At 64.6% G+C, this 55712-nt stretch carries 55 protein-coding genes and 1 tRNA gene (1 of these 56 running past the window's edge); 32 read left to right on the plus strand and 24 right to left on the minus strand.

What is annotated here, in order from left to right; translation table 11 throughout:
- A partial coding sequence (locus tag Q1U94_RS01475; protein WP_300541209.1) for a polysaccharide biosynthesis protein occupies positions 1–661 on the plus strand: 661 nt, incomplete at its 5' end.
- Between the two features lie 66 nt (positions 662–727).
- Positions 728–1210, plus strand: a complete 483-nt coding sequence (locus Q1U94_RS01480) for a nuclear transport factor 2 family protein (RefSeq protein WP_300541211.1) — start codon at positions 728–730, stop codon at positions 1208–1210.
- Here the strand turns inward: Q1U94_RS01480 and pseC are convergent.
- Together pseC and Q1U94_RS01490 are read right to left on the minus strand one after the other, a co-directional pair.
- Positions 1207–2373 (minus strand): UDP-4-amino-4,6-dideoxy-N-acetyl-beta-L-altrosamine transaminase, encoded by a 1167-nt coding sequence (pseC, locus tag Q1U94_RS01485; RefSeq protein ID WP_300541213.1) that lies wholly within the window; start codon positions 2371–2373, stop codon positions 1207–1209. The two genes, Q1U94_RS01480 and pseC, sit on opposite strands and share 4 nt — an antisense overlap.
- Before the next feature lie 129 nt (positions 2374–2502).
- On the minus strand, positions 2503–3336 hold the full coding sequence (locus Q1U94_RS01490) for a flagellin (RefSeq protein ID WP_300541215.1): 834 nt from the start codon (positions 3334–3336) through the stop codon (positions 2503–2505).
- A 346-nt stretch (positions 3337–3682) separates the two neighbouring features.
- Here Q1U94_RS01490 and Q1U94_RS01495 point away from each other — a divergent pair, with 346 nt between their 5' ends.
- Positions 3683–4348 carry a hypothetical protein gene (locus Q1U94_RS01495; RefSeq protein ID WP_300541217.1) on the plus strand — a complete coding sequence of 222 codons (666 nt, stop codon included), beginning with the start codon at positions 3683–3685 and terminating at the stop codon, positions 4346–4348.
- Between the two features lie 197 nt (positions 4349–4545).
- Here Q1U94_RS01495 and Q1U94_RS01500 read toward each other — a convergent pair whose 3' ends face one another.
- The 5 genes from Q1U94_RS01500 to flbT all read right to left on the minus strand — a co-directional run bounded on the left by Q1U94_RS01500 (position 4546) and on the right by flbT (position 7997).
- The gene (locus Q1U94_RS01500) at positions 4546–4911 is read right to left on the minus strand and encodes a flagellar protein FlaG (protein ID WP_300541219.1); all 366 of its coding nucleotides are present in this window, start codon (positions 4909–4911) and stop codon (positions 4546–4548) included.
- Positions 4912–5013: 102 nt separating this feature from the next.
- Positions 5014–5838 (minus strand): flagellin, encoded by an 825-nt coding sequence (locus tag Q1U94_RS01505; RefSeq protein ID WP_300541221.1) that lies wholly within the window; start codon positions 5836–5838, stop codon positions 5014–5016.
- Between the two features lie 361 nt (positions 5839–6199).
- Positions 6200–7027, minus strand: a complete 828-nt coding sequence (locus Q1U94_RS01510) for a flagellin (RefSeq protein ID WP_300541222.1) — start codon at positions 7025–7027, stop codon at positions 6200–6202.
- Positions 7028–7227: 200 nt separating this feature from the next.
- Positions 7228–7611, minus strand: coding sequence for a flagellar biosynthesis regulator FlaF (gene flaF / locus Q1U94_RS01515; RefSeq protein ID WP_300541224.1), 384 nt, complete (start codon positions 7609–7611; stop codon positions 7228–7230).
- Complete coding sequence (flbT, locus tag Q1U94_RS01520; RefSeq protein WP_300541226.1) at positions 7611–7997, minus strand: flagellar biosynthesis repressor FlbT; 387 nt, start codon at positions 7995–7997, stop codon at positions 7611–7613. The genes flaF and flbT overlap by 1 nt, the downstream gene beginning before the upstream one ends.
- 169 nt (positions 7998–8166) lie before the next feature.
- Here flbT and Q1U94_RS01525 point away from each other — a divergent pair, with 169 nt between their 5' ends.
- The 11 genes from Q1U94_RS01525 (at position 8167) to Q1U94_RS01575 (ending at position 19127) form a co-directional block, all read left to right on the plus strand.
- On the plus strand, positions 8167–9969 hold the full coding sequence (locus Q1U94_RS01525; protein ID WP_300541228.1) for a tetratricopeptide repeat protein: 1803 nt from the start codon (positions 8167–8169) through the stop codon (positions 9967–9969).
- A 38-nt stretch (positions 9970–10007) separates the two neighbouring features.
- Positions 10008–10613, plus strand: a complete 606-nt coding sequence (locus Q1U94_RS01530) for a hypothetical protein (RefSeq protein WP_300541230.1) — start codon at positions 10008–10010, stop codon at positions 10611–10613.
- The gene (locus Q1U94_RS01535) at positions 10610–11551 is read left to right on the plus strand and encodes a ketoacyl-ACP synthase III (protein WP_300541231.1); all 942 of its coding nucleotides are present in this window, start codon (positions 10610–10612) and stop codon (positions 11549–11551) included. The genes Q1U94_RS01530 and Q1U94_RS01535 overlap by 4 nt, the downstream gene beginning before the upstream one ends.
- A 1-nt stretch (position 11552) precedes the next feature.
- A complete protein-coding gene (locus tag Q1U94_RS01540) occupies positions 11553–11780 on the plus strand; it encodes a phosphopantetheine-binding protein (RefSeq protein WP_300541233.1) in 228 nt (75 codons plus the stop codon).
- Positions 11781–11821: 41 nt separating this feature from the next.
- Entirely contained in the window at positions 11822–12532 is a 711-nt protein-coding gene (gene pseF / locus Q1U94_RS01545) for a pseudaminic acid cytidylyltransferase (RefSeq protein WP_300541235.1), read from the plus strand.
- Positions 12533–12608: 76 nt separating this feature from the next.
- Positions 12609–13580, plus strand: coding sequence for a glycosyltransferase (locus tag Q1U94_RS01550; RefSeq protein WP_300541237.1), 972 nt, complete (start codon positions 12609–12611; stop codon positions 13578–13580).
- Positions 13577–14509, plus strand: a complete 933-nt coding sequence (locus Q1U94_RS01555; protein WP_300541239.1) for a hypothetical protein — start codon at positions 13577–13579, stop codon at positions 14507–14509. Before Q1U94_RS01550 ends, Q1U94_RS01555 begins: the two co-directional genes overlap by 4 nt.
- Before the next feature lie 32 nt (positions 14510–14541).
- The gene (gene pseI, locus Q1U94_RS01560) at positions 14542–15588 is read left to right on the plus strand and encodes a pseudaminic acid synthase (protein WP_300541241.1); all 1047 of its coding nucleotides are present in this window, start codon (positions 14542–14544) and stop codon (positions 15586–15588) included.
- An 84-nt stretch (positions 15589–15672) separates the two neighbouring features.
- Positions 15673–16560: a MoxR family ATPase gene (locus Q1U94_RS01565; protein WP_300541243.1), complete on the plus strand. Its 888-nt coding sequence runs from the start codon at positions 15673–15675 to the stop codon at positions 16558–16560.
- A 189-nt stretch (positions 16561–16749) separates the two neighbouring features.
- Complete coding sequence (locus Q1U94_RS01570) at positions 16750–17988, plus strand: parallel beta-helix domain-containing protein (protein WP_300541245.1); 1239 nt, start codon at positions 16750–16752, stop codon at positions 17986–17988.
- Between the two features lie 11 nt (positions 17989–17999).
- Positions 18000–19127, plus strand: coding sequence for an SO2930 family diheme c-type cytochrome (locus Q1U94_RS01575; protein ID WP_300541247.1), 1128 nt, complete (start codon positions 18000–18002; stop codon positions 19125–19127).
- Between the two features lie 12 nt (positions 19128–19139).
- Here the strand turns inward: Q1U94_RS01575 and Q1U94_RS01580 are convergent, their stop codons facing one another.
- Positions 19140–19778, minus strand: coding sequence for a TetR/AcrR family transcriptional regulator (locus Q1U94_RS01580; RefSeq protein WP_300541249.1), 639 nt, complete (start codon positions 19776–19778; stop codon positions 19140–19142).
- A gap of 236 nt (positions 19779–20014) precedes the next feature.
- Between Q1U94_RS01580 and Q1U94_RS01585 the strand changes: the two genes are divergently transcribed.
- The 5 genes from Q1U94_RS01585 to Q1U94_RS01605 all read left to right on the plus strand — a co-directional run bounded on the left by Q1U94_RS01585 (position 20015) and on the right by Q1U94_RS01605 (position 28562).
- Positions 20015–22444: a TonB-dependent receptor gene (locus Q1U94_RS01585; protein ID WP_300541251.1), complete on the plus strand. Its 2430-nt coding sequence runs from the start codon at positions 20015–20017 to the stop codon at positions 22442–22444.
- Positions 22445–22554: 110 nt separating this feature from the next.
- Positions 22555–23730: a VWA domain-containing protein gene (locus Q1U94_RS01590; RefSeq protein ID WP_300541252.1), complete on the plus strand. Its 1176-nt coding sequence runs from the start codon at positions 22555–22557 to the stop codon at positions 23728–23730.
- 496 nt (positions 23731–24226) lie between these two features.
- The gene (locus tag Q1U94_RS01595; RefSeq protein WP_300541254.1) at positions 24227–26380 is read left to right on the plus strand and encodes a TonB-dependent receptor; all 2154 of its coding nucleotides are present in this window, start codon (positions 24227–24229) and stop codon (positions 26378–26380) included.
- Between the two features lie 93 nt (positions 26381–26473).
- Positions 26474–27055: a hypothetical protein gene (locus Q1U94_RS01600; RefSeq protein WP_300541256.1), complete on the plus strand. Its 582-nt coding sequence runs from the start codon at positions 26474–26476 to the stop codon at positions 27053–27055.
- A 10-nt stretch (positions 27056–27065) separates the two neighbouring features.
- On the plus strand, positions 27066–28562 hold the full coding sequence (locus tag Q1U94_RS01605; RefSeq protein ID WP_300541258.1) for a PepSY-associated TM helix domain-containing protein: 1497 nt from the start codon (positions 27066–27068) through the stop codon (positions 28560–28562).
- On the opposite strand, the gene Q1U94_RS01610 is transcribed toward Q1U94_RS01605, so the two are convergent.
- Positions 28522–29004 carry an NUDIX domain-containing protein gene (locus tag Q1U94_RS01610; RefSeq protein WP_300541260.1) on the minus strand — a complete coding sequence of 161 codons (483 nt, stop codon included), beginning with the start codon at positions 29002–29004 and terminating at the stop codon, positions 28522–28524. The genes Q1U94_RS01605 and Q1U94_RS01610 overlap by 41 nt on opposite strands.
- 3 nt (positions 29005–29007) lie before the next feature.
- Positions 29008–29631, minus strand: a complete 624-nt coding sequence (locus tag Q1U94_RS01615; protein ID WP_300541262.1) for a glutathione S-transferase family protein — start codon at positions 29629–29631, stop codon at positions 29008–29010.
- A 148-nt stretch (positions 29632–29779) separates the two neighbouring features.
- Between Q1U94_RS01615 and Q1U94_RS01620 the strand changes: the two genes are divergently transcribed.
- A complete protein-coding gene (locus Q1U94_RS01620; RefSeq protein ID WP_300541264.1) occupies positions 29780–30100 on the plus strand; it encodes a chorismate mutase in 321 nt (106 codons plus the stop codon).
- Between the two features lie 16 nt (positions 30101–30116).
- Here Q1U94_RS01620 and Q1U94_RS01625 read toward each other — a convergent pair whose 3' ends face one another.
- Positions 30117–30443 (minus strand): Hpt domain-containing protein, encoded by a 327-nt coding sequence (locus Q1U94_RS01625; protein WP_300541266.1) that lies wholly within the window; start codon positions 30441–30443, stop codon positions 30117–30119.
- Between the two features lie 158 nt (positions 30444–30601).
- Between Q1U94_RS01625 and Q1U94_RS01630 the strand changes: the two genes are divergently transcribed.
- From Q1U94_RS01630 to Q1U94_RS01645, 4 genes are all read left to right on the plus strand, one after another.
- The gene (locus Q1U94_RS01630; RefSeq protein WP_300541268.1) at positions 30602–31048 is read left to right on the plus strand and encodes a hypothetical protein; all 447 of its coding nucleotides are present in this window, start codon (positions 30602–30604) and stop codon (positions 31046–31048) included.
- Positions 31049–31125: 77 nt separating this feature from the next.
- Positions 31126–32247 carry a lyase gene (locus Q1U94_RS01635; protein ID WP_300541270.1) on the plus strand — a complete coding sequence of 374 codons (1122 nt, stop codon included), beginning with the start codon at positions 31126–31128 and terminating at the stop codon, positions 32245–32247.
- Between the two features lie 110 nt (positions 32248–32357).
- Positions 32358–32433 (plus strand) — tRNA-Lys (locus tag Q1U94_RS01640).
- A 115-nt stretch (positions 32434–32548) separates the two neighbouring features.
- A complete protein-coding gene (locus tag Q1U94_RS01645; RefSeq protein WP_300541271.1) occupies positions 32549–33682 on the plus strand; it encodes an alpha/beta hydrolase in 1134 nt (377 codons plus the stop codon).
- Between the two features lie 91 nt (positions 33683–33773).
- On the opposite strand, the gene Q1U94_RS01650 is transcribed toward Q1U94_RS01645, so the two are convergent.
- The 4 genes from Q1U94_RS01650 to Q1U94_RS01665 form a co-directional block, all read right to left on the minus strand.
- The gene (locus Q1U94_RS01650) at positions 33774–35474 is read right to left on the minus strand and encodes a methyl-accepting chemotaxis protein (protein WP_300541273.1); all 1701 of its coding nucleotides are present in this window, start codon (positions 35472–35474) and stop codon (positions 33774–33776) included.
- A gap of 121 nt (positions 35475–35595) precedes the next feature.
- The gene (locus tag Q1U94_RS01655; protein ID WP_300541275.1) at positions 35596–37611 is read right to left on the minus strand and encodes a TonB-dependent receptor; all 2016 of its coding nucleotides are present in this window, start codon (positions 37609–37611) and stop codon (positions 35596–35598) included.
- A 30-nt stretch (positions 37612–37641) separates the two neighbouring features.
- Positions 37642–38151 carry a hypothetical protein gene (locus Q1U94_RS01660; protein WP_300541277.1) on the minus strand — a complete coding sequence of 170 codons (510 nt, stop codon included), beginning with the start codon at positions 38149–38151 and terminating at the stop codon, positions 37642–37644.
- A 776-nt stretch (positions 38152–38927) separates the two neighbouring features.
- The gene (locus Q1U94_RS01665; RefSeq protein WP_300541279.1) at positions 38928–39416 is read right to left on the minus strand and encodes a MarR family winged helix-turn-helix transcriptional regulator; all 489 of its coding nucleotides are present in this window, start codon (positions 39414–39416) and stop codon (positions 38928–38930) included.
- Here Q1U94_RS01665 and Q1U94_RS01670 point away from each other — a divergent pair.
- Both Q1U94_RS01670 and maiA read left to right on the plus strand, forming a co-directional pair.
- Complete coding sequence (locus tag Q1U94_RS01670; protein WP_300541281.1) at positions 39415–40137, plus strand: fumarylacetoacetate hydrolase family protein; 723 nt, start codon at positions 39415–39417, stop codon at positions 40135–40137. The genes Q1U94_RS01665 and Q1U94_RS01670 overlap by 2 nt on opposite strands.
- A gap of 9 nt (positions 40138–40146) precedes the next feature.
- Positions 40147–40788, plus strand: a complete 642-nt coding sequence (maiA, locus tag Q1U94_RS01675; protein WP_300541283.1) for a maleylacetoacetate isomerase — start codon at positions 40147–40149, stop codon at positions 40786–40788.
- A gap of 4 nt (positions 40789–40792) precedes the next feature.
- Here the strand turns inward: maiA and Q1U94_RS01680 are convergent, their stop codons facing one another.
- Complete coding sequence (locus Q1U94_RS01680) at positions 40793–41983, minus strand: DUF418 domain-containing protein (protein WP_300541285.1); 1191 nt, start codon at positions 41981–41983, stop codon at positions 40793–40795.
- A 143-nt stretch (positions 41984–42126) separates the two neighbouring features.
- Between Q1U94_RS01680 and Q1U94_RS01685 the strand changes: the two genes are divergently transcribed.
- Together Q1U94_RS01685 and Q1U94_RS01690 are read left to right on the plus strand one after the other, a co-directional pair.
- Entirely contained in the window at positions 42127–42390 is a 264-nt protein-coding gene (locus tag Q1U94_RS01685; protein WP_300541287.1) for a hypothetical protein, read from the plus strand.
- A gap of 167 nt (positions 42391–42557) precedes the next feature.
- Complete coding sequence (locus Q1U94_RS01690; RefSeq protein WP_300541289.1) at positions 42558–44588, plus strand: hypothetical protein; 2031 nt, start codon at positions 42558–42560, stop codon at positions 44586–44588.
- 12 nt (positions 44589–44600) lie between these two features.
- On the opposite strand, the gene Q1U94_RS01695 is transcribed toward Q1U94_RS01690, so the two are convergent.
- Genes Q1U94_RS01695 through Q1U94_RS01715 form a run of 5 tightly spaced genes read right to left on the minus strand, consistent with a single transcriptional unit; the run spans position 44601 to position 49278 of the window.
- On the minus strand, positions 44601–45221 hold the full coding sequence (locus tag Q1U94_RS01695; protein WP_300541292.1) for an ABC-type transport auxiliary lipoprotein family protein: 621 nt from the start codon (positions 45219–45221) through the stop codon (positions 44601–44603).
- Positions 45218–46168, minus strand: a complete 951-nt coding sequence (locus Q1U94_RS01700) for an MlaD family protein (protein ID WP_300541294.1) — start codon at positions 46166–46168, stop codon at positions 45218–45220. Before Q1U94_RS01700 ends, Q1U94_RS01695 begins: the two co-directional genes overlap by 4 nt.
- A 2-nt stretch (positions 46169–46170) precedes the next feature.
- Positions 46171–46944, minus strand: coding sequence for an ABC transporter ATP-binding protein (locus Q1U94_RS01705; RefSeq protein WP_300541296.1), 774 nt, complete (start codon positions 46942–46944; stop codon positions 46171–46173).
- Complete coding sequence (locus tag Q1U94_RS01710) at positions 46941–48095, minus strand: ABC transporter permease (RefSeq protein WP_300541298.1); 1155 nt, start codon at positions 48093–48095, stop codon at positions 46941–46943. Before Q1U94_RS01710 ends, Q1U94_RS01705 begins: the two co-directional genes overlap by 4 nt.
- Before the next feature lie 10 nt (positions 48096–48105).
- Entirely contained in the window at positions 48106–49278 is a 1173-nt protein-coding gene (locus tag Q1U94_RS01715; RefSeq protein ID WP_300541300.1) for an MFS transporter, read from the minus strand.
- A 126-nt stretch (positions 49279–49404) separates the two neighbouring features.
- On the opposite strand from Q1U94_RS01715, the gene Q1U94_RS01720 reads away from it, so the two are divergent.
- From Q1U94_RS01720 to Q1U94_RS01730, 3 genes are read left to right on the plus strand one after another with little or no spacing between them, the layout of a single operon-like run.
- A complete protein-coding gene (locus Q1U94_RS01720) occupies positions 49405–50706 on the plus strand; it encodes a glycosyltransferase family 4 protein (RefSeq protein WP_300541302.1) in 1302 nt (433 codons plus the stop codon).
- Positions 50700–51419 (plus strand): class I SAM-dependent methyltransferase, encoded by a 720-nt coding sequence (locus Q1U94_RS01725; protein ID WP_300541304.1) that lies wholly within the window; start codon positions 50700–50702, stop codon positions 51417–51419. Before Q1U94_RS01720 ends, Q1U94_RS01725 begins: the two co-directional genes overlap by 7 nt.
- Positions 51419–52516: a hypothetical protein gene (locus tag Q1U94_RS01730; protein WP_300541305.1), complete on the plus strand. Its 1098-nt coding sequence runs from the start codon at positions 51419–51421 to the stop codon at positions 52514–52516. Before Q1U94_RS01725 ends, Q1U94_RS01730 begins: the two co-directional genes overlap by 1 nt.
- On the opposite strand, the gene Q1U94_RS01735 is transcribed toward Q1U94_RS01730, so the two are convergent.
- Together Q1U94_RS01735 and Q1U94_RS01740 are read right to left on the minus strand one after the other, a co-directional pair.
- Positions 52473–53078, minus strand: coding sequence for a class I SAM-dependent methyltransferase (locus Q1U94_RS01735; protein ID WP_300541307.1), 606 nt, complete (start codon positions 53076–53078; stop codon positions 52473–52475). The genes Q1U94_RS01730 and Q1U94_RS01735 overlap by 44 nt on opposite strands.
- Positions 53078–53539, minus strand: a complete 462-nt coding sequence (locus Q1U94_RS01740; RefSeq protein ID WP_300541309.1) for a hypothetical protein — start codon at positions 53537–53539, stop codon at positions 53078–53080. Before Q1U94_RS01740 ends, Q1U94_RS01735 begins: the two co-directional genes overlap by 1 nt.
- 319 nt (positions 53540–53858) lie before the next feature.
- Here Q1U94_RS01740 and pip point away from each other — a divergent pair, with 319 nt between their 5' ends.
- Positions 53859–54824 carry a prolyl aminopeptidase gene (gene pip, locus Q1U94_RS01745; protein WP_300541311.1) on the plus strand — a complete coding sequence of 322 codons (966 nt, stop codon included), beginning with the start codon at positions 53859–53861 and terminating at the stop codon, positions 54822–54824.
- Here pip and Q1U94_RS01750 read toward each other — a convergent pair.
- Positions 54821–55712, minus strand: partial view of a sodium-dependent transporter gene (locus tag Q1U94_RS01750; RefSeq protein WP_300541313.1) — the 3' portion only. Its footprint extends 461 nt past the window's final position; the window shows 892 of its 1353 coding nt (coding positions 462–1353); its start codon lies off the right edge, out of view; the stop codon is at positions 54821–54823. The two genes, pip and Q1U94_RS01750, sit on opposite strands and share 4 nt — an antisense overlap.

A 55712-nucleotide genomic window follows, 5' to 3' on the forward strand; every position in this document is an offset into this window, starting at 1 on the left:
CGCGGCGATCAAGCGGGGGGTGTCGCATGTCTGCGCCCTGTCCACGGACAAGGCGGCAAACCCGATCAATCTCTACGGCGCCTCGAAACTGGCCGCGGATAAAATATTCACGGCGGCCCAGCACATGGGCGGCGATGGCGGCCCGATCTTCTCCGTCGTGCGCTACGGCAATGTGGTCGGTTCGCGCGGATCGGTCATTCCCTTCTTCCGCAAGCTCATCGACGAGGGCGCGAACGAATTGCCGATTACCGATCCGCGCATGACGCGGTTCTGGATCACGCTCGAACAGGGCGTGAATTTCGTTCTGTCCTCGCTCGCCATGGCACGCGGCGGCGAGATCTTCGTGCCCAAGATACCCTCCATGTCGACGGCCGAACTGGCCCGCACCATGGCGCCGAACCTGCCGCACAAGATCGTCGGCATCCGTCCGGGCGAGAAACTGCACGAAGTCATGATCCCGGAAGACGACAGCCGCACCACCGTCGAACTGGAAGACCGCTATGCCATCCTGCCGGCGCATGGCGCCCGGATCATGGCGCGCTATCTGGCCACCGGCGGCCATCTCGTGCCCGACGGCTTCCACTACGCCTCCAACACCAATCCCGAACAACTCGGCGGCCGGGCGCTGCGGCGGCTGATCGGCGAAGCGGCCGCGGCCTGAACCCAATCATCGGTCGACAAGTACTCCCGGCACGCCTAGCCTCCAGCGATCATCGGGAGGGGTATCATGAAAACCGTTTTGACCGCCGCCGCAGCCACCGCCTTGGTCTGCGGCCTGGCCAGTGCCGAACACCACGAAAGCCGCGCCAGTGCCGGTGCCGAAGCGGTGGTGCAGAGTATCTATGCGGCCTTTGCGGCTGGCGACATTCCGGCCTTCACGGCCCGTCTGGGCGCGGACATCGTCTGGAACGAGGCCGACAATTTTCCCTATGCAGACGGCAATCCCTACGAAGGGCCGGACGCGGTGATGGCGGGAGTCTTCGGCCGTATCGGTGCCGATTGGGACGGCTTCGCTGCCACACCGGACACCATGATCGTGGACGGCAATGAGGTCGCTGTGATGGGCCGTTATACCGGGACCCACCGCGAGACCGGCAACGCCATCGACGCGCAATTCGTGCATGTCTGGACCATCGTGGACGGCCAGGCGGTCACCTTCCAGCAATACACCGATACCTGGCAGGTGCGCACCGCCAGCGGGCTGGATTAGAGGCCCAGCGCCTCGCCCAGCGCGGCCGCCACACGTAACGGATCCTCATCGTCCATTCCCACGAAGAGCGGCAGCGACAGCGTGCGCGCATAATAGTGTCCGGCTCCGGGGAGACAGGCCGCGCCGTAACGATCCCGGTAATAGGGCTGATCCGGTACAGGGATGTAGTGGACCTGGGTACCGATGCCGCGCTCGCGCAGGGCCGTCATGACGCCGGCGCGGGAGATGCCGGCACGCTCGAAATCGATGCGCACCGGATAAAGGTGCAGGCAGGGCTCGCAGTCCGGGGTTCGCGCCAAGGGCTGGACCAGGGGCGCCATGTCCACGAACACCCGGTCATAGGCCTGCGCCAGCGTCCGCCGCCGTGCCACGAATTCGGGCAGGCGTTTCAGTTGCGACAGCGCCAGTGCCGCCTGGATGTCGCTGAGCCGGTAATTCCAGCCCAGCGCCTGCATTTCATGCCACCAGGGCTCGCCCGCCCGGCGCCGGTGCCTGGAGGGATCGCGCTCGATACCATGGCTGCGCAGGCGCCGGAGACGGGCCGCCACCTCTGCGTCATCGGTCGTAACCGCCCCGCCTTCGCCGGCGGCGATCGTCTTGACCGGGTGGAAGGAAAACGTGGCCGCTGCCGACCATGCACAACTGCCTACCGGCGCCCCGCGAAAGACCGTACCCACGGCATGGCAGGCATCCTCGACAAGCACCGCCCCGGCCGATGTCGCCTGCCGGGCCATGCCTTCGAGATCCTCGCACTGGCCGGCCAGATGGACCGGCAGCACGGCCCGCACGGGACCGTCCGCACGCTCCAGTGCCTCGGCCAGTGTGTCCGGCGTCATCAGCCCGGTCTCTGCATCCACATCAGCAAAGACGGCCTCAGCGCCGCAATAGCGCGCCGCATTGGCCGTCGCCATGAAGGTGATCGCCGGCACAATGCAACTGTCGCCCTCGCCCACACCCAGCGCCGCAAGGGCCAGATGCAGGGCAGTGGTCCCGTTTGAACAGGATACGGCATGTTCCGCTCCCACCGCGGCGGCGAAAGCGGTGTCGAAGGCGTCGACCGCCGGTCCGGTCGTCAGCCAGTCGCCGCGCAGCACGTCCACCACGGCGTCGATATCGCTGTCGTCGATGGCCTGGCGGCCATAGGGCAGGAAAGATCTGGGCATCGGCTCGGCTCCGCTACAGCGCGATCATGGAATGAGTCGCTCCAACGGAAACGGCCCCCGGAATTCCGGAGGCCGCGCCGTGGTGGTGGAGACTGTAACCCGGGCTCGGGACCAAAGCCCGGAAAATAACTAGCCCTGGAAGAGGCTGAGGATGGTCTGCGGCTGGGAGTTGGCGATCGACAGCGCCTGCACGCCCAGCTGCTGCTTGACCTGCAAGGATTGAAGTTTGGCGCTTTCGACCGCGAGGTCGGCATCGACCAGATCGCCCACGCCCTTGGTCAGGCTGTCCATCAGACGGTCGACGAAATTGCCGTGCGATTCGAGTTTCTTGACGTCGGAACCGAGATTGGCCAGCGCCTGGTTGACGTTCTCCAGGCTGGTCTTGATCGCGGTCACCGCATTGGTGGCCAGGGTGACCGAGCCCAGGCTGGCCGTGGCCGCCAAGGTGATGATCGCGCCACCCACACTCATGTCCTGGGTCTTCAGCGTGACGGTGCGGGCCGCGTCGGCATCGGCCAGGAATTCGATCCCGCCGGTGATCGAGCCATCGAGAATATTGGCGCCGTCAAATTCGGCATTCTGGATGATCACCTGCACCTGTTCCAGCAGCGCCTTGAAGTCGGCGTCGTAGGCCGAACGCGAAAAGGTATCGAGCGAGGGGTCCATCGCCGCCGTCGCCTTTTCACGCATCTGGATCAGCAGGTCCGAGATCGACTCGCCGGCAGCGAGGGCCACATCGCCAATCGTCGTCGCACGGTCCAGACCGGTCGAGACCGCCTCGTAGGCGCCGATATCCGAACGCATGCCCTGGGCCACCGCATAGATGGCGGCATTGTCCTTGGCACCGGCAATCTTCAGACCCGTATTGATGCGGTTCTGGACGCCCTGCATCTCGTCATTCGTCTTGTTGAGGTTCTGGAGCGCAATCATCGCGCCCATATTGGTGTGAACACTCATCGTCATGCGACATTCTCCCGCGTAGTCCGTAGCGCCGCCCTTCCGGCAGCGGTTCGTCCTTACAGGCGCAAGAGACGTGCCGGTTTTGGTTAATCGCATAACTCGTTATATTTCAAATTATTATACATAGGCTCAGTTTTCACCCACAACGGGAAACGTCGTGGATTGCCGAGCAATGCGCCACCGGTAGGTCAGTTTTGCCGGGTTGCGGCAAGACCGGCGCGGACGCCACCCCCGGCCGTCCCGTATTTGCCCGCTCCAATGGAACCTTCGCCCCGTTCATGCGTTTTCAGACAACAGGCGGGCCTTCGGGCCCGGCCCCTGCTCCTGATGCAACAAAGGGAGGACGATCATGCGTTTTACGCTCACAACCACCAGCCTTACCACAGCCATCGCGGCCGCGGCGCTGGCCGCAGGCGCCCCCGGGATCACCCCGGCCCAGGTGGTCGACGTGACCGGTACGGTGGAAGGCCAGCTGGACACCACATCGCGGATCCAGTCGAACGGTCTGCTCAATTCCGACGTGCTCGTCGACCAGCGCAGCGGACTGGCCCTCAACACCCAACTCATGGGCCGTCTGGGCTCCAGCCTGCCGGACTATAACCGTACGCACGCCTCGGCGCGCCTGCGCCAGGAACTCGACGCCAATACCCGCGCCTGGTCCCGCGTCAGCGCCGACCACTGGGACCGCACGAGCGTGCACGGCAGCATGCACACCCGCATGGGTACGCGCACGACCCTGCCGCGCCGCGACCGCCATGCCCGCGTGCGCGTCTATACGAGTGACGGCTATCATGTCGGCCATGTCGACCGCTATGAGGACGACCGCGTGATGGTCCGCGTCGACGGCGACGCCATGGCCGAAACCGGTACCGCCGCCAGCGCGGCCACGGACGCTGCGGCCGAAGGCCGGCTCCACGCCGTCTCCAGCAGTCAGGCGGCCCTCGACCAGGACGCCAACGCCGTGGTCCTCAGCCAAACCCGCGCCGACTTCACCTCAGCGGTGACCGGCTCGTAGCCGGCAAGGTCCAACGGTGAAATGACGGCCCCGGCAGCGAGCGAAGGCTGCCGGGGTATTTTTATGTGTGGCGTCGCGTCTGTTTTGGCGCTGGAAGGGCGTTGGAATTGGTCTGGATCAGGGGGCTGCATCATCCCCCGTACAAGGCCCCTGGCATCGCCAGGAGCCCCGGTGCGACATGATGGCGAGCGCCGGGGTCAGGCCATGCGGTTGACCAGGCCAGCCGTTCGGGTGCGCAGGTATTCCATCAGGTCGGCGTATTTTTCGGGGGGCCAGCGGCGTACGGTTTCGCCGGTATCCTGGTCGACCATGAGATAGACATAGTCGCCGGACGTGTCGTCCTGGAGGATTTTCAGGCGGGAATTGTTCAGGGCGTCGTGAGCCAGGCGTTCGATCTCGGCGGCCCGATGTTCGCGATTGTCCGACGCCGCGGCGGGCCTGTCGGCCTTCTCGAGCGGTTCGACCCGCGCCGCGGTCTCGCGCAGGCGGTCGGAATGGACATCTTTGCTCTCGGTGTAGCCTGCCACCGGTGCCGGTCTTGGATTGAACCCCGTCTCTGCCATTGTTTCATCGCTGACGATAAGGTCGCCAGTGCCTCAAAAAAACTCGCGTCAGGCGCGGAAGGCGGACGGCGGGGCCCGAGGCCCCGCCATCCCATCCCGCGATTAACGGAAGTAGCCCAGGATCGTGCTGGGAGCCGAGTTGGCGATCGACAACGCCTGCACGCCCAGCTGCTGCTTGACCTGCAGCGACTGGAGGCGGGCGCTTTCCTTCGCCAGGTCCGCATCGACCAGATTGCCGATACCCTTTTCCAGGGCGTCGGACAGCTTGCCGACGAAGCTCTTGTGAACGTCCAGCGACTTCGACGCCGTGCCGAGCTTGGCGAGCGAAGCGTTCAGGTTGTTCAGCGAGGTTTCGATCGTGGTGACAAGCGTGGACGCATCGCCCGCCGAGGCGAACGAAGCCGTCGCAGCCACGGTCACTGTACCGCCGCCGAGCGTCAGGTTGGCGTCGGAGATGGTGATCGTGTTGGAGCCGTCGGCATTGGCCAGGGCCGAGATCGAGGTCACGGAACCGTTGATCAGGTTCGTGCCGTTGAATTCGGCATTGGCGGTGATCGTGGTGATCTGGTCGCGAAGCGCCTTGAAGTCTTCATTCAGGGCGGTGCGGGACGCCGAGTCGAGCGATGTGTCGGAAGCGGCCAGGGCCTTTTCCTTCATCTCGACCAGCAGGTCGGAGATCGCTTCACCGGCAGCCAGGGCCACGTCCGTGGTCGACTGGGCGAGATCCAGCGAGTTGCGGACGGCGCCATAACCATTGACGTCCGAACGCATTTTCTGGGCGATCGCGTAGATACCGCCATTGTCCTTCGCGGACGACACGGCCAGGCCGGTGTTGATGCGGCTTTGAACCTGCTGCAGGTCCTTGTTGGTCTGATTGAGGTTTTGCAGCGCAACCATGGCGCCGGCATTGGTGTTGATGGTAGCCATTTCTTGGCCCTCTCCATTCTGGTGTTGTACCGGGCGTTTTGCCCGACAGGTCTTCTGACCCGTCCCCATGAAGAGCAAGGCCGGGGCCAGTTGCGCCTTGACTGGCTTGGTTAATCACCCCCCGCCTGATTCGGTGCGTGCATCGGATGCATTCCCGCCATCTGCGGTAACTATTGCGCACATGCGGCTGGGCAGAAATTGCCGCCCCAGGACGCCAAACCGGCAGGAAAATTTTGCCGGTCGGCAAAAATTTATGCTTAAAAATGAGTTAATTGCCGAATTCGGGCATGCCGAAGCGCCAGCGCTGAATGTGCAGAAAAAATGTCGGGACCGCGCGAACGCGGTCCCGACCTGGACGAACTTACCCGAAGAAGGACAGAATGGTCTGCGGCGCCTGGTTGGCGATAGAGAGCGCCTGCACACCCAGCTGCTGCTTGACCTGCAGCGACTGGAGACGGGCGCTTTCCTTGGCCAGGTCGGCGTCGACCAGATTGCCGATTCCCTGCTCGAGCGCATCGGACAGCTTGCTCGTGAAGGAGCTGTGCACCTCCAGCGACTTCGAAGCCGTGCCGAGCTTGGCAAGCGCAGAGTTCAGGTTATCCAGCGAAGTCTCGATCGTGGTGACGAGCGTGGACGCGTCACCAGCCGTGGCGAACGAAGCCGTCGCAGCCACGGTCACGGTACCGCCGCCGAGCGTCATGTTGACGTCGGAGATGGTGATCGTGTTGGAGCCGTCGGCATTGGCCAGGGCCGAAATCGACGTCACGGACCCGTTGATCAGGTTCGTGCCGTTGAATTCGGCATTCGACGTGATCGTCGTGACCTGGTCGCGCAGCGCCTTGAAGTCTTCATTCAGGGCGGTGCGGGACGCCGAGTCGAGCGACGCGTCGGAGGCAGCCAGGGCCTTTTCCTTCATTTCGACGAGCAGATCGGAAATCGCTTCACCGGCGGCGAGTGCCACATCGGTGACAGACGTGGCCAGGTCGAGCGAATTGCCCACCACACCATAACCGTTCACCTGGGAACGCATGCGCTGGGCGATGGCGTAGATACCGCCATTGTCCTTTGCGCCGGCGACTTCCAGGCCGGTATTGATGCGGCTTTGAACCTGGTTCATGTCCATGTTCGTCTTGTTGAGGTTCTGCAGCGCCATCATGGCGCCAGCGTTGGTGTTGACAGAAAGTGTCATTGTGTAAGTCCTCCATTCTGGAAGCAGTCAAAGCCGACTTCTGCGGCTGCGGACGTTTTGCCCGCGCACTGCATCGCAAGCGCCGTGCCGTTGCTGGAGGAAAATTCAGCATTAAGTTTCAATGGATTATAATATGAAAAAGGCGCCTCCCGACGGAAGCGCCCGATCCTGCCTGCCGGTTTTTGCCGGGGCGGCAATTCCTACCCGACGGCCCGCTCGTCCGCTCCGGCATTCGCCTGGGGCATCAGACCCTGCATCACAGTCCGGTTGATATCCACGAGATCGTCCACGGCTTCCGGATCACGCATCGCGACGGTGCCGTGCTTGGACACGAAGATGGACAGGGAAATAATCGCCGCACGCAGGCTTTCCGGCAATTTGTTGTCCTGGCTGGCACAATCCAGCGCCAGATTACTCCAGACCCGGCGGTTCCAGTCGATCGCCTCCGCCCGGCCCTTGATATCGTCCATCGGAAGGTCCTTGGATGCCATCAGCGCCCGTGTGACCTGCGCGAAGAGGCGATACTCCGTCGCGCGCGGATCCTCGCTGCGCTGACTTGTCTTCTGGTAAGCTTGAAGCGACATCAGGCCAGTCTCTCGTCTTCGTACTTCATCAGTTTCCGGCAGCCCATCAGGGCCTTGTAGTGCTCGCCTGCCATGACATCCCGGCTCACAGAAACGCACACCGCAAGCACTTCAGGATTGGAAACGACACCCATGAACTCGTTCATCCGGAGCACGAATTCGTCGTAAAGCTTGTCGTCCGCCCGGTCCGACAGATACATCATCATGATCGGGAAATAGATCCGCCGAACAGGAGTCGTCACATCCGCTTCCTGGAGAATGTCCTTTTCGCGCAGCACTGCGGCCTTGTTCTTGAGAACCAGGTTGGCCCGCCGGTCGCCGTTTTCGATAACGGCCCCGTTGAGGACAAACTTCTCGCCGGGCTTGAGCGAGATTTTCAGGGGCATGTGCAAACTCCGTTGCGCACAAGGCGGTCACGACACGTAACGGCGGCAGGTTGGCAATGTGGAGTGAAGAAATCGTTTCCGCCTGTTCCGCCTGCCGCCGGACTTGACGTTAGCGAGTTCTTAAAGCGAATCCCATGCGATCGGGCGCAAAATCGAGACAGGTTGGATCATGATGCAAAACGCCCCGGCCCTGGACCTGGACGCGGAACTCTCGGCTGACGCCGAAATCGTCCGGAACGAAGCGCGCGACGCGGTCCCCCTGGGACGTGAAGCACTGAAGGTCGATGCCCAGCTTGTCCGGATCCCCGAGAGCAAGCGGCGCCAGTACCAGAAGGTCGTCGCACAGGCCAAGCGGGCACTCAAACTTTCCGCCGAGAACGCCCATTCCGACGCGGCGCGCATTGCCTTCAAGGCGGTCCAGCTGGCCCCGGACCTCGCCCTGACCAATCATGTCATGGGGCTGATGCTCTACCGCCTGGGCCGGCTGTCGCGCGCGCTCGACTTCTTCCAGCGTGCCTGGGAGCTCGATCCCAACGATGCGGAAATCTACCAGAAGCTGGGCCTGGTCGCCTGGAAGCTGGACATGCTGGAGGCGGCGGAAAAATTCTACCGCATCGAATGCCGGCTGGCGCCGGACAAGACGGATGGCATTATCAATCTGGCGGGTGTGCTGCGCGACCAGGGCAAGTTCGAGGAAGCCATCGAGATCCTGCGCACGGCGATCTACGCCAATCAGGAGAGCTACGAGCTCTGGAACTCGATGGGCACCGTGATCAATGACAGCGGCAAGCCCGAGGAGGCCTCCACCTTTTATCTCGAGGCACTTCGCCTGAAGCCGGAATACGGCCGGGCCCACAACAATATGGCCAATGTCTACGAATTGCTCGGCGAGCCGGAAAAAGCCCTGCCGCACTATGAGGAAGCGCTGAAAGACCCTGCCGACGAAATGGAAGAGGCGACCATGCGTCATGGCCGGTCCATGGTGCTTCTGGCCGCCGGCCGGATCGCGGAAGGCTGGGCAGCCAACGAGGCGCGCCTCGACCCCAACCGCGCCCAGGCAACGCTGTTTTCCATGAAAATGCCGATGTGGGACGGTGTGGACCCGGGCGAGATCCGGGGCAAGACCGTCGTGCTCGTCGGCGAGCAGGGCCTGGGTGACGAGGTTCTTTTCATGAACATCGTCAAGGATATGCTCGAGGCGATCGGACCGGACGGCCAGCTCCGTATTGCCTGTGAATACCGCCTCATGCCGATCGTCGGACGCTCCTTCCCCGAAGCGGTCGTCGGTAACCACCTCTCGGCCACGATCGAGGGGCGGGAAATCCGCACCACGCCCAAGCTGGACGCCGGCGCGGATTTCTGGACCCCGATGGCGACCCCGCTGCGCGCCTTCCGCCCGACACTGGACAGTTTCCCAAAGGAGCCGGGCTTCCTGAAGGCCAGTCCGGAATATCTGGATCAGTTCAAGGCCCAGCTCGACACGTTCGGCAACGGCCTGAAGGTGGGTATCCTCTGGAAATCCCTGCGCATGGATGCCCAGCGCTCGAAATTCTTCTCGGCCTTCGATGCCTGGGAGGGCGTTCTGAAGACGCCGGGTGTCGATTTCGTCAATCTGCAATACGGGCAGGTCGAGGACGAACTGGCCCTGGCACGGGAACGCTTCGGCGTCGACATTCACCAGCCGCGCGATATCGACCTGAAGATGGACCTCGACAAGGTCGCCGCCCTGGCCGCGTCCTGCGATCTGGTTCTCGGCCCGATGAACGCGACCTCCAACCTCGCGGCCGCCTGCGGCGGCAAGGTCTGGTTCATCCACGCCCGGTCCTCGACCTGGACCCTGCTCGGCTCGGACCGTCAGCACTGGTACCCGCAGACGCGCTCCTTCTTCGGCAACGGGTTCCAGGACTGGGACAATACGTTCACGCGCATCGCCTGCGAACTCGCCTCTCTGGCGTCCGGGCACAACGGTTAAGCGGGATACCGGCCATGCCCAGCCAGCACCTTATCCGGATGCTCGACGGCTCGGCGGCCGCGTTCAAAGGCGGGCGCGACTATGTACACGGATCGGATATCGCGACTTTCGCGGTAGGGACCGCCACCGAAACGCCCGGCCTTGCCGCCCTCCGCCGCATCGAGTTTCATCGCCCCCTGGTGTCACGCGGCGTGCTCTTCGCGGAGCCGCAGCTCGCCAAGGGCGCATCGGCGGAATTCTGCGCCACAGGCAGTTTTTCCATGGGTGACGGCGGCGAACTCCCCTTCGCGATCTTCCCGGCTCCCCTGCCCGTGCTGCGCACCGATCTTCCCTTCGACGAGGGCGCCCTTTGGCCGCAATGCGAGGTAGATGCCGGCGCGCAGTCGGTCAGGACGCAACAGATCCATACGCTAACCTTCGAGGAACATCTGACCAGCATGATGAAGCTGCTGTGCCGGACGGTGGCGCCCACTTTCGGCAAATGGTGGTTCGTTCGCCTGACCCGGAATGGCGAGACACCGCCAGCTGGCACCGAACTGGAACTTCGCGTCCGCCGTCTGACGGCGGACCGATTCGTGGCAGCATCCATCCTCGCCGGCGGGAAGCCTTGGGGCGGGATCGAATTTATCGGGAGGCAGGAATGACATCGCAGCGGACCTGGATCAGATCCATCGGCACCCGGCTCGGTTCAGCCCGCGTCGACAATGTCCGCCAGGCGGAGACCTTCGGGAAGGATGCGGAATTCCTCGATACGAGGATCGGCGCTCGTTGGCTACCGCAAGCCGACGATACGGAGACCGCGGTCACGCTGGGCGAAGCCGCCTCCCGCGAGGCGATCGAAGAAGCCGGTATCGCGCCGGAGCGGATCGGCATCTTGATTTTCGTCAGCCAAAATCCGGATTTCGGCGGCCTGCCGCATAATTCGGCAATACTACAGGACCGGCTGGGTCTGCCAACCTCAAGTGCCTGCTTCGACGTCGGCCTCGGCTGTTCGGGCTATGTTTACGCTCTCTCCATAGCCACAGCCATGATGCAAGCTTTGCGACTGGACCAAGGGTTGATCGTCACCTCGGACCAATACCGAGCCCAACTCAGGGAAGGCGATGTGAACACGCAGATGCTGTTCGGCGATGGCGCGACGGCCACGGTTTTGAGCCGCGACGAGGCCGAACTCGAGATCGTCGCAACGGAGCTTGGAACCAACGGCAATCATGCGTCCGCTCTGCAGCGCAGCGCCAACTGCATCGCCATGAACGGCCGCACGATTTTCGGCTTTTCGCGCAAGACAGTTCCTCTGGCGATCCGTCAGTTCACGGAACGGTATGGCCTGTCGCTTGATGAGGTGGATACGGTACTGCTGCACCAAGGCAGCCGGGCAATCGTCGAGGAGATTACAAAGGAACTCGGCCTCGATGTGACGAAAGTTCCAATTGAGATGGGGGAGACGGGCAATACCGTCTCCTCCTCCATCCCCTTCCTTTTGAAACCGCGACTGAAGGATTGCGAGATCAAGACCGTATTGGCCACAGGGTTCGGCGTCGGCCTGTCCTGGGGCACCGCCTGGATGAGGAGGACATCCTGAGATGAATGACGCAGGCATCAAGACGACCATCGCCATTATCGAGAAGGTCGCAGAGGAGGAGTATCCGGACGCGACGGCCAACACCATGATCGACGAGCTGTCCATCGACAGTCTCGATCTGTTCACGGTGATCGGGGATCTTGAGGAAGAAACCGGCCGTTCGATGAGCGATGAGGAAATGGGCCGAGTCGCCACTATTGGCGATCTGGTGAAACACTTCTACGGCTGACCCCGCAGAATCGGCTGCTATCCAGATTTGCGGAGGACAGTTTGGCACTCGCTGTGATCCCCGCCCGCGGGAACTCCAAGCGCATACCGAGGAAGAATATCCGGCCCTTCGCCGGCAAACCGATGATCGCCTGGCCGATCGAGGTGGCCCTCGCCAGCGGCAGTTTCGACCGCGTCATCGTTTCCACCGGCGATGACGAAGTGGCCGACATCGCGCAGGCCCACGGCGCGGAAGTCCCATTCCGCCGGCCGGCGGAACTCTCGCACGACAAAGTCCCCACCCGTCCGGTCATGGTCCACGCAATCGAACAGGTACAAGCCCTGCACGGCCCGGTCGAACACGTGTGCTGCATCTATCCGACAGCGCCCCTGCTCGGCGCCGACACGATTCGGAGTAGCAAGCAGGAGCTCATCCAGACCGGAGCCGACTTCGTGTTCTCCTGCACTACCTTCCCCTATCCCATCCTTCGTGCCCTGCGGATCACGGATGACGGCTCGATGGAAATGATCTGGCCCGAACACCTCAAGACCCGCTCGCAGGACCTCGAACAAGCTTATCATGATGCGGGGCAATTCTACTGGGGCCGTGCCGACGCCTTCTTGGAAGGCAAGCCCATGTTCGGTCCGGGCTCTCGCCCCTGGGTCCTGCCGCGCCATCTCGTGCAGGATATCGACACGCCAGAAGACTGGATTCGTGCCGAGCTGGCTTTCCAAGTGCTCAGAGGACGTTCGGATGATCGTCTTTCGTTGTGACGCAAACGCGAGGATTGGCTTCGGCCATCTGATGCGCTGTAGGCAGCTGTCGAACGAACTCCGACGGCGCGGCCACATGACGGCCATCTATGGCGATCTGCCGGATAGCGTAAATGATGACGATCCGCCACCTTTTGACCGGCTACAGCGGGCGTCGGGCTGGAACGGCAGACGCCGAGATGTGAAGGAGCTGATGGAGTTCGCGGCGTCCGTCGGTGTCAGTGCCTTTATCATCGACCACCCCGGCGCAGACGGCGAATATCAGTCCCTACTCAAATCGCGGGGCGTACGCTGGTTACATTTTATCGGACAGCCTGCCGGGCCGCTGTTGGCCGATCTCATTTTCTGCGCCAATGCGGCGGCCGATCCGACCGCCTTCCGGCGCCTTGAGCGCGGCCCCGAAACGAAGTTGCTGGTAGGTTTGGAACACGCCCTGCTGCGGCCCCAGTTCCGGGGGCTCGAGAAAAGGATCACGAAAGAGCGGGTCGACCGGGTCTTCGTTAGTTTCGGCGGCGGATCCGATCGAGGGGCATTCCGGAAATGTCTTCCCGTCCTGCTGTCACAAGCAGACGACACTTGCCGTTTCACGCTCGCCGTCGGCAGCGGCAATCCAGAGCTGAACTGGGTCAAGGATTTCGCCGCGGGGCGGCGGGACCGGATCGATCTGAGGGTCGACGAGATGCGGATCGCGGAATGCATGCTAGTTTCGGATCTTGCGGTCACTGCGTCGGGCACCACCACGCTGGAAGCCGCCGCCTGCGGACTACCCATGATACTGCTAGCGATTGCCGACAACCAGGTCGAGCCGGCTCGGGCCTGGGCACGGCGCGGCGCAGCGCTTTACCTCGGCGAGATCGATGCGCTCGTCCCACGCATGCTGGCCAATGCTTTCCGCGAAATGCAGGCGCCTGCGCTGCGCGCGCGGCAAACACGGGCGCTCTACGAAACCGGTGTTGACGGATATGGTGTCACGCGCGTCGCCGATGCCGTCGAGCGCTGCCTGCTGCGGCCGGAAGGTGTCGGGGAAACGAAGGAACAGCCGTCATGAGCGATCCGGAGCGCTATCCGCTGTCACAGCCGATGCGGTTGTCCGAGCTATGCGCCCAAATGGACGCATCCGGCACGTTCGTGGGCGAAGCGGACCCCGTACTCACGAGCGCAGCCGCCTTGGATCGCGGCGACGAGACCTCCATCAGCTTCTGCCGCTTCGGCGGGGAGGTGGGCCGGAGCCGTATCCTCGCATCTCGGGCCGCCGTCATCGTCTGCAGCGACGCCCCCGCACCGGTCCCCGGACGGGTCTTCATTCAGGTCGCCGATCCGCGCGGCTGGTTCATCGACGCACTCCACCGACTCAATCCGGACGACACTGAAGCCTCCATCGACGCGACGGCCCGTATCGGCAACGCAGCACTCTTGGGCGATGATATACACGTCGGCGCCCATGCCGTGATCGAAGCTGGCGCCCGGATCGGCAGCGGCTGCCGGATCGGCGCCTTCGCCTACATATCGGGCGCCAGCATTCTAGAAGCTGGCGTCACCGTACAGGCGCATGTCGCCATCGGCACGCACGGCCTGTCCTTTCACAAGCGGCCGGACGGGTCCCCGCTATTCTTCCCGCATATGGGCAAGGCGATTGTACGTGAAGGCGCGGCGATCGGCACGCATACGACTATCGTACGGGGTATTCTCGACAATACCGAGATCGGTGCCGGTGCACAGATTGGTAATCATGTGAATGTCGGACACAATTGCGCGATCGGACGGGAGGTCTTCATCTCCTCCGGAACCGTACTGACGGGCAGCGTTCGTATCGGCGACCGAACGCGCCTCGCCGCCGGGGTGACGGTGACAGCGCATTGCAGCATCGGTCAGGATGCCCATGTCGGGCTCGGCTCCGTCGTCGTCAAGGATATTGCGGACGGCAAGCGCGTCTTCGGCAACCCCGCCCGCCCCCTGCCTACAATGCGCGAGTTCTGACCGCACCCATTTTTGATCCGGAGCCTTGAGACATGCAGATCGACGGACGCCAGATTGGCCGGGACCAGCGTCCCTACATCATCGCCGAGATGTCCGGCAATCATAACCAGTCCCTCGACCGTGCCTTTGCGCTGGTCGATGCGGCCGCGGCGGCCGGTGCGGACGCGCTCAAACTGCAGACCTACACGCCCGACACAATGACGCTCGACCTCGCAGAGGGCGAATTCTTCATCTCCGATCCTGACTCGATTTGGAAGGGACAGAGCGCGCACCAGCTCTACGAGCGGGCCTATACGCCTTGGGATTGGCACGCACCGATCATGGCGCGTGCCAAAGGCCACGGCATAGCCTGTTTTAGCTCGCCCTTTGACGAAAGCGCCGTGGATTTCCTGGAAAGCCTCGACGTACCGGCCTACAAGATCGCTTCCTTCGAGTGTATCGACCTGCCCCTGATCCGGCGCGTCGCCCAGACCGGCAAACCAGTGATTATTTCCACCGGCATGGCAACCGTGTCGGAGATCGACGAAGCGGTTTCGGCCGCGCGGGAAAACGGTGCAGCCGACATTGTGCTGTTGAAATGCACCAGCACCTACCCCGCCTCTCCCGCCGATACGAATGTGCGCACCGTCGCACACATGCGCGATCTATTCGGCTGCGAGACTGGCCTGTCGGACCATACGATGGGGGTCGGTGCGGCGATCGCCGCCGTCGCCCTCGGGGCGAGCGTGATCGAGAAGCATTTCACGCTCGACCGGGCCGGTGGCGGCGTCGATTCCACCTTCTCTCTGGAGCCGGCGGAACTTTCGAGCCTGGTGACGGAAACCGAGCGTGCGTGGCAGGCCCTTGGCAAGATCCACTACGGCCCGGCGACCGAAAAGGAAGCCCGCAGCCGGCGGCGGCGGCGCTCCCTCTATATCGCAAAAGACCTGCAGGCCGGCGACACGCTGACGCCGGAAAACCTGCGCCGCATCCGGCCCGGCCACGGTCTTCCGCCGAAGTATTTCGACGTCGTGCTCGGCCGCCGTGTCAACCGATCCGTCAAGCGCGGCACGCCGCTGAGCTGGGACTTGCTGCAATAGTTCGGCATTGTCGAATGTGCGTATACGGTCTTAACGGAGGCTGACCTCTGGAGACATGCGACCAATCGCGCTAAGGGGGCCCTCATGCGTTTCGAAGGTACCGATCAATACGTCGCTGACGACGAACTGAGCGCCGCGGTCAACGCCGCCATCGCTCTGGAGCGTCCGCTGCTCGTCAAGGGCGAGCCGGGCACGGGGAAGACCGAGCTGGCCAAACAGGTCGCACGCGGCATGGGCATGCCGCTGATCGAATGGCACATCAAATCGACGACGAAGGCCCGCCAGGGGCTCTACGAGTACGATGCGGTGGCGCGCCTGCGCGACAGCCAGTTGGGCGACGACCGCGTCCACGACATCGACAACTACATCCGCCGCGGCAAGCTGTGGGAAGCCTTCACGGCGCCGGAGCGCTCGGTGCTGCTGATCGACGAGATCGACAAGGCGGATATCGAATTCCCCAACGATCTCCTGCAGGAGCTCGACCGGATGGAATTCCATGTCTACGAGACCGGCGAGAGCGTAAAGGCGGAAAACCGCCCCGTGGTCATCATCACCTCGAACAATGAGAAGGAATTGCCGGACGCCTTCCTGCGCCGCTGCTTCTTCCACTTCATCGCCTTCCCGGACGAGGCGACGATGAAACGGATCGTCGAGGTCCACTTTCCGGGCCTGAAGGGCCGGCTGCTGTCGGACGCCCTGAAGCTTTTCTACGAGATCCGCGACGTGCCGGGCGTGAAGAAGAAGCCCTCCACATCCGAGCTGCTGGACTGGCTGAAGCTTCTCCTGGTGGAGGATGTCGATCCGGCCGTACTGTCCGAGCGCGACCCGCGCAAGCTGATCCCGCCGCTGCACGGTGCCCTGCTGAAGAACGAGCAGGATGTGATGCTGTTCGAAAAACTCGCCTTCATGGCGCGGCGCCAGGGCGGCCCGGGCACGCCCGGCGGCGGACCGCGAGGACCGGGAGCGGCTTGAACGCTGTTAGCGGGCAGCGGCGAGGGCATGCCTCCCCGCCACAGGCGGGCCGGAACGCCGGCCCGCCGTCTTGTTTACTGACATAAATCGGAAACTGTTTCTGTTTCTGATTGTCACGTTCAGCGGAATGTGAAAAACCTTGTGCCAAACCTACACGGCCAGACGCTGGCGATCTCCGGGGAGACGAGAATGACGATGTTGCGGATCATGATTGCAGGTGCGGCCGCCCTGGCGCTGGGCGCCTGCGGAAATGGCGGACAGGAGGCGCGCGATGTTTCGGGCGCCGATCGTGATTACCAGTCGGTCCTGCTGGAACAGCTGATCGATGCCCGGCCCGGCGATGTGATCGAGATTCCCGCCGGCGTCTACAGCTTTGATCGCTCGTTGAGCCTGAATGTCGACGGCGTCACCATCCGCGGTGCCGGCATGGACGAGACCATCCTCAACTTCCAGGACCAGGTTGCTGGCGCAGAAGGCCTCATCGTCACCGCCGACAATTTCACGCTGGAGAACCTCGCCATCGAGGACACGATCGGTGACGGGCTGAAGGTGAATGGCGGCGAGAACATCATCATCCGCGGCGTGCGCGTGGAATGGACGAACGGCTATTCCACCGACAATGGCGCCTACGGCATCTACCCCGTGCAGACCACCAATGTCCTGGTCGAGAACACCGTCGCCATCGGCGCGTCTGACGCCGGCATCTATGTGGTCCAGTCTCGCAATGTGATCGTGCGCAACAACCGCGCCGAATACAATGTCGCCGGGATCGAGATCGAGAACTGCATCGGCGCCGACGTCTACGGCAACACGGCCACCAACAACACCGGCGGCATCCTGGTCTTCAACATGCCCAACCTGCCCCAGCCGGGTTATCATACGCGCGTGTATGACAATGACGTCTTTGCCAACAATACCGAGAATTTCGGCCATGCCGGTACCCCGGTCGCCAGTGTCCCGGCGGGGTCGGGCATCGTCATCAACTCCAACGACCAGGTCGAGATTTTCAACAACCGGATCTCCGACAACAACACCGCCAACATCATTATTTCCAGCCTGCATTCGACCGGATATTCGGGTTCATCGGCGCAGGCCGATTTCGACCCCTATCCGGAAGCGATCTGGATTCACGACAACACCTATTCCGGTGGCGGCGGTTCGCCCGACGGGCTGGACCTGACCGCACTGAAAGTCGCCATGTTCGGCCTGAACGGCTCCCTCCCGGATGTCCTGTTCGACGGCTTCATCGACGACGCAAAGCTGGAAAACGGCAGCCTGCCCGACGCGCTGCGTATCTGCGTGCAGGATCCGGTGGAAGTGCTCAATGCCGACGGTCCGAACGGTTTCGCTTCGCCGAGACTGGATACCGACGCATTCAATTGTTCGCACGAGGGCCTGGCCCCGGTTGCACTGGCCTTCGCCGACTAGACGGATTTCCCATGCCCTGGTTTGCACGCCTTGCCGTCATCCTGGTCTGCGGTCTTGCGGGCTGCAGTGACACTGCGCCCGCGCCGCGCTTCCATGCCGCAGCCAATCCGCAACTATTGTCTGAATGGGGGCAGGTGCATGTCACGGGCAGCGAACTCCGTGTGGGCGAGAATGTGGTGGTCTACGACCTCAATACGCCGCTCTTTACCGACTATGCCCTGAAACTGCGCACAATCTGGATGCCGCAGGGCCGTCAGGCCCAGTACCGGGAAGGCGAGGCGCTGGACTTTCCGGTCGGCACGGTGATCACCAAGACCTTCTACTACCCCCGCACCGGTACGGCCGGTGAAGTCGGCAGGGGCGACGGCCACAGCCTCCTGGCCGCCGGCGGCACGCTCGACCTCTCACGCGTGCAGCTGATCGAAACCCGTATCCTGGTTCACCGCGAAGACGGCTGGGATGCCCTTCCCTATCGCTGGAGGGAGGATCAGAGCGAGGCGATCCTGCACCGTGTGGGCGATATCGTGCCCTTGATCCTGGCCGGCGAGGACGGCGAACGGCAGGCATTCAACTATGTCATGCCGGACGTCAATCAGTGCGCCAGCTGCCACGCGCCGGATTCCAACACTCGCGAGATCGCGCCGATCGGTCCGAAACCGCGTCATCTCAACCGCGATTTCGAGTATCCGGGCGGTACGCGGAATCAGCTGGATCACCTCGCGGCCGTCGGTTTCCTCACCGGCTCGCCCGCTCCGGCCGACGCGCCGCGCAATGCCGACTGGAGCGATGTCACGGCGCCGCTGGAAGGACGTGCGCGTGCCTATCTGGACGCCAATTGTTCCCATTGTCACAGCGCGATCGGCCCGGCCGACACATCCGGCCTGCACCTTGATCCGGGCACCCCGCACGGCCCCGCCCTGGGACGGTGCAAACCGCCGATCGCGGCCGGCAGCGGCACCGGCAACCGGCGCTACGACATCGTGCCCGGCAATCCGGACGACTCCATTTTGCTGTTCCGGATGGACAATATCCGGCCCGATCAGATGATGCCGGAGCTCGGCCGCTCGACCGTTCATATCGAAGGCGTAGAACTGATCCGGGAATGGATCGCGAGCCTGGACGGCGATTGCGGGCCGTAGAGAGGCTCACGCCTATTCCAGGTAAGCGTTCAGATACCGTTCCAGCGCGGTGAGCGCTTCGCCGAAACAGGCCTGGGCCCGCTCGCGATCGCGTTCCTCGAACACCAGGATTTCCGCCGCGCAATATATCTCCACCGCCATGCGCGCAACCAGATCCGGATCGCCGTTCCTGAAACCGTCGGCCCCGTTGCGCCAGCGTTCGGCAAGGCGGCTGGCCAGCCGCAGATTCCAGTCCTCACGGACGGAGCGCAATTCGTGGGCCGTCAGGGTCAGACGGAAGACGGCCCCATAGGAGGGATTGCTGTCGATCAGTTCGCGCAGCCCGGTGATCATGCCCGTCAGGCTCACCCGCCAATCCATGTCGCCCGGGTCGGCCAGCCGTTCGGTGACGATCCGGTCGGTCTCGGCCTTGAACTCCTCGAGAATGGTGCGGTGGATCGAATAGATATTGGGGAAGTAGCGATAGACCGAGCTGACCGGCACACCGGCCTCGGCGGCAACCGCCGAAGTCGTGATTGCATCCCCCTCACCCCGCTCCAGCAGGGTCTTGGTTGCCTCGACGATTTTCTGGATTCGGGCCTCGGAGCGCTTCTGCCGGGGCTCCGCCCGCCGCGCCAGATCCACATTCTCTGCCGGAGCTCGTTCGTTCACGCTCTGCCTCGTTGATATTACTCTGCAAACTGACACATCCCGTCACCAAGACAAGTGTGACCCATTTGCGTCGGATTCGTCCCGGTCGCGCCTGTTCCGCCAACACTACTTGCAAAACAGAAAATAATTCAGTTTCGTTTATCTGGGATTCCAAGAGGGATATTCCAAGGGGAGAACCGGATTAACCGGCAAAAAGCCGGAGGTCCGGAAACGGGCATTTGCCCAGCGGAGGAAACATGAAATTCTCGAATTCACCCGGCCGCCAGGGGCTGCGTGCGCTTCTGGCGACAACGGTTGCGGCCATCACCATGACACCGGCGCTGGCCCAGGGCGACGCCGAGCCGGACGACATCATCGTTGTGACCGCACAGCAGCGCGAACAATCCTCCCAAGACGTACCGATATCGCTCCTGGTACTCGACAGTGAATTCATCGACGCCGTGGCGGCCGACGATATGGGCGATCTGGACGCCTTCGTGCCGGGTCTGGACGTCTCCAACGGCAGCCCGACACAGCCGCGCTATTCCATTCGCGGCATCACGACCAGCGATTTCGGGGTCGGCACCGATCCGGCGGTCGGCATCTATGTCGACGGGATCTACGCCGCACGCTCGGGCGCTTCCCTGCTGGCCTTCAACGATGTCGAGCGGATCGAGGTCCTCAAGGGGCCGCAGGGCACGCTGTTCGGCCGCAACTCGGCGGCCGGCGCTGTCTCCATTGTGACACGCGCGCCCAGCGACGAGCTTGAGGGGCGCCTGGGCGTGCGTCTGGGCAGCCACAACCGGATCCGCACCGAAGCCATGTTCAACCTGCCCATCACCGATAACCTGGCAGTGCGCGCCAATGTTCTGCTCAATCAGGCGGATGGCTGGCTGACCGACGCGGACACCGGCGAAGACTATCGCCGCGAAGACGCCACGGCCGACCGGATTACGGTTCGCTGGGATGCCACGCCCTCTACCGAGATTCTGCTGCGCCACAGCCGCGACAGTATCGATCAGGATGCGCGTCCGGCGATCGGCATCGTGTCCCTGCCGCCGGCACCCGGAACGCCGCCCATCCCGGCCGACAGCACGGCCTTCCTCGACCCGTTCAGCGCGCCGATCCGCAACGACGTCGTGGCGAACGGCGAATCGCGGGAACTGTCCGAGACCACGCTGACGGTCAATCAGGACATCGGCGCGATGACCCTGACCTCGCTGACCTCCTATCGCGAATTCCAGACCCGCAATCGCGAGGATGAGGACGGAACCAATCGCATCGAAACCTATTTCGACACCAACAATGTCGAGGACAATGAGGCCTTCTACCAGGAGTTCCGCCTGGCCGGGACCAGCGGTCATGTCGACTGGCTGATCGGCGCGAGCTATTATGACGAGACTGCGCAGCAGACCTCCCACACTTTCACCTATACCGACACGGTGAACACGGTGCTGGGCAATCTCGGCCTGGGCACGCCCTTTACCGATCTGGAATACGGTCTTCTGGTTCCCTTCGGCGTTCCGGCAACCCTGCTCGGCCATGGCTGGGACGAGAGCATGTACAATGAGGGCGAGTTCACCGCCCGCGCGCTGTACGGGGACATGATCTGGTCGGTGACCGACCGGATGAACCTCACCCTGGGTGTCCGTTATACCGAGGACGAAAAATCCTTCCGCTGGCTCAATGGCGGCCGCCAAGCCGGCACGCTCGACCAGACCCTTGCCCTGCTGGACGGTGCCGGCGTCCTGGCTCTTGCCGGCGCCTCCCCGGCCGACTTCCAGTTCGACTTCGTCTTCGACCTGTCGCCCCTGGCCGGCGTGGTCTGCAACAATGGCGTCAATGTCGCCGAGAATGTCGCCTGTGTGATGGAGGACAGCTGGAACAATCTCAGCCCGCGCGTCGTGATCGACTACCGCCTCACCGACAATGTCATGATCTACGGCTCCTTCACCGAGGGCTACAAGGCCGGCGGCTACAATTCGGTCGAGGTCGGTTCGCGTTTCGAAAACGAGACCGTGACCAGCTGGGAAGTCGGCTTCAAGTCGGACTTCCTGAACCCGGACCTGCTGCTGAACGTCTCGGCCTTCTCCTATGTCTACGAAGACAAGCAGTCGATCCGGCTGGTCGTGCCCACGGGGGGCGGCGTGCCGCAATACCTCGTCCAGACGTCGGACGACGAGGCCGTCGGCGTCGATATAGAGGCGGACTGGATGGCGACCGACACGCTGCGCCTGAGCGGCAGTGCGCAATGGCTCGATTCCACGCACAAGCGCCGGGTCGACAACAATGGCGCGGACCTCGCCGGCGAACCGACCGGCGAGCCTTTCTGGAACATCGCCCTGGGCGCCGACTATACGTTCGACTGGGCGGAGCATGGCGAAATCGTGCTGCAGGCCAATCACGCCTATCGCGGCGAAACCCGCTGCAACAGCCAGTCGGTCCTGCAGGGCACATGCGGAGGCTATGACGCCTTCGCCACCGGCGAGGCCCGCAACCGGACCGATCTGAGAGCCCGCTGGATCTCACCCGACGAGGACATCACCGTCAGCGTTTTCGTCAACAACCTGTTCGACAACCGGTATGTCGAAGGCGTCAACAACATCACGGCGGACACGCTCGGCACGCCCTTCGCCACGATCAGCCAACCGCGGGTCTGGGGCGTGGAGTTCGGCTACGACTTCTAGCCGCACCCATCCGTGCACGTGGACGGCCCCGTTTGCCAAAACGGGGCCGTCTTGCATTCAGCCGCACCGCCGCCCCTTTCCTGGCTCGCAAAGCCGGTTAGATTGGCGTCATGCTGCATCATTTCTTCACCGAGTTGCGCGCCGCCCGCATTCCCGTCACGACGCGGGAATACCTCACCTTGCTCGAGGCCCTCGACAAGGGCGTCATCCAGCCGGAGATCGGACACTTCTACTCGGTCAGCCGTGCCGCGCTGGTGAAGGACGAGAAGGATTTCGACAAGTTCGACATGGTCTTCGCCCACGTCTTCAAGGGCGTGGAGGCGCTGACCCAATTGTTCGGCGGCAAGGAAATCCCCGACGAATGGCTTGAAGCCATGATGCAGCGCCACCTTTCCGAAGACGAGATGGCAGCGCTCAAGGAATTGCCTTTCGACGAGCTGATGGAAACGCTGAAGAAGCGCCTGGAGGAACAGGAAGAGCGCCATGAAGGCGGGTCGAAATGGATCGGCACCGGCGGCACCTCCCCCTTCGGCCATTCCGGCTATAACCCGGCCGGCGTCAGGATCGGCGGAGAAAGCCGCAACAAGCGGGCGGTGAAAGTGTGGGAACAGCGCCGCTACAAGGATCTGGACGGCGACCGCGAGCTGGGCACGCGCAATCTGAAGGTCGCGCTGCGGCGCCTTCGCAAATTTGCCCGCGACGGCGCGCACGAAGAGCTGGACCTGGACAATACGATCGGCGCGACCGCCCGCCAGGGCTGGCTGGACGTGGTCATGCGGCCCGAGCGCCGCAACGCCATCAAGGTGCTGGCCCTGTTCGATGTCGGCGGATCGATGGATCCGCATATCAGGCTGTGTGAGGAGTTGTTCTCGGCCGCACGCTCGACCTTCAAGAACCTGGAATACTTCTACTTCCACAACTGCCCCTATGAGGGTGTGTGGCGGTCCAATCTGCGCCGGCGCGCCGAGACCGTGCCGACCATGGATGTGATGCACAAATATCCACACGACTGGAAGGTGATCCTGGTCGGCGATGCGGCCATGGCGCCCTACGAGATCACCCATGAAGGCGGTTCGGTGGAACACTGGAACGAGGAGGCCGGCGGGGTCTGGCTGAAGCGCATCGTGGACACCTGGCCGCATCTCATCTGGATCAATCCGGTGCCGGAGAAATGGTGGGAACACTCCTACTCCACCCGCCTGGTGCGGGACATCATCGGTCCCGGCCGCATGTTCCCGCTGACCCTGGACGGGGTCGATGCGGCAATGAAGGAACTGGCGCGCTGACCCTGCCCGGGACGATCCGGACATGACCGCTGCCGCCCCTGGCGGTCAGGTGAATGTCCGGCTAACTGCCGATAGGCCAGTACTCGATGATGGCGACGGCGCCGAACAGAAATCCGAATGTCACGACAGTAGCAAGCAGGAAACGATTGCGCGGACGCATGGCGCCCAATCTCCAACAGGATCCGGCATCGGCCCGCGGCCGCTGCCGCGACGTCTCGTCGCCGCCAGGATGTAGCTCCGCTCGGGATTTCGCGGAAGCGGATGCCGCCTGCCCGGCGGGATTATCTTTTCGTAACCTGACGCGGGGCGCCCTCGGCCCGTCACGCGGAGCGGCTCCTCGGAAAATCCGGGCCCGGCAAGACGGAAACCCAATTGCATGGGTGAGCACGCCGGTCTCTCCGGCGTAGAACTGCGAACAATTCGCACAACTCGATTGACACTGCAATTTACTCGCATTATCGAACCCCCAGTTTTTCGCTCCGACTTGGGGACATCCATGTTGCGTTTCAGCCAGTTGCGGCGCCCGGCGCCGATTGCGGGCCTGTGCCTGCTTTCCACCGCTCTTTCGACCACCCTCGCCCCGGCCGCGTTTGCCCAGGGCGAGGAAGCGGTCGACGATGTGGTCGTCGTTCACGGTGTGCTCGGCCGCTATTCGGCGACCAAGTCCGACACACCTATCGCGGAGACCCCGCGCGCAGTCTCCATCGAGACCCTGGATGAAATCCTCGACCGCGGCGCCATCGACCTGGCCGACGCCTACACCTATTCCGCCGGCGTGATCGGTGAGACCTACGGTTTCGCCACCCGCGGCGACTGGGTCGGCGTGCGCGGCCTGAACGTGCCGGAATACCGCGACAGCCTGCAGGCCCTGTTCGGCAACTACAACAATTCCCGGCCCGACATTTACACGCTCGAACAAGTGGAAATCCTGCGGGGTCCGGCCGCCGTGCTTTACGGCCAGGGGTCTCCGGGCGGTATCGTCAACGTCGTCTCCAAAACCCCGCAGGACACGTTTGCCGGAGAAATCGTCGGCGAGCTGGGAAGCTATGACCGGCGCCAGATCGCGGCCGACTTCACCGGCCCGTTCACGCAGGGCGGCGACTGGCTCTATCGCGCCATCGGCGTCTATCGCGATACCGGCACCCAGGTCGATCATGTCGACGAGACCGCCGTGGTCATCGCCCCGTCCCTCACCTGGACGCCCGGCCCGGACACGCGCATCACGGCGCTGTTGAGCTATCAGGACTCCGACAACAAGGCCGGCGCGCAATTCCTGCCGATTCACGGCACGCTGCTGCCGGCGCCGAACGGCCGGTTCTTCGATCCGAACGTGTTCACCGGCGAACCGGGCTTTGACCGCTACAACACCAGTTCCACCTCCTTCACCGTGCTGGCCGAACACCGGGTCAACGCCAACCTCCAGCTGGAAGCGACCGTGCGCCGCACCGAGGGCGAGGCCGACTACCAGCAGTCCTGGATCTCCTTCATCGGCGGCGATCGCTGGATCCGCAATCCGGACGGAAGCCTGTATCGCGACGGCTATGTGCCGCGCACCTTCTACGCCTCCGACGCCCGGTCCGAGCAGACCGCAGCCGATTTCCGCGCGCGCCTCGACTTCACCACCGGCGCCTTCGAGCACAAACTGCTCACCGGGGCGCAATACCAGGACGTCACCACCGACAATGACAGCGCCTATCTGTTCGCCGTCGGCCTGGACTTCGCCACCGGCCTGCCGGATGCGACCTTTGGCGACCAATTCTGGTTCAACCCCTTCGACCCGGTCTATGGCAATTATCCCTCCGAGGCCGTGATCGACAGCTTCATGGGTGACCGGCCGGAGAGCAATACGCAGGATTTCGGCCTCTACCTCCATGACCAGATCGAATACGGCAACTGGCTGATCACGGCCGGCCTGCGCGGCGACTGGGTCGAAACCGATACAGGCGCGACGTCACAGGACGACGACGCCCTCTCCAGCAGCCTGGCGGTGATGTACCGGTTCGACAACGGTTTTGCGCCCTATGTCAGTTATGCGGAAAGCTTCGAGCCGATTGTCGGCACCATGTTCGACGGCTCGGCTTTCGAGCCCCAGGAGGGCCGCCAGTATGAAGCCGGGGTGAAATTCCAGCCGCGCGGCACGCGCTCGCTGTTCACCCTGGCCTGGTTCGACATCGAACAATCCAATCTGCGCGAACCCGATCCGGCCCATCCGGGCTTCCAGATCCAGACCGGCACGGTCGAAATCACCGGGGTGGAATTCGAGTCGCAATGGCGCTGGGAAGACCTGACCTTCGAGTTCAATGCCAGCCAGGTCGACGCCACCAATGCCAATGGCTTCCAGCAGGCCTCGATCCCGGAAACCCAGGCCTCGGCCTGGATCGGCTGGCGCCCGCGCGAGCGCTGGTCCGGTTTCCGTACCGGTGCAGGCGTGCGCTATGTGGGCGAAAGCCAGAACGGCACCGACTCGCTCGAAACCCCGTCCTACACGCTGGTCGACGCCATGATCGGCTACGACATCGACACCTGGGCGATCTCGCTGCACGCGCGCAACCTGTTTGACGAACAATATTTCTCGACCTGCCTGGCCCGCGGCGACTGTTTCCCGGGCGAGGACCGCAACGTCGTGGCGCGCCTGGCACGCCGCTTCTGACCGGGCCGTCCCAGAAGGCCCGTCGGGTGCCGGACTGCGACACCGACCCGCAGTCCGGCATCCGCAAACACCCCGTCCGGCAAGGGAGCGCCGATGACCGCGACCGATTTCATCTGGCCCCTGGCCGCCCTCGCTGCCAGCGTGGGCGGTATTGTGCTTCTGCGCCGCGCCTGGGCCCGGCGGCGAAACCGTCATGCCTGGTTCGTTGCGCTGGGCTGGATTGCCCTGTGCCTGGCCACGGTGCTGTGGACGCCGCCCTACCCGCCGGTCTACGCCATCGCGCTGAGCGTCCTCGCCATCGAATGCCTCGCCCTGCTGGCCGTTTTCCGGAAGACCAATTGGCGCGAAACGTCACCGGAAACCCCTATTCGCCGCGAAACCGCGCCGGCCCCGGCCCCCGCCTGGCGGACGGGTCTGCGCGGCGTCGCCGTGACCCTGCTTGCCGGTCCCGCCGCGATGGCCGGGGCTATCGTGCTGTCGCTACTGCTGTTCGGCCTGGCACGCATCGCAGGCTGGAACGATGCCGACCAGCTGGCCCTGGCCCTGTTCGCCGTGCCGGTCATCTGGACCGTGCTGGCCGCGCTGGCAGTCGTCGACATGAAGCTGCGCTGGCGCACAGCCTCCATCCTGCTGCCGCTCCTCCTAGGCGGTGGCCTGCTCGCCCTCATTGCCTAGGAGCACCGCCATGACGTCCCTGCCCTGGCCGAAAATGCCCGCCCGTTTCGTCTCCCGGATGCTGTCCGGCCACACGGCGCTGGGCCTGGCGCTCTCCGCTCTGCTCTATATCGTCTGCCTGTCGGGCACGCTGGTCGTCTTCCACAATGAGTTCTCGCGCTGGGAGCAGCCCACCGCGTTGGAAACAGGAGCCGTCACGCCCGGGCTGGTCCAGACCACGCTGACCAACGCTCTCGCGCGGGCCGAGGATATGCCCGACCGGATCACACTCGTCCTGCCCACGGATGACGGGCCACGCCTGATGGCGGGTTTTGGCGAAACCTACTGGCTGGCCGACGAGACCGGTGCGCTGGGCGATCCCGTCGCGCATCCGTTTTCGGAATTCCTGGTCGATCTGCACTTCTACCTGCACCTGCCCTCGACGCTGGGCCTCACCCTGGTCGGTCTTCTGGGTGTGATGATGCTGGGTCTCGTCCTCTCCGGCTTCCTGGCCCATCCGCGCATCTTCCGCGATGCCTTCCTCTATCGCCGCGGCAAGAGCGAACGCCTGTCGGAGACCGACCTGCACAATCGCCTGTCGGTCTGGGCTGCGCCCTTTCACATCACGATCGCGCTCACCGGTGCCGTTCTCGGCCTGGCCTCGATTGCCGCCTATGCCCTGGCTCTGGCCTTCCATGACGGCGATCTGAACGCGGTTTTCCCGCCGATCTTCGGCGATGCGTTCGAGACCGGACCCGCCCCGGACGGCCTGGCCGATGCCGCGGCGGCCTACCGGACCCTGCAGGCCGAACGGCCCGACCTCGAACCCTGGCTGATCTATGTCAACGGACCGGGCACCGAGGCCCAGAACATCGAAATCCTGACCAAGGTCCCCGGTCAGCTGGCCTATTATGACGAGGTCCAGTTCGATGCAGCCGGAAACATGCTCGGCTCCAACGGTATGAGTGACGGCGAGACCGGCCAGATGATGGCGGCGGCGGTCTATTCCCTGCATTTCGGCTGGTATGGCGGCTTGTGGAGCAAGTTCGCCTATCTCGCCCTGGGCCTGGCCCTGACCGTGGTCTGCGCCTCGGGCTTCACACTGTGGCTGATCAAGCGGCGCGAGAAAGGCAAACCCTGTCCGCGCCTGGAACGTGCCTGGGTCGCGGTCGTCTGGGGATCACCGGCCACGCTTGCGGCCAGTATGGCAGGCTCCTTCACCGGCCTGCTGTCGGAGGCCGTGCTGGTCCCCTTCTTCTGGATCGCTCTGGCGCTTGTCGTCGCGCTGGCCAGCGCGGCCGGATCGAAACGCGCCTGGTCGCGAAGCCTGCGCATTGCGGCCGGCCTGTTTGTGCTGGCCGGACTGGCGGCGCATCACATTGCGTATTGGGGCACGTTCCGCGGCGAGGCCTCCTGGGGTGTCAGTGCCGGCCTGGCTGTGGCGGCACTGCTGATACTGGCCAGTGCACTGCCCGGCCTGCGGCCGGTCAGAGCGCCCCGGCCGCGCGCAGACGAAGCCATTTCGTGATCGCCCAGGCCGCCGCATCATGGCGCATGCGGCTTATCGCCTCGAGCGGTCCCAGCCAGACCAGTTCGTGATCGTCATCCATCTTGGCATGACGGTCAGCCACGAGCGTGCAGGCGTGAAAGGCGGCATGGTTGTGCCGATACTCGCCCTGCGAGGTGACGGTGTATTGCCGCGCCCGCACAACAAGCGGTCCGGGCTCGACAGCCCATCCCGTCTCTTCCAGGAATTCGCGGACCAGGGCCTCGCGGTGGGCCTCGCCGGGATCGACCATGCCTCCGGGCAGGTCCCAGCTGGACGAAGCGGTTCCGCGGATATGCACGGTCGCGATGCGGCCGTCACTGCGCGGGGCCAGACCGTAGATGACCGGGCGAAACGTATACGGCACGCCCGGTTCGGCTGCGCCAAACTGCGGCCCCGCATCGCTCGCCATATCATCACGCATGGTTCAGCCCTGCATCAGCACGCGTCCTTCGTCGGGGTCGATACCCAGTTCCTGCTCGACCCGCGCCACCCAGGCGCGCACGCCCAGGAACTCGTCGAGATCGAACCCGCCCTCGTCGGCCACGCGCGTATAGGCCACCAGGGCAATGTCCGCGAGGGTCAGCGTATCGCGCACCATGAATTCCCGGGACAAGAGCCGCATTTCCATCACGCCCAGCGCCCGGCGTCCCTTGGCCATGAGGTCGGGATCGACCTCGTCGTCTGTTAGATGGAGAAAGGCCTTGCGGAAACGGCGCACGGCGATGAAGGGCTCGTGGCTGTACTGTTCCCAGAACATCCATTCCAGCATCTTCGACTGATCGAATTCGTCCTCGGGGATCAGTTTCGATCCGCGCGCGAGGTGGAAGATGATGGCGTTGGACTGGGCCAGGATACGCCCGTCTTCACGCTCCAGACAGGGAACCTGGCCGGCCGGATTGATGGCCAGGAAATCGTCCGTCCGGGTCTCGCCCTTCACCACATCGACATCGTGCCAGTCATAATCGATGCCGAGATAGTCCGCGGTCCATTTGACCTTGAGACAATTGCCGCTTTGCCGATCGCCATAGATCCGGACGGGTTGGGCCATGGTAGGACTCCCTGATGCTCGCGGCACCATAACGCCACCGTCCGGGATATCGAGCACGGATTGATGACAATGGCAGGTCTGTGACAGCTCGCCGCTTGGGCGCCGCCCTGGGCGCGCCTATAAGAGGCTAAACGATACGGGTTTGCGCATGACCTCCACACTCCTCTCCGACGTCACCCCGCCTGAATCCTGCCTGACCATGGCCGAAGTCCGTGAAGGTGTGGATGCGCTCGACCGCGAGCTTGTCGCCCTGATCGCCCGTCGCGCCCGCTACATGGAAGCCGCCGCGCGGATCAAACCCAGCCGCGATGTCGTGCGTGACGAATGGCGGATCGAGGACGTGATTTCCAAGGTGACCGCCGAAGCCGGACGCGTCGGCCTGCCTCGCGCCATTGCCGAACCGGTGTGGCGGGAATTGGTGGAGCGATCGATCGCCTACGAATTCGAGATCTGGGACCGCACGCGCTGACCGGGGCAGGCCGCGATCAGAGCAACCCGGCGACAGCCTTTTCCGTGTCGCGGAAACAGCGCTCGATCTCCAGTCGCGCCCCGTCCCAGGCCGTCGGCGGCTGGTCTTCGGCCTGCTCGCACAAATCGGCAAGGGCGAAGGCCCCCACGCCCCGGGCCGCCCCCTTGAGCGTATGAGTCGCGGTCTGCCAGCTGGTCGTGTCGGCGGCGGAGGCCATCAGGCCGATACAGCGCCGCGCCTGTTCGCACATGAGGTTGAGCAGCTCGGCCGTCAGTGCCTCGTCCCCGCCGGTATAGCGGTCGAGATGGGCACGATCGAACAGCGGCACGCCGGCGGATTTCATGTCTGCAACCATACGACCTGACTAGACCGGCAATCTTAACACGCCGCTTAACGAATCCCTTCGCCGGGAAATGATCGTCAGCAAGGTGAATAGAGCGTTCACATACGCTTCAGGCGCGAATTGCCATGGTAAGGCCTTGGAAATCCGGGAGGATCAACATGACCAGATGGATCGGTTCCCTGGCATGCGCCCTCGCCGTGAGCCTCGCCGCCGGCGGTCTTGCCGCCGCACAACCGGCCCGCGCCGAAACCGTGCCTGCCACACCCCAGACCGAAAAAGCCGAGGGCGAGAAACGCCTTCAGCGCCGGCACCATCGCCGCGATTACCGTGACCGCCGCTACCGGCACCGCCATGGCTATCGCCATCGCAACCACTGGCGCTACCGTGATCGCTGGCACCATCGCAGCCGCTGGCATGACCGGAGCCGCCATTATCGCGCGCCGCGCTGCTGGACAGAACGGCGGCACGACCGCTATCGCGGCCGCCCGGCCCTGGTCTCGCTGCGGATCTGCGTCGACCGCTATGGCCGCAGCTACGTCGATTACCGCTCGCGCCGGCTGGTCTACTACATCAGTTCGCGCCATTACCGGCCGCGGCGCTGGTAGGATCGAAACGGGCTCCGGTCACGGTTGCAGCACGGCAAATGACGCTCTACATCTTCACCCAACAGGGGAGAAGAAACATGCGTCATTCAACCGTAAGCCTTGCCATCCTGGTCAGCGCGGCTGTCGCGGCCTGTTCTCAGCCCGCCCCGCAAAACGGTGTGGAGGAACCGCCCGCCGAAACACCGGCCGCCAGCGAGGACATGTCCGCGCCGGCCGAAGAGACGTCCGCGACCGGGGCTGAGCCGGACGCGGCCGCAGCCAACGATGCGCCGCCGCAGATGGCGACCGTCGATATCGAGGAGTGGAACGTGCCCTGGGAGGGCCGCCCGCGCGATCCGTACACGCTGGACGGCGAAACCGTCTGGTTTGTCGGCCAGGTCAATTCCTACATCGCCAGGCTGGACGTCGCGACCGGCCAGATGGAGCGGATCGATCTGCGCGAAGGCGCCGGTCCGCACAATCTGATCGTCGATCCCACGGGCGACGTCTGGTATGCCGGCAATCGCGACGCCCATATCGGCCGCTACGATGTGGACAGCGGCGAGTTCGAGATCATCGACACACCGCGCGACACCGCCCGCGACCCGCACACCCAGATCTGGAACGCGGATGGCGATATCTGGTTCACCAGCCAGGGCGCCAATTCGGTGGGCTTCCTGGATGTATCGGAACGCTCGGTCGAGATCATTGCCGTGCCCACGCCCGGAGCGCGTCCCTACGGCATCAAGCTGGCGCCCGACGGCACGATCTGGGTGGCCCTGTTCGGCACCCACAAGCTGGCATCGATCGATCCGGAGACGATGGAACTGACCGAACACGACCTGCCGCGCGAGGAGATCCGGCCGCGCCGCATCGGCATCACGTCCGACGGCCGTGTCTGGTATGGCGACTATAATGGCGGCTATCTCGGCGTCTTCGACCCGGCCAGTGGCGAGGTCACGGAATGGGCCATGCCCTCGGGCGAGAACGCCCGCCCCTACGCGCTCGCCGTCGACGGGCAGGACCGGATCTGGTTCGTCGAAACCGGGGTCGACCCGAATTACTTCGTCGGCTTCGACCCCGAGAGCGAGAGCTTTTTCTCAATCACCGCCATCCCGTCGGGGGGCGGTGTCGTGCGCCACATGCAATACCTGCCGCAGAACGGTGAAATCTGGTTCGGCTCGGACATGGGCACGATCGGCCGCGCCCGCGTCGAATAGTCCGCGTGTTTCCGGTCCCGCACCGCTGCATGGCAGCCATGTGCGGGGCCGGAACAAGATGTCTTGATTTTGTCGCATTCGCGCGTATGTTCCGCCGCTCTCAACCCGGCGCGCCTATAGCTCAGTTGGTAGAGCAGCTGACTCTTAATCAGCGGGTCCTAGGTTCGAATCCTAGTGGGCGCACCAATTTCCCCGATGTCCAGCCGCTTCGCGCACGCCTCCGATGGCGCGCGCAAGCCCACTTTCGTTTTCGCCCGTCCCCCTGCAAGATGACATGGCCACTTCCCTGCAGGGCTCTCCCATGACGTTTGCGTTCCGGCGACTGCCTCTCCTTGTCCTGTCATGCCTCGGGCTTGCCCTGGCGACCGCCTGTGCGGCCAATCCCGCGCGCTTGCCGGTGGTCGACCCCGGTACGGATCCCGGACAGACCCAGACAGTTTTCGTCGCCACCACGCGCGCTCCCGTCGCCGACCCCATGCTTCGCTTCGGGGCCGGCCGGTCAAGCGAACTGGCCTTTGCCCGCGCCGAGGTCTGGGTGCCGCACAATCGCGAACCCGGCGCGATCGAACCTCCGGGCCGGACGCCAGACCCGGGGCGTGAATTCGCCCTTGCAGACTGGGAACTCCTGCCCGGACAGGCCGTGTTTTCGGAACAGCTCGATGAAAGCCTGAACGCCGTCGCCTTCCCGGAACGCGACGTCTTCCTGTTCGTACACGGATTCAACACGCCGTTTTCCGACGGGCTTTATCTCAACGCCCAGATTCTCAACGATTTCGGCATACTCGGCACGGCGGTCCACTATTCCTGGCCGTCGGCAGGCCGCATCCCCGCCTATCTCTACGATCGAGACAGCGCCCAGTTCGCCCGCGACGGACTGGCGGAGACGTTGACCCTGCTGGCCGAAAGCGAGACGACCTCGATCACCATACTGGCCCATTCCATGGGCTCGCTGGTGACCATGGAAGCCCTGCGCCAGCTAAGCCTGAGCGGCCGGCACGATGTTCTGGAACGGATCGATCCGGTCATCCTCGCCTCGCCCGATATCGATCTGGACCTGTTCCGGTCCCAGCTCGATGCGATCGACCCGCCACCGGCTCACCTCGCCGTCTTCGTGTCCCGCCGCGACCGGGTTCTGCTGCTGTCCGATCAGTTGCGGGGCGGGCAAAGGACCCAGCTGGGCATGGGTGCCCAGCGGGATATCCTGACAGGTCTGGGCGTTACAGTGGTCGATCTCAGCGATATCCGCGATGGCGGTTTCACCCATCACCGCACCTTTGCCAGTTCGCCGACCCTGATGCGCCTGGCCGCGAGCGGCATGCTGAATGCCGCCCTGATGGGCGAGGCCGGGAAGCCGCGCGCCAGCGGCATCGGCACGCTTTCGGATCTGGCGGCCAGCATCATCTATCTGCCGGCCCGCGCGCTCGGCGAACGCTGAGCCTATCGCGGAGCAGACGAAGACCCGGACCTTGAGGGGAGAGAGGGGCCGGGCCTTCACTGTTGCAAGGCGACATCAAGGGGGGGAGAGATCAGCCGGCCTTGCGAACTTCGGAGAGGAAGGATTCAACCGTCGAATTGAGCCGTTCGGCGCGTTCGGACACCGTCCGCACAGCCTGCAGCACATCCTGCGAAGCTTCGCCCGTCTGCCGGGCCGAACGCGAAACCACGTCGACATTTTCCGACACCGACCGCGCACTGGTCGCGGCATGCGAGACCGAGGACGAGATCTCGCGGGTCGAGGCACTCTGCTCCTCGGCCGCGGCGGCGATGGCAGATGCCGCCCGGCTGATCTCTCCGACCGCGCGGGTCACGTCCTCGATCGAGGACGAGGACGAAGCCGCAGCCTCCTGGATCGCATTAATCTGGTCGCGGATATCCTCGGTCGCCTTGGCAGTCTGGGCCGCCAGCGACTTCACTTCCGATGCGACGACCGCAAAGCCCTTGCCCGCCTCGCCGGCGCGCGCCGCCTCGATCGTTGCGTTCAGTGCCAGAAGGTTCGTCTGTTCGGAGATGTCGTTGATCAGCTGCACGACATGGCCGATCTCCTGCGCCGCAGCGCCGAGATTGTCGACAACGGCGCGGACCGACTTGGCGCGTTCGTCGGCCTGGGCGGCCATGTCCGAGGAGCCCTGGATCTGCTGTGTCACTTCTGCGATGGAGGCCGTCAGCTCTTCCGAGGCGGCCGCCACGGATTCCACGTTCGTCGAGGCTTCCGAGGCCGCCGAGGCCATCATTTCGCTCTGCTGCGAACCTTCCGTGGCTGCCTGGGAGAGCTGTTCGGCAATGGCCGACATCGAGGTGCAGGCCTCGTTGACTTCACCCAGCATGGCCATGACATCGGCATCGAAGGCCTGGGCCAGCTCGTTCAGCTTGGCGGCACGGCGTTCGTTCGCCTCGGCCTGCTCGCGGGTTTCCGCTTCGAGCTTTTCGGCCTTCTGTCCGCTTTCGCGGAAGCGGCGCAGGCTGGCAACCACCGCGCCCAGCTCGTCGCTGCGCTCCAGAGACGAAATGTCGAGCGAGTAATCGCCATTGGCCAGGGTCTCCGTGGCATCGGCAATCTTGCGGACCGAAACGGCGATGCGGCGGCCATACAGCAATGACAGGGTGAAAAGACCGACACCGGCCAGCACCGCGACTACAATGAAAGCCATGATCGAGGTACGCGCGGCATCGTTCGCGGCCTGGGCATCGGCGCGCGAGAGTTCGCCGGCATGGTTCGCCAATTCGGTAAGGTCGCTGTTGAGTTCGTCGAAGACACCGTCAAAAGGCTGAAGAAAGGCGACCGAACTGGCGAAGTCGAGCTCCAGCATCTGGCCCACGAAATCGAGCGCATCCTTGTAAAGTCCGAGCTGCTCGATGAGTTCATCGATGGTTTCACCGCGTCCGGCCTCCTCGGCGACGCTGCGCAGCGCTTCGATGCGCGCGGCCAGGTCGTCGACGCGGGTGGCGACACCCTCGAAAGACGCCATGACATCCACTTGCTCGCCCGCGGCCTGCGCGGTGATGATCTGGAAGACGTCGGCATTGATGGTCTCGAGCGTGGCCTGAAGCCGGGTCAGTTCGACACCCGTCTCCATGCCCGAAATGACCCGCTCCTGGCTGGCCGACCCCTGCATGAGGGACCAGGTCCCCAGACCTGCGACCGCGGCCAGCGCAATGATCGCGGCTATCGGCGCAACTGCGAAAGACTGCGCAATCGTCAGGTTGAAAAGTGAAATCTTCTTGCCCATTGGATCTCTCCTAGCGGGTGCGCCCGGCGGGCGGGATGCCATGGCACCAGCCTCGGCCTGAGTCGCTGAAATCAGGGTTAACGCCCCGGCACCGTCATGGCACCGGGGCGTCATCGGCGTCCTAGAAGCTGCCCGTCAGGCCGAACCAGAAGCGGGATTCCGATTCGGTATTGACATTGGTGACCTCGCCGCCGCCGAAATTGGCGTTCTGTGCGCTGAGCGACACCGACACATGATCGTTCAGCCGGTAGCCGGCCCGGAAGGACAGGGCCACATAGCTGTCGATCGCCACCTGGGAGGGAAGACCGAAGGTCGCCTGGAACGGGCTCGTGGTCTCCGAGACATAGTTGACATAGCCATCGGCGGTGAAACGCTCGCCCGTCCAGCCCAGATGGGCGTTGAACAGATGTTCCGGAGTCGCGCCCTCGTAGTTCTGGACGTGGTTGGCGCCGAACGTGCCGTCCAGATCGTCCTCGGCCTGCTGGAATGTGTAGTTCACGTCCCAGTCCCACCGGCCTTCGGGATTGCCTTCCAGACCCAGTTCGAAACCGGCGGTCGACGTATCTCCGCGATTGTCGAACAAGAGGGTCGGGATCGTGGCCGCCGGCGGCAGTACGTCCGGGAACAGGCCGAACAGGCCACGCACATCGGCCGTGTCCTGCATGAACACCGCGGCGCGCAGGTTCACTGTCGGCGTGAGCGCCCGGTCATAGGCGATCTCATAGCTGTCCACGATCGACGGGATCATGTTCGGATTGCCCGACAGGATGAGCGGATTGCCGCCGACTGTGGACTGCAGGCCAAAGCCGATATCGAAGGACGTCGGGGCCTGGATACCACGGCCGGCCATCGCCCGCAGCGAACCGCCGAAGGACGGACGCCAGACCAGGGCTGCATTGTAGGAGAACTCTTCGAAGGACACCGAATAATCGTCCTGCGTGAAGATGTAGGTTGCAGCCGGTGCGCCATCCCGGCTCCAGTCTACACTGTCGAAACGGCCGGCCAGGGTCAGGTCGAGTGTGTTCGAGAACTTGTGGTTCCACATCGCCGAAAAGGCAGCGGACTCATACCCGAAATCGCCATTGCCGGGATCCGGGAAGGAGGCGGTCTCGCCATTGCGGAATTCGGCGCCGATGCGGAATGTGTTGCGTGTGCCGAGCTTGAACAGATCCTGGATACGCCAGGTAGTCAGCGACGAACTCAGCGGACCGTAAGAGTATTCGATCTCGCTTTCATTGCGATAGACCATTGCCGTGATGAAGCCGAAATCCGTGTCCGCTTCGATCGAGCCGAGATAGGAGGTCAGTTCGTATGCAGCGCGCGCGGCCGTATAGACCGACGTGATGCCCAGCTCGTCGACATTGGTGAAGGTCGCTTCACCGTTCAGGCTGATCTTGTCCGTGATCCGGATGCGGCCCTCGATCGCCCCGGTTTCACGGCTGAAATCGGGAATGGCGCGGGTCTGCACGTCGATGCCACCCTCATAGGCCGGCAGCTCGCTGGTTTCCGAATTGCCATAGCTGACACGAACCGAAGCGCGCTCACCGAACTGATGGGCCGCCACGAAGCCGGCGTCATAGCCGCCTTCACTGTCTACATTGACGCGCGCGGTCAGGTATTCACCGTGCTGCGGGTTGCGGGTGATGATGTTGACCACGCCGGATACGGCATTGAAACCGTACAGCGCCGACTGGGCGCCCTTGACCACTTCGATCTGCTGGATCTCTTCCAGCTGCACCGGCAGGGTCGACCAGGCGGTATAGCCGTAGCTGTCGAGATAGACTTCGCGGCCGTTCACCAGCACCAGAAGGCGCGGCGAATACGGCGTGGCAGCGCCGCGGATCGAGATCTGGCCGTCGCCATAGCCGTACCGGTTGAAATTGACGCCGGCATAGTGCCGCAGGATGCCCGGGATGTCGTATTCCGGAAATCGGCCGATATCGTTCTGGGTGATGATGATCATCGTCGCCGGGACGTCGGAGGCACGCTGCGGCGCGCCGGTGGCGCCCGCCGTTACGGGCTCGCCGAAGAGTTCGCTCATCGCGGTATAGTCCAGCGACTGAGCATTCGCGCCCGCCGTGATGGCCATGCTGGCGGCCAGGGCGGACAGGGAAGTCGAAAGAAGGATGTTTTTCATGGTGATTACTCTCTAAATCCGTGTTTCCGCCTAAATTTCTTCGATCATCATCGCGAAGGCCGCCGCGAAGGAGACCGAAGAGGCATTCGCTGCACCGCGATTGACGACGATACGCACCGACGGCGCGCTCTGGACGCCCATCACGCAATTGCCGCTTTCAACGCAGCCCATATCGGTGGAAACCGTCATCACGCCGGCCGAGCTGGCCGCCGAGAAAACACCGGCATCGCCCGAGGCTCCGCCCAGCAGCACGGCGGCGTGAGCACCGCCAAGACTGCCGGCATCGGCCATCGGCACGAGGCGCGCATTGAGCGTGACCCGGCCGGCCGAAAGCCCGCCGGCCATCGTGCCGGCAAGCGCCTGGGCTTCGGCTTCGCTGGCAGCATCGTAGACGATGGCGACCGTCCGGCCGGACCCGCTGGCGCCTTCAACGAAGCTGAGCGCGCGCCCGATGACTTCCAGGTCACGCTGGGTGGTTTCCGCCATGGCGGGAGTGGAGAGGAGAGCGCCGGCGAGTACCGGCAGAATATATTTACGCATGTAAGTCCCTGCCCTGTTTTCCGGACATCGAATGACGTCGTATCAGGGCCGGAACTACGCGCGGAGTGTTAACCATGACCTTCCGCACCGTCATAGCTTATTACTTATACTTGTAATATGCTATTACCAGGCAAGCCATGAACAGTATTCGTATATGTATACCATATTACATACTTGAACAGTTTACCCTCTGCCGAGCGCAGACACACCCAATGCCCGCCGCGCAGGGACAATGGCCGGGGAGTGCCTACTGGCAACTACACGCGCGCTCTGCCCGGCCGGGGGAAATGGGCGCGGGGAAGGCCTGGCGCGCCGCTTGTCCCGCAGCACGCCGGTAAATTCCCGGAACCTGCCAGCCACTTTCCGGAAACGCGTCCCGGAGCTGACGTGCCGGGGCTCCGGCAGGGTAGTGCGGCGGGTCGAGCGGCACCAAACGACCGGCCGTGATACCCGCGCACCTGGAATCGGGGGCGAGCGCGTCCGGGAAAGCTCCGCGTGCGGGATGTCGATGGATGTCACGCCCAAAAACCAGACCGGTTTACCGGCGCCCGCCATTCTTCGTGTCGCTAAAGTCCCCGGACTTTTGCGATCGGCGAAACCGACCACTCCTCATCCCGCACCCCTCCCATACCGCCAGGCGGACACGCCGTGGAGACAAAGGTGTGCGCGGCGGGCGGGAGAAATGGCGCGAGAGACAAGATGACAGAAAGGGCGCTCGTCCCGCGGGGGGGCGGCACAGGGCCGGGGACGTGAAGAGACGGGAAGCCGGGAGCGGGTCAGTCCTTCAGGCCGTCGCCGTGCATCAGCTGGCCTGCACGACGGCGCAGGCGGCCGAGCAGGCCGGCCAGCAATTCGGCCTCCTCCGGCGAGAATTCGGCCAGCAGGGCCGCCTCCTCCGCCAGGGCGACCGGCGCAATATCGCCATAGGTATCGGCACCGGCCGCCGACAGCCGCAACAGGCGGGCCCGGCGGTCGGAAGCGTGGTCCTCGCGCTCGACGAGCCCTCGTTCAACCAGGCTGCGTACGGCCCGGCTGACCGAAACCTTGTCCATCGCCGCACTGTCGGCGATCGCCTGTGCCGTCATGGCCTGGCCCTCTCCAAGAATGGCGATCACGCGCCATTCCCAGATCGAGATTCCGAACCGCGCCTGATAGGCCGACGCGATGAGCCGGCTGACCAGGTTCGAGGTGACGGCGAGCCTGTAGGGCATATAATCGCGCAGGCGCAGCTCCTGCGTATCGGGGGTCCGGGCCGTGTGGGTCATGCCGTCAGTGGTGCCGGAAGCCGGGCGCAGCCGCAAGGCGATTGTTGGCTCGACGGCGGACCGCAAGGCGCGCTATCTGGACGGTATGAGCGATCTCGTCACCCTGCCCCCCGCACCGCGCCTCGCGATCGAAGGCGATGCCCGCACCTTTCCTGTCGGCCGCGTCTTCTGTATCGGCCGCAATTATGCCGATCACGCCCGGGAAATGGGCGCAGCGGCCGAAGCGATCTTTTTCGCCAAGCCTGCCGACGCCGTGACCACGGCATCGCACATTCCCTTTCCGCCGGAGACCGCCGACCTGCATCACGAGGTCGAGCTCGTTCTGGCCCTGGGCGAAGACGGCGAAATTGCCGCCAGCGGTGTCGGCGTGGACCTGACCCGGCGGGACCTGCAGACCCGTATGAAGGAAAAGTCGGCGCCCTGGGAAATCGCCAAGGGATTTCGCCACTCGGCCCCCACGGGCGCGCTGCGCCGCGGTCCGCCCCCCGCGTCCGGAGCGATCGCGCTGACTGTCAACGGCCAGACCCGCCAGTCCGGCGATCTCGGCCTGATGATCCTCAAACCGCAGGCCCTGCTTGCCGAGCTCGGCCGCTTTTTCGAACTGTCTCCGGGAGATCTTGTCTTCACCGGCACGCCGGCCGGGGTCGGACCGCTCAACCGGGGCGACAGGGTCCGCGCGACCGTGGACGGCCTGCCCCCGCTGGATTTCACGCTCGATTAGGAGGAAGCCATGACCACGCTCTACGGCTATTGGCGTTCCAGCGCCGCCTATCGTCTGCGGATTGCGCTCAACCTCAAAGGCGTCGGCTATGGCCAGGTGGCCGTCAACCTGAAGGACGGCGAGCAGCATGGCGAGGCCTGGCGGGCGATCCAGCCGCAAGGACTGGTACCGGTGCTCGAACACGGGCAGGACCGTTTCCTGCAATCGCCGGCCATACTGGAGTGGATCGACGAGACCTGGCCGGAACCCGCACTTCTGCCCGCCGATGCCGCCGGCCGCTGTCGCGTGCGCGGCTGGGCATCGGTGATCGCCTGCGACATCCATCCCGTCCAGAACCTGCGCATTCTCAAGGCGATCGCCCAGGATCTCGGACAGGGTCCGGAGGGGATGAAGGCCTGGGCTCAGCGCTGGATGCAGTCCGGACTGGAATCGCTGGAAACCATGGTCGCGGCCCATGAGCGGTCCACACCCTTCCTGTATGCGGACCGGCCCGGCATGAGCGAAGTCTATCTGGTTCCGCAAATGTACAATGCCCGGCGCTGGGAGGTGGATGTGTCGAACTGCCCGACACTCGTGGCGGCCGACGAGGCCGCCCGGGCCCTGCCGGCCTTCGCCGAAGCCGCTCCGGAAGCCCAGCCGGACGCAGAATAGCCCGTCAGTGGCGCAGGCTCTGGCGTGTCCGTGTGACCAGGACCAGCCAGAGCCACTCTGCCGGGCCCAGCCGGAAACGCGGTACCCAGAACCACGCCGCGGCGATCATCGCCCCTGCCAGGCTCAGCGCGATGGCCAGGAGCGCTGCACGCGGCAATTGGGCGAAGAGCGAAAGGCCCGGCAGGCCGGAAAACAGGAAGACCAGCACGATAGAGCCGAGAAGGTAGGCGCTGAGCCAGACCCGGCCGAGACGGCCCAGGGCCTCGACGGGCACACGCAGTGCCCCGGCGCGGCAGGCGAGCATGACGAGGGCGGCATATCCGTAGGCTATCAAGGGCGTGGCCAGGAGTTTGGCACTGCTGCTGGCGAACGCGCTGGACGGGGCGAATCCGGTTGAGATTTCATGGAGATTGGCCCAACCGGCCAGCGGCCATCCGATCCCCAGTGCCACGGCGCCGGACAGGGCATAGCGCAGGTCCGGCCAGCGCAGGTCGAAGAAGCCCGTTCGCAGCGCGGCCATGGCGATCAGCATGACACCGGCAATACCGCCGCCCAGAAAGACGATCTGCATCAACTGGTTCATCAGGGCGAAGCCGAGATTGGCCGGCAGGCGGGCCCAGAAACCGGCCTGGTAGAGACTGTTCAGCGCGGCCACGCGGTCCGGCGGATAGCCCAGGGCGGCGGCCCGGCTCATGCTGTCGTCGACAAGACCGGTCATTGCGCTTCCGGCCAGCAATACCGCCAGTGTGGCCAGCACCAGACCCGTTCCGAAAATGAGCTGGCTCACGACGGTGAGGCGGGCGCCCGCAGCGGCGATCAGCCCGACAATGGCGAGAGGCACGAGAAGATCGCCGAACCAGAACAGATAGGCATGCACCAGGCCGATCGGCAGCAGCCAGCCCAGATACCCCCATTGCCGGCCGCCGCGCAGGTCGGGCACTTCGTCCAGCGCGGCGAGCCAGGCGCCCAGGCACGCGGCCAGCAGGACCGGAAAGACCGGCGAGAATCCGGTCTCGATGATCCACCACGCGAACTGGTTGAGCGGAAAGGCGAAGTCTGGCGCGATAGTCGGCAGGGCCGCCGCCGGCCAGACCAGCGCATAGGACTGGATCGAAGCGACGGCCAGGCCTGCGACGGTCAGGCCCAGCAGAGCCTCATATCCCGTGCGCCCTGTCGCGATCGGCCATCGTGTCATCTCGCCTCCACCCTTCCGCCCCATTTCCGCCCTCTTCTTACGAAGAATTCACGAAACTCCCGCATTTCGTGAATTGCCTTTATTTACAAGGGCGATAATACGTGGTGCCGATAATAATCCGGATCGTAAGGCGCACACTTCAAATGATCCAGTTGCTCGAAACCGTGATCGAATGGCTCGCGATGCTCGCGCTGACCTCTGTCGGGATCGATGTGGAGCCTGTGTCGTGCGCCACCGCCGCGCCGGCGGAATACCGGACCGTGACCGCCGTTTATCTCGAACACGGCCACGACGCCTACCGGCTCTCCGTAAGCGATGACGGATGTGCGGAGGCCGCAGTGCGGGCGCTGCGCATCGACGACACGCCGCGCCTGATCACAAAGCTTCCGCAGAGCTACGACAGCTGATCGCCCGGACAGCCGGCCTACGCGACCTTTCCCCCGCAAATCCCGATTTTGCATAGATTATCTGTGTGCGCATCGCGCATTCACGCCTATTCTCTGCCATAATGAAATTTTCGGCCACAGGGCGGCGGACGCTTCCCGCCGGGATCAAAGAGCCAATCGGGCAGACAATGACCAAAAAGACGCAGGATCACACCATCGAGCTGGCGGAGATGGAGATGGCGGACGATACGCAGGACTCCCGGATCGCAGCCGCTCAGCCCAACGCCCTGACCACACCCCAGCCGCAACGGCACGAGGACGACGGCCCGGGCGGCAGGCCCGGCGGCGGATGGCTGATCTGGCTCGGCAATACATTCGCCCTGTTGTGGATCGGCGCTGCCGGCGCCTTTATCTGGGGCTATCTGGGGATCCGCTCCCTTGAACAACTCGCCCAGTACGGGTTCGGCCAGCTGACCGGCCTGTCGGTGTTCGCGATCGCTCCGGCCCTCCTGTTCGTGATGTGCGGCCTGATGGCCCGCGAGGTCGTGCGCAACGGCCACAATACCCGTCGTGTCGAGGTTGCCCTGCGCAAGCTGGCCGAGCCGGCCCAGTATGCCCAGGCGGAGGTCCAGACGCTGTCCGGCGCCATCTCCGGCGAAGTGGAACGCATTAATTCGGCGCTGGAAAGCGCCCTGGCCCGTCTTGCCGCGATGGAAGAGGTGATCAGCCATCACGCCGAGACGCTCGAACAATCGGCCACCGACGCCCGCGACCGCACCGAAACCCTGCTCAAGGGCCTGCGCACGGAACGCCTGCGCCTGGGCGAGGTGTCGGAATCGCTGGACGACAAGGCCGCACTCATTGCCGCGGCAATCTCGGACCAGTCGAAAATGGTCGCGGCCGCGGCCGAACTGGCCGCATCCCAGGCCTCCGACAGCGAAAAGCGTATCCGCGCCAGTGTCGACGATCTCAACGAGGCCGGAACCGCCGTCGTCGAACGCAGCGACAAGGCGGCCGCCATCATGGACGAGCGCACGGGCCATCTGCGCGAACTGTCCGAGACGCTCAAGGAACGCTCGGAAAATCTCGACGCCGCCTATGTGAAGCACCGCCAGCGTCTCGCCGATGCCGGCGAAGCCCTGCGGCAGGAACAGGAAAAGATAGCCGCGGCGCTCGACTTCCACCGCGCCGAACTGGACGTCATGGCCAGGACGGCCGGTGACGGTGCCAAGGCCCTCAACAATGCCGCCTCGTCCGGTGCGGCGGCCTTCCGCGACGCCGTCGATCAGGCGCTGGCGCGGGCGGACGAACTGGCCGGACGCGTGCGTTCGGAAACCGAGAATGCGGCCAGCGAACACGAGGCGGCCCTGGCGCGCCTGGTGGCGGCGGCGCAGGAAGCCAAGTCTGTCTCCGATGCCGCCATCGAGGCCATCCAGACCCAGGCCGATGTCGTGTCCTCCAAGGTCGAAAAAACCAACGAGGTCGCCTACGAGGCTGCCCGCCGCTCGGACGAGGCGTTCGAACAGCGTCTCGCCGAAGCCGACAAGCTGACCAAGCGCGCATCCCAGGCCGCCGACGACGCCGCCGAGTCGGTGCGCCGCCGGCTGGAAGCCGTGCTGGCCAGCGCCCGGGCGGAAACCCAGACGGTGGAACGGCATATCGAGTCGATGACCGAGCGCCTCTCGGAAATGCCTACCCTCGCCCGCGACCGCGCCCAGGAGGCTGCCGACGCACTGCGCCGGGGTCTGGACGGTCTCAATGCGGCGGCCATGGCGGCCGCCGAAGAAGCCCAGGAAATCGATGCCGCCTTCCAGTCGCGCATCCGCCAGAACTACGAATTGCTGAGCGATTTCATGCTGCGCATGGGATCCGTGGCCGGAGGCCGCCGCGCTCCGGACCTTGGCGCCAACGAACTGCCCGACCCGCTCTCGCAGCGGCATCGCGCGCCGGACACGTCAGGGTCGGCCGAGGACGCCGGCGAAGCACCGGCCGAGCAAAGCCGGACGGCAGACGCGGAGACTCCGCGGGACGCGAAGCATGACAGCGCTCAGGGCCGCTCCCGCGCCGAGAATACAGTCGGATTTCCCGAACGCGGCGGGCGGCGCGGTGCGAGCGAGCCGGGCTGGCGCTGGAAGGATCTGCTGTCCAACATGCCGGCCGAGGACGAGGACACGTCCCGTCGCGACCGTTCGCGGCCCAGTCGTAGCGAGGACGAATAGGCGGTTTCGCGCCTAACCGGCGGTTTCCACCGCCGTCCAGGCAGCAATATCCCGGCAGACCTCGCTTGCGGCCCGGTCGAAGGCATCGACGATCGCCCCGGTCCGGTTCGATCCGGCTCGCACTTCGGCGGTAAACACACGCGCTGCGACGAAACGTCTGCCGCGTTCGGCCACCAGCCGCGCCGCGATCCGCACGCGGACCGCCGGGGCTTGGTTTTCGCCCTGGTCGTAGGCCGCCTCGAATTCGCGCAGGTCGAGGCGCAATTCATAATCCGCCCTGACACCGTCCTCCGGCCGTGCCGGGGCCAGTTGCGACTGGGCCGCGTTGAAACTGTCGATGACCAGGTTCTGCACGATGCTGGGCGCGGGAGAGATCCAGCGCGCACCGCGGATATAAGCCAGGCTCTGCCCGTTCCTGACAAGCGCGATCTCGTCGCCCGCCAGCCCGCGCGGGGCCTGTGGCGGTTCGATCTGGACGATGGTCCAGTCCTCGCCCGACCATTCACGAGGCTCGGGCGCCGAAAGGCGGTAAACCGCAACCGGCTCGGCCTCCGGCAACAGCGAGACACAGGCAGACACCGACATCAGGCAGAGTGCCGCCAGGGCCGGTTTTACGAAACGGGCTCCGCTCATTGCGGCACCTCCACGGTTTCACGGGGCGAACCGGCCACGAAAGCGCCGGGATTGTTCTCGATCTGGAGCGTGATGCGTTCCAGGGACGCTATCAGCCGGCGCAGGTCGGCCGAAGCACGATTGAGGTCTTCCAGCCCGGTATCGGCAAAATTCTCCAGCGGCGGCGTCATCGTCAGGATCAGATGATTGGTGTCCCGTGCCGCCTGGTCGACGGAGATCGCCGCGGCTGTCGTCTGGTTCACGGCCGGAGTGAGGTCGTTGATCAGAAAGGTTTCCGCCGAAACGGCGAATTGCTGCATGGAATCCGCTGCCGTGGAAATGTCGGCCGCCGCCGTATCGATCCGCCCTATTGCCTGGCGCATATCCTCGATCAGGGCCTCCTCGGTGCTCAGCCGGTCGGTCAGTTCGCGCAGATTGCGCAACGTTTCCGAGACCTCGTCGACATTCTGCTCGCTGAGCAGGGCCGAAAGGCGGAACAGTGCCGTCTGGGCGGCGTCGAGTACGTCCTCGGACCCCTCGAACAGGCCTTCCAGCTGGGCCCGGCGCGCAAAGATCTTCGGCGGCTGCCGCCCGGGCGGGCTCAACAGGCGCTGCGCGTCGGGCGAGCCACCGGTGATGAGAATGTAGGAGAGGCCCGTCAGACCCTGCGGTTCGAGCTGTGCAAAGCTGTCGACCCGGACGGGGGTCTGCGCCAGCACCCGGACCCGCGCAATCACCCGGCTCTGCTCGTCCAGTTCCAGCTCGATCACCTCGCCGACCTGAATGCCGTTGAAACGCACCTCCCCGCTCTCGCGCAGGCCGCGCACGGGACCGTCAAAGACAATGTCGTAAAGCGCATACTCCTCATCGAAGGTGACCTTGCCGAGCCAGAGCGCAAAGAAGCCCATGGCCGCGGCGAGCAGAACCGTAAACAGGCCGACCAGGGCGTGATGGGCTTTGGTTTCCATGCCTAACTCTCCTTGCCGGCCAGCGCTGCACGGCCGCGCGGACCGTGGAAATACTCGCGGATCCACGGATGCGGGTGGTTTAACAATTCACGGATGGGCGCGACAGCCTCGACCCTCTTGTCGGCGAGAACCGCCACGCGGTCGCAGATCTCGTAAAGGCTGTCGAGGTCGTGGGTGATCATCATAACGGTCAGGCCCAGCGCCCGCGACAACTCCAGGATAAGGCTGTCGAACGCCGCTGCGCCGATCGGGTCGAGCCCGGCCGTCGGCTCGTCCAGAAACAGGATTTCCGGATCCAGCGCCAGGGCCCGCGCCAGGGCGACACGCTTGCGCATACCGCCGGACAATTCCGAGGGAAATCGGGTCGCCGCACTGGGATCGAGCCCGGCCAGGCCGAGCTTCATGCCGGCGATCTCCTCCATCAGGGAGACCGGCATGTCGACGTGCTCGCGCAGCGGCGCCATGACGTTCTCCAGCACGCTGAGCGAGGTGAACAGGGCACCGTTCTGAAACAGGACGCCCCAATGGCTGGCAATCTGCCGGCGCTCGCTCAGGCCAAGTTCGGAGAAATGCCTGCCATTGAACAGGATGTCGCCCCCGTCGGCGGATTTGAGCCCGAGTATCGTGTTGAGGAGCACCGTCTTGCCCGTGCCCGATCCACCGACCACACCGAGAATCTCGCCCCGCTCGATATCCAGGTTGAGATTGTCGTGGACGACATGCGCGCCAAAGGCTGTGCGCAGGTTCCGTACCGAAATGAGGGCATCCCCGCTCATATGCCCAGCTCCAGATACATCATGGCGAACAGGGCCTCGAGCACGATGACGGCGAAGATCGACTGCACGACCGATGCCGTGACGCGGCGTCCCAGGGATTCCACATCCCCCTTCACCTCCATGCCCTGGCGGCATCCGATCACGGCAACGACCAGGCCGAAGACGGGGGCCTTGGACATGCCGACCCAGAAATGGCTCCAGTCGAGTTCGGAATGAAAACGGGTGAAGAACAGGGCCGGGGAAATATCCTGGGCGGACCAGGCCACCAGCATGCCGCCGAAGATTCCCGCGACCATGGCACCGAAGGTCAGCAATGGCGCCATCAGCACGCAGGCGACCACGCGCGGCAGGACCAGCGCTTCATAGGGATCGAGACCGAGCACGCGCATGGCATCGATCTCCTGCTGCATTTTCATCGCCCCGATCGAGGCGGTAAACGCGCTGTCGGACCGGGCCGCCAGCATGATCGCCGTAATCAGGACACCGAATTCGCGCAGAACCGCGATCCCGACCAGCTCCACCGTGAACACCGAAAAGCCTACACTGCGCAACAGGTTGGCGCCCATGAACGCGACCACGGCGCCGATGAAGAAGGACAGGACGGAAACGATCGGAAGGGCGTTCACGCCCACTTCCTCCATCGCCCAGACCGTCGGGGTCAGGCGGAAACGCCAGGGCTGAGCCGCAGTCCGAAGACCCGTAGTCACCGTGCGGCCGAAGAAGGCAAAGGTGTGCACAGCCTCGACATAGGCTGCTTCCAGACCGGCGCCGATCCGTGCCATTGCCAGCATGAAGCCGAATGTCGGCTCCCTCTCGGGTTCGCAGACCGTAGTCCGGTTGCGCACTTCCTCGATCAGGCGGCGGGCCGTGCGATGATCGCCGAGATAGTGGAAATCGCCGTCCGGTTCTCCACAGCGGCGCGTGACGCGGCCCAGCAAATAGGCCCCGGCCGTGTCGATGCGGCCAAGATGAGTCAGGTCGATCACGATATCGCCCGGCGCCACGGAGGCCTCGACCGCGCGCAGCGGACCGTCCTGCCGGCCGATCGTATCGACCAGCCAGTCACCGTGCGGTTCCAGCACGGTCTTGCGTCCGTCTTCGCGCACGACCAGTCCGGCTTGTTCCGCTGTATCGACATTTTGTCCCCGCATGATACTGACCCTAGTCGATTTTCTCGCGCCGGGGGAGACCTTGAACGCGGTGCAGCAAAACTGCGGCTCCCAAGCCACACAAGGCGGGAAGGATCATGACGGCAAACCCGCCCGCGCCAATCCTGGCATAGAAATATCCGGACACGGCCGAGGCTGCCGCCATCACCAGACCACCCGACAGGGCCGAGTTCAGCGCTTGCGCCAGAGCGGCGTGATCGTCGGGCACATGTTCGGAGGCAAAACGCAGGAATCCGACATAGGTCGCCGCGAAGGTCAGGGCGTGCAGGGATTGCAGAAGGAACAGCGCCCAGAGCGGCGGTGACAGCGCCGTCAGCCCCCAGCGCACCACCGACGCCGCCGATCCCACACCCAGCAAGAGGGCGGGACTGGCCCGGCCGAGAAGCCCGCGGCCGGAAAGCCACAGGAAGGCGATCTCGACCGCCACGCCCGAGGCCCAGAGCGCACCGATCGCCGCGCCCGGCAATCCCTGCTCGCTCCAGGCCTTGGCGGAGAAGGCATAGTAGAATCCATGCCCGGCTTGGACCATGGCCGAGGCGGCCAGCGCAATGCCCAGAGGGCCGATCACCAGGCGCCCGATCTCCCGGAGATCGCCGCGCCCTGTCCGCCCCTCCTCCGCCCGCCGGCCCTCTGGAAGCCAGGCGGCGGCCAGCGCCAGCAGACCGGCGGCCAGGACCAGCCAGACGAGAATGCTTTCCGTGCCGAACCGGTCGATCAGCGCCCCGGCGGAAAAATTGGCGATAATGAAGGCGGCCGAACCGATGGCTCGCACAGGTCCGAAGGTGAAGGCCCCTCCCCGTGCGGCCCGCATCGCAAAGGCATCGATTACGGGGATCTGTCCGAACACCAGCGCGCCGGACAGGAAGGACAGGATCAGCAGCACCCAGGGCGTTGCGGCCGGCCCGTGCAGTCCGAACACCACGACACAGCCGATGGCGAAGACGAGGATCGGATCGCGCCGGCGCACCGCCCGGTCGGACCAGCGTGCCCCGACGGGCGAGACCAGCGTGCGCCCGGCCATGCCCGCCGCCACAATCCAGCCGATCCATTCCGGCGACAGGCCGCGCCCGTCCAGCCATTGCGGGAAATAGGGCAGGAAGCAGCCGAGCATCAGGTAGAAGGCGCCGTAATAGCCGGCGAAGCGGAAGGCAGGTGTCCTGATCATTCCGGCGCATTGCTCCCGTGGCCGCCGAGTTTTCCCGCGATGCTGCCCGGTGGCATAGCCTGCTTGGCGAACATTGTTCACTTCTATAGGTTCGCCGGCGACATGCCACAGCCGGAATCACGCGTCATGGGCCCAGATACCCTTGTTTCCGCAAGGCCGAAAGAGACACCGGACGTGGCGCCGGTGCGTCCGCTGCGCGTCCTGGTGACCGGCTATCGCTCGCATCCCCATGTCGGCGGTCAGGGCGTTTATATCCGCGAACTGACCTCGGCCCTGAAAGCGCTGGGACATCATGTCACGGTGGCCTCGGGCCCGCCCTATCCCCGGCTCGATCCGGGCATCGGGCTGATCGAACTGCCCTCACTTGACCTGTTTGCCGAGGAGAATGCCTTTCTGGCGCTGCGGCCGCGCCACCTTGCTTCCTGGGCCGATCTGTCGGAATGGCTCGCGCACAATTCCGGCGCCTTCGGCGAACTCTACGCCTTCGGACGCCGGCTGGACCGGTTTCTCGCTGGCCAGGCCCACCAGTTTGACGTGATCCACGACAACCAGACCCTGGCCACACCCTTCCTGCGGATCGAGCAACGCCTGCCGGTCATCACCACGATCCACCATCCCATCGCCATCGACCATGACTACGCCCTCGCGGCCACGCGCAAATGGTGGGAGAAACTGCTGACCCGGCGCTGGTACCGCTTCGTCGGCATGCAGGCGCGTACCGCCCGCGCCCTGCCGCGACTGCTCGCCGTGTCCGAAGCGGCCCGCGAAACCCATGCCGAGCGCTATGGCGTCGACCGGCAGCGGGTGCGCATCGCCTATAACGGGATCGACCATTCAGCCTTTCATCCCGATGCCGCCATCCCGCGCGAACCCGGCCTGATTGTCACCACCGCAAGCGCGGACGTGCCGATCAAGGGGCTGGACGTGCTCATCGACGCCCTCGCCCGTGTCGCTGCAGCGCGGCCACGCGCCCGCCTGCACATTGTCGGGCAATTGCGCGACGGTCCGGCGAAACGCCAGTTGGCCGCACACGGGCTGAGCCAGCGCGTGACCTGCAGCCACGACCTCACCCGCAGCGAGATCGCCGATCTCTACCGCCGCGCCCATATCGTGGCCTGTCCGGCGCGCTTCGAAGGCTTCGGCTTTCCCGCCGCCGAGGCGATGGCCTGCGGCGCGGCCGTGGTGTCCAGCGATGGCGGGGCCCTGCCGGAAGTCGTCGGCGATGCGGGCCTGGTCTCGCCGGCCGGCGATGCCGCCGCGATGGCCGGCAATCTGGCCCGCCTGCTGGACGCGCCGGGAGAGGCCGCCCGGCTGGGCGAACGCGCCGCAGAACGGGCCCGCAGCGCCTTCAACTGGTCAAACCACGCGCTGGCCGCCTCGCGCCTCTATGCCGAAGCGCTGGCCGAACGGGATACCGCGCCATGCTGACCGTCCGCCTCGATCCCATGGCACTGGAACCGGGCCAGCGCGTGCTCGACCTGGGCTGCGGCCATGGCCGCCATCTGCACGCGCTCTACTGGTCCCACACGCCGGTGATGGCGGTGGGAGTGGACCTGTCCCATGCCGATGCCGCGATCGCGCTGGAGAAATTCTTCGAACTGCCGCCGCCCGAACCCGCCTCCGACCAGCGTGCTGCCGTGCTCTCGGCCGGCGATGCCGCCCGGCTCCCCTTCGAGGACAAGAGTTTCGACCGTATCGTCTGTTCCGAAGTGCTCGAACACGTGCACGATCCCGATGCCGTGCTGGAGGAGATTGCGCGGATCCTCAAGCCCGGCGGAATATTCGTGGCCTCCGTGCCGCGCTACTGGCCGGAGAAGATCTGCTGGTGGCTCTCCCCGGCCTATCCGCGAGAACCGGGCGGACATGTGCGCATCTTCCGGGCCGACCAGTTCAGATCCGCCGTCGAGCGGCAGGGTTTCCGGCGTTATCTGCGCCACTGGGCACACGGGCTGCACAGCCCCTATTGGTGGCTGCAATGCGCGCTGTGGGAGCGGCGCCAGACCAGCAGCCTCGTCCGCCTCTACCGAAAATTCCTGGAGTGGGACCTGATGCAACGACCCTGGCTGACCCGTACGCTCGAACGCCTGCTGGACCCCGTCATGGGCAAGTCCGTGGTCATGTATTTCCGGAAGACGGCCTGATGGCGCGCCTCGTGGATATCGCCGCCTGCGCCCGCCATATCGAGGTGCTGCAACGGCCCGACGGGGCCATCCCCTGGATCGAGGCCGGAATCTGGGACGCCTGGAACCACGGCGAAGCCGCCATGGGCCTGGCCATTGCCGGCCGCGCTTGTGCGGCCGGGGCGGCGCTGGACCATCTGATCGAACGACAGGACGCCGATGGCGGCTGGACAGGCGATCTCGGGGCCTCGGTCCCGCTGGACGATGCCAACAAGCGCCTTGTCCCCGGCACCCCCGCCACCGCCCGCGACACCAATTTCTCCGGCTATGTGGCCGTCACCGTCCTGCGCAGCCTTCTCGCACTGGGTGCGCTCAGTGAACTGCCGCGCTACTGGCCGATGGTGAAAGCCGCGATGGACTTCGTGCTGGCACACCAGACGCCGCATGGCGATATCGTCTGGCGGGCGCGTTCCGGCACGGAGACACTGGGCGCGATCGACTCGCTGCGCGCCGGCAATGCCAGTCTCTACAAGGCGCTGGAATGCGCCATCCTGATGGGCCGCCTGCTGGACTTGCCGGTGGATGAATGGATGGCCGCCCGGCGCCGCATCGGCGCTGCGCTGCGCGAAAACGATGCCCGCTTCGACCGGATGGGCACAGACCGGCGGCGCTATGCGATGGACTGGTATTATCCGGTCCTGGCGGGAGTGGTTTCGGCAGAGGCTGGCCGCGCCCGGCTCTATGCCCGCTGGACCGACTTCGTCGAGCCGGGGCTGGGCTGCCGCTGCGTCTCCGACGAGCCCTGGGTCACCGCGGCGGAAACCGCCGAACTCGCCCTGGCCTGCCTGGCCGCCGGCAAGCGGGAACAGGCCCGCGCCCTGATCGCAAACCTGGGTCCGCTCAAGGCCGGGGCTGGCGGCTACTGGATGGGCTGGCAGTTCGCCGAAGAGATCATCTGGCCGGTCGAACGGCCCAGCTGGACCTCCGGTGCGCTGATCCTGGCTGCCGACGCGCTGGACAGGCTGACGCCGGGTTCGGATCTTCTCGTCCGCAACTGGGTGCCGGAAATCCCGGTCAGGAAAGACGCCGCATCACTTCCAGCGTTCCTGTCCGGCTGACCGGTTCGAACAGGCCGGAAGCGCTGGCCAGTTTCCAGATCTCGTAGGGCGGACGGCCGCCATCTTCGGGATTGGGGAAGACGTCATGGATGGCCAGGAGCCCGCCCGGAACGACACGGCCCGCCCAGCCGCGATAATCCGCCAGCGCCGCCTCCATGGAATGCCCGCCATCGATGAAGAGCATGCCCAGAGGCGTCGTCCAGTGCGCGGCGATGACAGCCGAACGGCCGACCACCGGAATGACACAATCTTCAAGGCCGGCGCGATAGAGCGTCTCGCGCAGGGCCGGCAGGGTTTCCACCGCGCCCAGCCTTGCGTCGAACAGATCCGGATCGTGATACTCCTCACCCGGCTGGTGTTCCTCGGATCCGCGATGGTGATCCAGCGTGTACAGGACTGTGCCGGCCTCGCGCACGGCCGGGCCCAGATAGAGCGCGGACTTGCCGCAATAGGAACCGATTTCCAGGACGGGGCCCAACTTGCCGGCCTGACGGGCACATTGCGCCAAGGCCGTGCCCTCCTCGGGCGCGAGGAAGCCTTTGACAGCGTCGGGAGCCAGCATCAGGACAGGGCGGCCGGGGCGCTGAATTCGCGGCGAAGGCCCGCCAGCGTGTCCGCGCGCTCGCGCAGGGCGCCCACGCGCACGGCAAACATGTCGCGCTCCACGGTCAGATCGCGGCGGACGCTTTCGCCGGCCGAGGCCGGCACGCGTTCGATGAGCCCGTCGAACAGGGCCAGTACATCGCGTGAGCGCGCCAGCGCGGTTTCGACATCGCCGAGGCTTTCGCTCAGCGCGGCGCGCGATTCTCCGCCACCACGCTCGATCAGCTCGACCGCCGCGGCATCGACGGCAGCAGCCAGTTCGATGGCGCGTTCCATATCGACGGCCAGGCGCGCTGGAAATTCGGAGGCGTCCGCCGTCACCTCATTGACGCGGAAATAACGCGCGACCGGGTCTTCGCCCGCGTCCGCATCGCCGCCTTGCCCCGTCAGCCGTCCCATCCAGCGCATTGCGGTCTGCATGGAGTCTTCATCGGCAATCCAGCCACGCTCGCGGCAGGCGGTTTCAAATACATCCGCAGTGCGGGAAATGGCGGCATGGGCCGGTGAAGCGGCCCGGGCAGCGGCATCTGAGCGGGCGGAGATGGATATCGGGGCGCTCGCACAGGCTGCGAGAGAGCAACACGCAGCCAATGCCACAAATACACGCCGAAGTCCGGTCATCACGCGGTCAGTCCCAACTATTCCAAGAATTGCCCCAAACCGCGTGCACGATATAGGGACATCGCCTCTTAGGCTATCGTTTATTGCGTTTATGAGACGCTAACAGCACAGTATCGCAATGGATGCCTCATACTCCCGCCGCCTGCTTTATCCACCGATCCGCCCTGTCGACAGTTTCCGCATGCCCGTCGGCGACGGGCATGAACTCTATGTCGAGGAATGCGGCCGGCCGGACGGGCTTCCGGTCATCACCCTGCATGGCGGCCCCGGGGGCGGCGTATCGCCGGCACTGCGGCGCTTCTTCGACCCGCGGCGATATCGCGTCATCCTGTTCGACCAGCGCGGCTGCGGGCGCTCTACCCCGCATGGCGGGCTGGAGGCCAATACCACGGCGCACCTTCTGGACGATATCGAACGCATCCGCGAACGCATGGGTGTCGACAAATGGCTGGTTTTCGGCGGCTCCTGGGGCGCCACTCTGTCCTTGGCCTATGCCTGCAAGCACCCCGACCGCTGCCTGGGCCTGATCTTGCGCGGGGTCTTCCTGTGTACCGAGATCGAGCTGCACTGGTTCTACCGGCACGGCGCCAACATGCTGTTCCCGGACGCCTGGGAACGCCTGGTCGAACCGCTCGCGCCGGAAGAACGCGGCGATATCATCCGGGCCTATTACGAACGCCTGGCCGAGCCGGACATTGTACGCCGCCGTCCCGACGCGCTGGCCTGGGCCCGCTGGGAAAGCGCCCTGATCTCCATGACAGGCGACCCGTCCGCCCCGCTGGCCGACCCGGTCCGGGCCGACGCACTGGCCCGGCTGGAGACGCATTACTTTATGAATCGCGGCTTTTTCGAACGCGACGGCTCTCTGCTGGAGGAGGCCGGCCGTTTCAGTCATCTGCCCGGTGTGATCGTGCAGGGCCGGTATGACGTGGTCACCCCGCCCCGTTCGGCCTGGGCCCTGGCCCGGGCCTGGCCGAAAGCACGGCTGCAGATGATCGGCGATGCCGGCCATGCAGCCGGCGAACCGGGCGTGGTGGACGCGCTGGTGCGCGCCACCGACGCCTTTGCCGATCAGCTGGGCTAGCCGAGACCCAGCACTGCCCCGATCCGGCCTCCGTAGAACTGGGCATCAAGCCCCAGCATCAGGATCACGAAAATCGCCGGCGGTACGATCCAGCGTACACAGAAGTGGAAGAACTCGAACAGGCCTTTCGACGTGTGCGAAAGCTCGTCGCGCAGCAGACTTTTGGGAATCACCCAGCCAGTGAAGACAGCGACCAGGAAACCGCCCAACGGCAACAGGAGGCTGCCGGAAATCCAGTCGACGAAATTGGCACCGAATTCCGGCGAATAGACCGCGCCGGCACCGATCATGAAAGCGAAGAAGCCGACTAGAACAGCCGTCTGAGGCCGGCCGAAGTTTGCGTGCTCGTCGACAAAGGCGACGACACCCTCCAGCAGCGAGATCGACGAGGTGATCGCAGCGATAAGGGCGAGGGCAAAGAAGGCTCCGCCGATGATATTGCCCGCCGGCATGTCGGCGAATACCGCCGGCAGGGCCGAGAAGATCAGCCCCAGGCCTTCGGCCGGATTGATGCCCACCATGAAGACGATCGGGAAGATCATGAGGCCGGCCACCATGGCGACCAGCGTGTCGGCAGAAGCGATGACCACCGAGGACGAACCGATATTGGAATCCTTGGACAGGTAGGATCCGTAAGTGATCATGATTGCCGAGGCGACAGAGACCGAGAAGAAGGCCTGGCCCAGCGCCTGAACGAAGGTCTGGCCGTTCACCACCGAGAAATCAGGCTGGAACAGGTAGGCGATGGCTTCGGCGGCATTCCCGTTCACCAGCGAGTAGACTGTCAGACCCAGTAGCACGACGAAGAAGAGCGGCATCAGCATGGTCGCGACGCGCTCGATCCCGCCTTTCAGTCCCTGCGCGACGATAAATACGGTCAGGACCATG

The organism is Maricaulis sp. (genome assembly GCF_030149515.1).
Lineage (GTDB): Bacteria > Pseudomonadota > Alphaproteobacteria > Caulobacterales > Maricaulaceae > Maricaulis.

What these genes read in the sequence shown, in the direction of transcription:
- Q1U94_RS01605 (WP_300541258.1), top strand. Translation starts at nt 27,066, where the DNA reads ATGACGTCCCTGCCCTGGCCGAAAATGCCCGCCCGTTTCGTCTCCCGG.
- Q1U94_RS01705 (WP_300541296.1), bottom strand. Translation starts at nt 46,944, where the DNA reads ATGAGCGGGGATGCCCTCATTTCGGTACGGAACCTGCGCACAGCCTTT.
- Q1U94_RS01490 (WP_300541215.1), bottom strand. Translation starts at nt 3,336, where the DNA reads ATGACGATGAGTGTTCACACCAATATGGGCGCGATGATTGCGCTCCAG.
- pseI (WP_300541241.1), top strand. Translation starts at nt 14,542, where the DNA reads ATGCAGATCGACGGACGCCAGATTGGCCGGGACCAGCGTCCCTACATC.
- Q1U94_RS01680 (WP_300541285.1), bottom strand. Translation starts at nt 41,983, where the DNA reads ATGACACGATGGCCGATCGCGACAGGGCGCACGGGATATGAGGCTCTG.
- Q1U94_RS01620 (WP_300541264.1), top strand. Translation starts at nt 29,780, where the DNA reads ATGACCTCCACACTCCTCTCCGACGTCACCCCGCCTGAATCCTGCCTG.
- Q1U94_RS01700 (WP_300541294.1), bottom strand. Translation starts at nt 46,168, where the DNA reads ATGGAAACCAAAGCCCATCACGCCCTGGTCGGCCTGTTTACGGTTCTG.
- Q1U94_RS01670 (WP_300541281.1), top strand. Translation starts at nt 39,415, where the DNA reads ATGCCGTCAGTGGTGCCGGAAGCCGGGCGCAGCCGCAAGGCGATTGTT.
- flaF (WP_300541224.1), bottom strand. Translation starts at nt 7,611, where the DNA reads ATGTCGCTTCAAGCTTACCAGAAGACAAGTCAGCGCAGCGAGGATCCG.
- Q1U94_RS01480 (WP_300541211.1), top strand. Translation starts at nt 728, where the DNA reads ATGAAAACCGTTTTGACCGCCGCCGCAGCCACCGCCTTGGTCTGCGGC.
- Q1U94_RS01685 (WP_300541287.1), top strand. Translation starts at nt 42,127, where the DNA reads ATGATCCAGTTGCTCGAAACCGTGATCGAATGGCTCGCGATGCTCGCG.
- Q1U94_RS01690 (WP_300541289.1), top strand. Translation starts at nt 42,558, where the DNA reads ATGACCAAAAAGACGCAGGATCACACCATCGAGCTGGCGGAGATGGAG.
- Q1U94_RS01740 (WP_300541309.1), bottom strand. Translation starts at nt 53,539, where the DNA reads ATGCAGACCGCAATGCGCTGGATGGGACGGCTGACGGGGCAAGGCGGC.
- Q1U94_RS01630 (WP_300541268.1), top strand. Translation starts at nt 30,602, where the DNA reads ATGACCAGATGGATCGGTTCCCTGGCATGCGCCCTCGCCGTGAGCCTC.
- Q1U94_RS01645 (WP_300541271.1), top strand. Translation starts at nt 32,549, where the DNA reads ATGACGTTTGCGTTCCGGCGACTGCCTCTCCTTGTCCTGTCATGCCTC.
- Q1U94_RS01535 (WP_300541231.1), top strand. Translation starts at nt 10,610, where the DNA reads ATGACATCGCAGCGGACCTGGATCAGATCCATCGGCACCCGGCTCGGT.
- Q1U94_RS01655 (WP_300541275.1), bottom strand. Translation starts at nt 37,611, where the DNA reads ATGAAAAACATCCTTCTTTCGACTTCCCTGTCCGCCCTGGCCGCCAGC.
- Q1U94_RS01570 (WP_300541245.1), top strand. Translation starts at nt 16,750, where the DNA reads ATGACGATGTTGCGGATCATGATTGCAGGTGCGGCCGCCCTGGCGCTG.
- Q1U94_RS01610 (WP_300541260.1), bottom strand. Translation starts at nt 29,004, where the DNA reads ATGCGTGATGATATGGCGAGCGATGCGGGGCCGCAGTTTGGCGCAGCC.
- Q1U94_RS01615 (WP_300541262.1), bottom strand. Translation starts at nt 29,631, where the DNA reads ATGGCCCAACCCGTCCGGATCTATGGCGATCGGCAAAGCGGCAATTGT.
- Q1U94_RS01695 (WP_300541292.1), bottom strand. Translation starts at nt 45,221, where the DNA reads ATGAGCGGAGCCCGTTTCGTAAAACCGGCCCTGGCGGCACTCTGCCTG.
- flbT (WP_300541226.1), bottom strand. Translation starts at nt 7,997, where the DNA reads ATGCCCCTGAAAATCTCGCTCAAGCCCGGCGAGAAGTTTGTCCTCAAC.
- Q1U94_RS01585 (WP_300541251.1), top strand. Translation starts at nt 20,015, where the DNA reads ATGAAATTCTCGAATTCACCCGGCCGCCAGGGGCTGCGTGCGCTTCTG.
- Q1U94_RS01720 (WP_300541302.1), top strand. Translation starts at nt 49,405, where the DNA reads ATGGGCCCAGATACCCTTGTTTCCGCAAGGCCGAAAGAGACACCGGAC.
- Q1U94_RS01555 (WP_300541239.1), top strand. Translation starts at nt 13,577, where the DNA reads ATGAGCGATCCGGAGCGCTATCCGCTGTCACAGCCGATGCGGTTGTCC.
- Q1U94_RS01540 (WP_300541233.1), top strand. Translation starts at nt 11,553, where the DNA reads ATGAATGACGCAGGCATCAAGACGACCATCGCCATTATCGAGAAGGTC.
- Q1U94_RS01525 (WP_300541228.1), top strand. Translation starts at nt 8,167, where the DNA reads ATGATGCAAAACGCCCCGGCCCTGGACCTGGACGCGGAACTCTCGGCT.
- Q1U94_RS01500 (WP_300541219.1), bottom strand. Translation starts at nt 4,911, where the DNA reads ATGGCAGAGACGGGGTTCAATCCAAGACCGGCACCGGTGGCAGGCTAC.
- Q1U94_RS01710 (WP_300541298.1), bottom strand. Translation starts at nt 48,095, where the DNA reads ATGCGGGGACAAAATGTCGATACAGCGGAACAAGCCGGACTGGTCGTG.
- Q1U94_RS01550 (WP_300541237.1), top strand. Translation starts at nt 12,609, where the DNA reads ATGACGGCCATCTATGGCGATCTGCCGGATAGCGTAAATGATGACGAT.
- Q1U94_RS01715 (WP_300541300.1), bottom strand. Translation starts at nt 49,278, where the DNA reads ATGATCAGGACACCTGCCTTCCGCTTCGCCGGCTATTACGGCGCCTTC.
- Q1U94_RS01595 (WP_300541254.1), top strand. Translation starts at nt 24,227, where the DNA reads ATGTTGCGTTTCAGCCAGTTGCGGCGCCCGGCGCCGATTGCGGGCCTG.
- Q1U94_RS01625 (WP_300541266.1), bottom strand. Translation starts at nt 30,443, where the DNA reads ATGAAATCCGCCGGCGTGCCGCTGTTCGATCGTGCCCATCTCGACCGC.
- Q1U94_RS01635 (WP_300541270.1), top strand. Translation starts at nt 31,126, where the DNA reads ATGCGTCATTCAACCGTAAGCCTTGCCATCCTGGTCAGCGCGGCTGTC.
- Q1U94_RS01495 (WP_300541217.1), top strand. Translation starts at nt 3,683, where the DNA reads ATGCGTTTTACGCTCACAACCACCAGCCTTACCACAGCCATCGCGGCC.
- Q1U94_RS01590 (WP_300541252.1), top strand. Translation starts at nt 22,555, where the DNA reads ATGCTGCATCATTTCTTCACCGAGTTGCGCGCCGCCCGCATTCCCGTC.
- Q1U94_RS01660 (WP_300541277.1), bottom strand. Translation starts at nt 38,151, where the DNA reads ATGCGTAAATATATTCTGCCGGTACTCGCCGGCGCTCTCCTCTCCACT.
- pseC (WP_300541213.1), bottom strand. Translation starts at nt 2,373, where the DNA reads ATGCCCAGATCTTTCCTGCCCTATGGCCGCCAGGCCATCGACGACAGC.
- Q1U94_RS01510 (WP_300541222.1), bottom strand. Translation starts at nt 7,027, where the DNA reads ATGACACTTTCTGTCAACACCAACGCTGGCGCCATGATGGCGCTGCAG.
- Q1U94_RS01600 (WP_300541256.1), top strand. Translation starts at nt 26,474, where the DNA reads ATGACCGCGACCGATTTCATCTGGCCCCTGGCCGCCCTCGCTGCCAGC.
- maiA (WP_300541283.1), top strand. Translation starts at nt 40,147, where the DNA reads ATGACCACGCTCTACGGCTATTGGCGTTCCAGCGCCGCCTATCGTCTG.
- Q1U94_RS01730 (WP_300541305.1), top strand. Translation starts at nt 51,419, where the DNA reads ATGGCGCGCCTCGTGGATATCGCCGCCTGCGCCCGCCATATCGAGGTG.
- Q1U94_RS01665 (WP_300541279.1), bottom strand. Translation starts at nt 39,416, where the DNA reads ATGACCCACACGGCCCGGACCCCCGATACGCAGGAGCTGCGCCTGCGC.
- pip (WP_300541311.1), top strand. Translation starts at nt 53,859, where the DNA reads ATGGATGCCTCATACTCCCGCCGCCTGCTTTATCCACCGATCCGCCCT.
- Q1U94_RS01650 (WP_300541273.1), bottom strand. Translation starts at nt 35,474, where the DNA reads ATGGGCAAGAAGATTTCACTTTTCAACCTGACGATTGCGCAGTCTTTC.
- Q1U94_RS01565 (WP_300541243.1), top strand. Translation starts at nt 15,673, where the DNA reads ATGCGTTTCGAAGGTACCGATCAATACGTCGCTGACGACGAACTGAGC.
- Q1U94_RS01725 (WP_300541304.1), top strand. Translation starts at nt 50,700, where the DNA reads ATGCTGACCGTCCGCCTCGATCCCATGGCACTGGAACCGGGCCAGCGC.
- Q1U94_RS01505 (WP_300541221.1), bottom strand. Translation starts at nt 5,838, where the DNA reads ATGGCTACCATCAACACCAATGCCGGCGCCATGGTTGCGCTGCAAAAC.
- Q1U94_RS01575 (WP_300541247.1), top strand. Translation starts at nt 18,000, where the DNA reads ATGCCCTGGTTTGCACGCCTTGCCGTCATCCTGGTCTGCGGTCTTGCG.
- Q1U94_RS01735 (WP_300541307.1), bottom strand. Translation starts at nt 53,078, where the DNA reads ATGCTGGCTCCCGACGCTGTCAAAGGCTTCCTCGCGCCCGAGGAGGGC.
- Q1U94_RS01530 (WP_300541230.1), top strand. Translation starts at nt 10,008, where the DNA reads ATGCTCGACGGCTCGGCGGCCGCGTTCAAAGGCGGGCGCGACTATGTA.